Raw genomic sequence first — 55,038 nt, 5'->3', positions numbered from 1 at the left:
TCGGGTCTTGAAAGCCACCGGGCGACAGGCTCTTGGCGACGGGGACGCCGAAGACGGCGGCGGCGATGAAAACCAGGACACCGAGGGCGATGATGCGCCGCGGCGCCCTGATCGCAAGCCGGGCGGTTTTCTGCAGCATTTCGGGCCCTTCCGCCGCCGGTGCCCCGTTGCGCTGGCCGCTCGCTGGTCCGCGACAACGTAACAAACGCTAATCTGCACACGTCGAACAGTGCACTGCCTTTAACACGCAGGGCCCGCCCGAACCGTTCAATGTGCATTTTCAAACCGCTCGGACAATAAGAGTCCGGCCAGAAAATGTGCGACAAGTAAGCAGCTCACGGCCCAAATCGCGTGGTGGGCGACCGGCAACCTACTGGCCGGTAAATTGCCAAGGTTTTCCGAATCGTGACTCAAAGATTCCTTAATGGTGGCCCATACGCTCAGTGTCATGTGGATCGACGACACAAGTGCCGACGTCATCAAAGTTGACTTCGATGCCCTCTACCACGGCGACGTCCTGGTGGAAGGCGAGACCTCGGAGCAGTTCGACGAACTGCAAGCCGCGAGCTGAGGCAACCATGAGCATGCTTGCCCGGCTGTTGATGGCCGAACCGAACGTCAGTCGATGGTTCCGCAAGTAAGCATTGAGTCTGGTTAGCACGAAAGCCCCCCGCCGGTGCGGGGGGCTTTCGTTTTGTCCGGGGGGCCGTGCGGCTCATCGAGGCGCCATGCGAATGGCGCCATCCAGGCGGATGACCTCGCCGTTGAGCATCGGGTTCTCCACGATGTGGACGGCCAAGGCGCCGTATTCGTCGGGATCACCCAGTCGGGCCGGGTGCGGCACCTGCTTGCCCAGCGACGCCTGCGCCTCCTCGGGCAGCGATCCCAGCAGCGGGGTCTTGAAAAGGCCCGGCGCGATGGTCACCACGCGGATGAGCTCGCGCGACAGGTCGCGCGCGATCGGCAGGGTCATGCCGACGACGCCGCCCTTGGACGCCGAATAGGCCGCCTGGCCGATCTGGCCCTCGAACGCGGCGACCGAGGCGGTGTTGATGATGACGCCCCGCTCTGGGCTTGTTTCGGGACCGATGGCTTCCGTCTTGGCGATGCGCTCGGCGGCCAGCCGCAGCACGTTGAAGGTGCCGATCAGGTTGACCCCGATCACCTTCTTGAAGCCGTCCAGCGGGAACGGGCCGTCCTTGGACAGGGTCTTGATGGCGTTGCCGATGCCGGCGCAGTTGACGTTGATCCGCAGCGTGCCCATCGACTCCGCGGCGTCCAGGGCCTTGCCGACGGCGGCCTCGTCGGTGACGTCGGCCTCGACGAAGCGAGCGCGATCGCCCAGCTCACGGACCGCTTCTTCGCCACGCAGGTCGATCACGACCACCTGGGCGCCGCGGTCGAGCAGTCGTTTCGTGGTGGCCAGGCCCAGGCCTGACGCTCCCCCGGTGACGACGGCAACGGCGTCTTTGATCTCCATCCGAGTCCTTCCCTGATCGCTTGAGTCCAGCCAACTGGTTGGTTGGGACTATACCCATTCCCTGAGAACAGCTTCGGGGTCGGTCACCGGCGCCGCGGGCCGCGGCGTCTCCGGCGCGGTACGGGAGAACCGCGGCGCCGGTAGCGGCTGCAAGCCGCCGTTGACCTCGTAGAACGTGTCGCGCTCGGTGATGTGCGGCTCGGTCTGAACCTCGCCGAAGGCCAGCACGGGCGTCACGCACGCGTCGGAGTCGGCGAACACCTTGGCCCAGTGGTCGCGGTCCTGGCTTGCGAACTTCTCCGTCAGCAGGGCCCGCAGCTCGGGCCAGCGGCCGACGTCGTTCTGGCCGGGCAGGTCGGCGCCGTCCAGGCCGAGCCCGGCCAGCATGGCGGCGTAGAACTGCGGTTCGATGGCGCCGACCGCGACGTAGCGCCCGTCGGCGCATTCGTAGGTGTCGTAGTAGGGCGCGCCGCCGTCGAGCAGGTTGGTGCCGCGCGCGTCGGTCCACATCCCGGACGCACGCATCTGCCACATCATCTGGATCAGCACGCTCGAGCCGTCCACCATCGCGGCGTCGACCACCTGGCCCTTACCGGAGGTCTGCCGCTCCCATAGGGCGGACAGGATGCCGAGTAGCAGGAACATGGAGCCGCCACCGAAATCACCGACCAGGTTCAGCGGCGGGACCGGCCGCTCGTTCGCCCGGCCGATGGAGTGCAGGATGCCGTTCAGAGAGATGTAGTTGATGTCGTGGCCCGCCTGCTGGCTGCGCGGGCCGGTCTGGCCCCAGCCGGTCATGCGGGCGTAGACCAGCCTGTCGTTGACCTTGGCGCAGTCCTCGGGGCCCAGGCCGAGCCGCTCGGTGACGCCCGGGCGGTAGCCCTCGATCAGCACGTCGGCTTTGGCGATCAGTTTGAGGACGAGGCCGCGTCCTTCGTCGGACTTCAGGTCGGCGGTCACCACCCGCCGGTTGCGCATCATGGCGTCCTTGGCGACTCCACCCGGCCCCGAGGAGGGGCGGTCGATGCGCACGACGTCGGCGCCCAGGTCCCCCAGGATCATGGCGGCGTGCGGGCCGGGGCCGATGCCGGCCAACTCGACAACACGCAGTCCGTTCAACGGTCCAGCCACGATCCACCGACCTTTCGTCCGCTTTGACGCCCTTGACCGTTGTCACCAAACAACCAGTCGTTCGACATCTTCGCAGCCGCGCCGCAGGACCGCGCACCCCGGTCACTTATGGTGAGCCGATGACTACTTCGGCGATCGCCACCCTGACACCCGTCGCGGGCCTTGACGTCACGCTGTCCGACGGCGTTCTGTCGGTGACCATCAACCGGCCCGACAGCCTGAATTCGCTGACCGTTCCGGTGATCACCGGACTCGCGGACGCGATGGAGTACGCGGCCACCGACCCTGAGGTCAAGGTCGTGCGACTGGGCGGCGCCGGACGCGGCTTCAGCTCCGGTGCGGGCATCAGCGCCGACGACGTCTCCGACGGCGGCGGCGTGCCACCGGACGAAATCATCCTCGAGATCAACCGGCTGGTGCGCGGGATCGCCGCGGTGCCGCACCCGGTGGTCGCTGTGGTCCAGGGACCCGCGGCCGGCGTCGGCGTCTCCATCGCCCTCGCGTGCGACGTCGTATTGGCTTCGGAGAGCGCGTTTTTCATGCTCGCCTTCACCAAGATCGGGTTGATGCCCGACGGTGGGGCGTCGGCGTTGGTGGCGGCCGCGATCGGCCGGATCAGGGCCATGCAGATGGCGCTGCTTCCGGAGCGGCTGACCGCCGCCGAGGCCTTGTCGTGGGGCCTGGTCACCGCGGTCTATCCGGCCGGCGACTTCGATGCCGAGGTGGACAAGGTGATCGCCCGGTTGTTGAGCGGCCCGGCGGTGGCCTTCGCCAAGACGAAGCTGGCGATCAACGCGGCCACGCTGACCGAGCTGGACCCCGCCCTGCAGCGTGAATTCGACGGACAGTCGGTGCTGCTGAAATCCCCCGACTTCGTCGAGGGCGCAACGGCCTTCCAGCAGCGGCGCACCGCCAACTTCACCGACCGGTGAAGTTGATGCGGTGATCGGCCGCAACGCTTAAGCAGCCTTCGATGAGGTAATCCTCGTCGTCAGACCCACTGACGAACGACGGAGGATCGATGCCCGAACAGGTGCGATGCCTGGTTACCGGAGCGACCGGCTACATCGGCGGACGCCTGGTCCCCCGACTGCTGGACGACGGCCATGACGTTCGGGCGCTGGCGCGCAACCCGGACAAGCTGGCGCAGGTGCCGTGGCGGCAACAGGCCGAGGTGGTCCGCGGCGACCTGGGCGACCTCGATTCACTGACCGCCGCGTTCGACGGCATCGACGTGGTCTATTACCTCGTCCACTCGATGGGTACCTCAAAGGATTTCGCCGCCGAGGAAACCCGCGCCGCCCGTAACGTCGCGACGGCCGCGCGGCGCGCCGGGGTGCGACGAGTGGTGTATCTGAGTGGGCTGCATCCCGAAAACCGCGATCTCTCACCACATCTCGCGTCACGCAGGGACGTCGGCGACGCGCTGATCGATTCCGGGGTCGAGACGGTGGTGTTGCAGGCCGGGGTGGTCGTCGGCTCGGGGTCGGCGTCGTTCGAGATGATCCGGCACCTCACCGACCGGTTGCCGGTGATGACCACGCCGAAATGGGTGCACAACAAAATTCAGCCGATCGCGGCGCGCGACGTGCTGTACTACCTGGCCGCGGCGGCTTCTCTTTCGAAGGCCCCGGTACCGGAGTCGCGCACCTGGGACATCGGCGGGCCCGACGTGCTGGAATACGGCGACATGATGCGGGTGTATGCCGGCGTGGCGGGGCTGGGCAAGCGCTACCTGATCGTGCTGCCGTTTCTGACCCCCACGATCGCCAGCCTATGGGTGGGGACGGTGACCCCGATCCCGGCCGGTCTGGCACGGCCGCTGATCGAGTCGCTGGAATGCGATGCGGTGATGCGCGATTCCGACATCGACGGCATCATCGCGCCGCCGCCGGGCGGGCTGACCGGCTACCGGCGGGCGGTCGAACTCGCGCTCGCCCGCGCCGCGCGTGGCGTCCCCGAACCCACCTGGGAATCGTTGCGGTCCGAACCGGCCGAGGCCCTGCCCACGGACCCGGACTGGGCGGGCGAGATCGTTTACACCGATGTTCGGACCGCCGCGACCGCCGCCGAGCCCGGCGACGTCTTCACGGCGGCGGAGGGCGTCATGAACTCGCGGGCGGCCGACTGGAAGGTCGACGAGCGCACGGCGGGAACCCTGTTGCGGCTGCGCTCCACCAAGCGAGCGCCGGGACGCGAGTGGCTCGAGATTGCGGTCACCGGCCAAGACGGTCGGGGCGCCCGTTATACGCAGCGCTCGATCTTCCTGCCGAGGGGTATCCCGGGGCGGCTGTACTGGTTCTTCGTCCGGCCCGCCCGCGTCGCCGCACGGCGCGCGCTGGCCCGCGAGGTCATCGCGTCAGCGGACGGAGAAGTCAGACGCCGAACATCGGGGGCAGCACGAGAACCATGATCAGCCCCCACACCAGATGGGTGAGCATCGGCGCCAGGACACCGCCGGTCGCCCGGCGCTCGAACGCGCACACCGTCCCCAGAATGATCGCGGCGAAGCCGAGCATCGGGTTGCCGCTGGCCAGCGTCGCGCACGTGTAGAGGACGGTCGAGATGATGATCGGATGGTGGCGGCCCAGGGCGGTGTAGAGCGCGCCGCGAAAGAACACTTCTTCGGCGACGCCGTTGATCAGTGTGATCGCCACGATCACCGGATACCACCCGTGGTGGGCGTAGAGCAGCACCCGGGTTATCAACTCCGCCACGGGGGTGATCTGCCGGACGATCAGCCCGCCCACCACGAAAGCCCCGCCCACCAGCAGGCCGACGCCCGTGCCGGTGAGGACCGGCCGCTGGTTGCGTCCCCGCCAACAGATGCCGCCGAGGTGCAGCGGGCCGGAGACCAGCGCTCCGGCGGTCCACACCGCCGCCAGCACCAGCGTCAGCCAGTAAAAGCTTGCATCCCCTGGATGCCGCCGCAACGAGAACCCGAGCACGCCGGCCCCGAGGACCACCGTGATGGCCACGATGACCCGCCGGCGCCGCACCACTCCGGGCGATTCGTTATGGGGCACAGCGACATTGGTGACCGCACGGCGTAATTCGGTGAAGACGCCGGCGTGATATTGACTCGCGGACTGGGTCATGCAGGGTGCACCTTCGGGGTCAGGGCGATCAGGATGTCGAGGCCGGTGCGCACGGCTCCGGCCATCGGGCCGGGAACCCTGTCGACCAGCCCCAGGGTCGGCCGCACGATCGACGGGGTCACCCGCCGGGCGAGCCGGCGGATGCGCAGCGCGTCGCCGCCGGCCCAGGCGGGATCGGTGTTGGCGAGGTGGTGTGGATCGGCCAGCGCGTTGACGGGACGCGGCCGATGCGTGGACTGGCCGGCCAGGGCCAGCGCGATGGACTCGTCGATGCCGAGCAGGCCGCCGGGCGGGTCGGGAACGCGATCGCGCAGCCCGCTGGCCGAAGCCACCATCGGGTGGTCCAGCGATTCGACCAGATCACCCGCCAGTCCCGGGGGCACCGGCAGGGCGACGCCCGTGATCAGCGAGGCCAGCGTGGTGTCGATCCTGCCGACCGGCAGTCCGGTGTGCCAGCGGCCGGAGACGCGTGAGTACGCCTTGAGCAGGTCCCGGTAGGACGTGGTGTCCGGGCCGGCGATGTCGTAAGCCCCGGCGGGCACCAGGTCGCGATCGGCCGCGGCCACGAGATAGTGCAGGACGTCGCGGATGGATATCGGGTCGATCGGGTTGTCCATCCAACTCGGGATCGGGATCAGCGGAAAACGATCGCCGACGTAGCGCATCATCTCGAATGACGTCGAGCCGGCGCCGATGATGATCGCAGCGCCCAGCCATACCAGCTCCGGGCCGTCCGGGATGGTGAGCGCCTCGGCCACCTCGGCCCGACTGGTCAGGTGCTCGGACAGATCCTCGTCCGCGGGCACGAAGCCGCCCAGGTAGACGATGCGTCGCACCCCGGCGTCGCGAGCCGCCGCCGCGAAGTTCGCCGCCGCGGCCTTGTCGGCGTCGCGAAATCCGGGCTGCCCGATCGCGTGCACCAGGTAATACGCCGTATCAACGGGACCGCAGCCGGCGAAGGCGGAGGCCAGCGTCTCGGGGTCGGCGGCGTCCAATCTCACCGGCGTGACGTCGTCGAACCAGCCGAACCGCTTGAGGCGCGCCGGGTTTCGCGTCGCCGCGATTACCTGATGCTGATCGTCCAGCAGCGCGGTGACCAGGCGTGATCCCACGTAACCGGTGGCACCGGTGACCAGAGCCCGCATATCGCAGACCCTAGCGGCCCGGCAGCGCGGCGGGCAGGTGAACCGGCGGCGCGGCGGCGCCGTCACCTCGACATGGAGGCATGCGGTGGTTTCGCCGCCTCGACGGGCGCTGCGCTGAGAGATTGGTCCATTGCCGGGGTTGCGGTGAAGTCTTCACCCAACCCCTATACCCAAACTGAAGCCATCCGCGCGCCGACCGACGTCGCCGATCCGCGGACGACGGTGCTGGTGCTGCCGGGCCGGCGGAGCTGGTAAAGACTGTAGCCATGTATTACCTGCTGGTCCTGGCGGTCGGACTCGAACGCATCGCGGAGCTGGTGGTTTCCACCCGCAACGCGCGCTGGTCGTTCACCCAGGGCGCCAAGGAGTTTGGCCGATCGCACTATCCGGTCATGGTGATCATTCACGGCGGGTTACTGGTCGGCTGCCTCGTCGAACCGTGGGCGCTGCACCGGCCCTTCATCGGGTGGCTGGGCTGGCCGATGCTGGCGGTGGTGGTGGCCAGCCAGGCATTGCGCTGGTGGTGCATCACGACGCTGGGGCGGCGGTGGAACACCCGGGTGATCGTTTTGCCGCGGGCCCCCTTGGTGCGTCAGGGGCCCTACCGGTGGCTGCACCATCCGAACTACGTTGCGGTGGTGGCCGAGGGGTTGGCGTTGCCGCTGGTGCATACGGCTTGGCTGACCGCCGCCGTCTTCACGCTGGCCAACGCCGCACTGCTCAGGGTGCGACTGCAGGTGGAGAACTCCGCGTTGGGTTACACGTGACCGATTACGATGCGGACCTGCTGATCGCCGGCGGCGGCCCGGCGGGCCTGGCGACGGCGCTACATGCGCGACGGCTTGGACTTTCGGTGATCGTGGCCGAGCCGCGGGACAGCCCCATCGATAAGGCGTGTGGCGAAGGGTTGATGCCCGGCGGGCTGGCCGAATTGACCTCGCTGGGTGTGGATCCCGTCGGCATGCCTTTTCACGGGATCGCTTACGTCAGTGAACGGGTGCGGGCCCAGGCGCGCTTTCGGGGCGGGCCGGGCCGCGGCGTGCGCCGCACCACATTGCATGCGGCGCTGGCCGCGCGCGCGAAAGAGCAGGACACCGATTGGATCCGCACGCGAGTGACGAGCGTGGCGCAGGACGCCCACGGCGTCTCCGCCGCGGGTGTGCGCGCGAAATGGTTGGTGGCGGCCGACGGCCTGCATTCACAGGTCCGGCGCGCCGCCGGGATCACGGCAACGGCGGGGGCGCCGCGACGCTACGGGGTGCGGAGGCACTACCGGGTGCCTGCATGGTCGGATTTCGTCGAGGTGTACTGGTCGCGCTGGGGTGAGGCGTACGTGACGCCGGTTGAACCCGATCTGGTCGGTGTGGCGATCCTGTCGCGTGGGCGGCCCGACCTGGCCTGGTTCCCGCGGCTGGCCCACCGGCTGCGCGGCGCCGCCTCGGGGCAGGCCCGCGGCTGCGGCCCGTTGCGTCAGGTGGTCTCCCGCCGGGTCGCGGGGCGAGTACTGCTGGTCGGGGACGCGGCCGGCTACGAGGACGCGCTCACCGGCGAGGGCATCAGCCTGGCGCTCAAGCAGGCCGCTGCGGCCGTCGACGCCATCGTCACCGACGCGCCGGCGTCCTACGAGCGGGCCTGGCACCGGATCACCCGCGATTACCGGCTGCTCACCCGCACGCTGGTGTTGGCGAGCTCGTCGCGGGCGGTGCGGCGCGCGGTCGTGCCGACCTGCACGCTGCTACCCGCGGTGTTCGGCCGCGGCGTCAACATCCTGGCGGGCTAGCTAGCGCGCCTGCCAGACCGGCTCCCGCTTTTCGGCGAACGCCCTCGGTCCCTCTTTGGCGTCCTCGGATTTGAGCAGGGCCTTCATCTCGCGCATGGTGCGTTGCCACCCCGGTTCGTCGCCCACCACGACGCCGTCATCGACGCCGTAGGCGACCCGCTTGCTGGCCTGCACCGACAGCGGGGCGTTGACGGTGATCCGCGCGGCCAGCGCCAGCGCGGCCTCCAGCACCGAGCCCTGCGCGACGACCTCGTTGATCAGGCCCCATTCGCAGGCGGCGGCCGCGCTGAGCGGTTCGCCGGTCAGCAGCAGCCGCATCGCCACCTTGCGCGGCAGCTGCTCGGCGATGCGGAAGACGCCGCCGGCGGCGGCGATCAATCCCCGCTTGACCTCAGGGAGGCCGAACTGCGCTCGCTCGTCGGCCACCACCAGGTCGCTGGCCAGTGCCAGCTCGGTGCCACCGCCGAAGGCGGTGCCGTTGACCGCGGCGATGGTGGGCTTGTCGATGAAGTGGTGGACGTATCCGGCGAAGCCCCACTCGGGATGCTCGGGGTGATAGATGTTCTCCCGGCGTGCGATCGCCTTGAGGTCGGCGCCGGCGCAAAACGATTTGTCCCCCGCGCCGGTGACCACCACCGCCCGCACCTCGGGGTCGCGCTGCGCCTCTTCGAGCGCGTCCCCGAGGCCGATGCTGACGGCGGCGTTCACGGCGTTGCGGGCTTCGGGGCGGTTGATGGTTATCACCATCACGTTGCCCCGGCGCTCGGCCAGGGCCCCCTTCTCAAGGGCATCGGCCTCGGTCACAACAGTTCCACGATGGTGGCGTTGGCCTGGCCGCCGCCTTCACACATGGTCTGCAAGCCGTACTGAATTCCCTTGTCCCGCATGTGGTACAGCAGGGTGGTCATGATCCGGGCTCCGGACCCGCCGAGCGGGTGGCCCAGTGCGATCGCGCCGCCGTTGGGGTTGAGCTTCTTCTCGTCGGCGCCGATGTCCTTGAGCCACGCCAGCGGAACCGGCGCGAACGCCTCGTTGACCTCATAGGCGCCGATGTCGTCGATCGACAGCCCGGAGCGCTTGAGCGCCTTCTGCGTCGCGGGGATGGGCGCGGTCAGCATGATCACCGGGTCCGCGCCGGCCAGCGCTGCGGTGTGCACCTTGGCGATCGGCTTGAGCCCCAGCTCCTTTGCCTTTTCGGCGGACATGAACAGGATCGCCGCCGAGCCGTCGGAGATCTGCGACGAGTTGCCGGCGTGAATCACGCCGTCTTCCTTGAACGCCGGCTTCAGCGAGGCCATCTTCTCCATCGGCGTGCCGCGTCGGATGCCTTCGTCCTTGAGGACCACGTTGCCGTCGGCCACGCTGATGCCTACGATCTGGTCATCGAAGGCGCCGGCATCCTGTGCGGCAGCGGCCTTTTCGTGAGAATCGAGAGAGAACTGGTCGAGCGCGGTGCGATCGAACCCCCACTGCTCGGCGATCATCTCCGCGCCGATGCCCTGGTTGGGGATCTGGCCTTGGTAGCGGTCCAGGAATGCCTGGGGATACGGGCGCCCGCCGTTGGCCAGCGATGCGCCCATCGGGGTCCGCGACATCGACTCGACACCACCGGCGACGACGACGTCGTAGTGCCCGGCGATGACCCCGGCGGCGGCGAAGTGGATGGACTGCTGGCTGGAGCCGCACTGGCGGTCCACGGTCACGCCCGGGACGGTCTCGGGCCAGCCTGCCGTCAGCAGGGCGGTGCGGCCGATGTCGAGGGCCTGCTCACCGGCCTGCATGACGCAACCCCAGATGACGTCGTCGACCAGGCCCGGATCGACGCCGGCCTTGTCGACCAGGCCGTTGAGCACCTGCGCGGACAGATCCGCCGCGTGTACTCCGGACAATCCGCCGTTGCGCTTGCCGATCGGTGAACGCACTGCCTCGACGATGACGGCCTCAGCCATGGTCTTGTCTCCTTTGACATGTGGACTTCGAAAAGAGTGGAGTCTTGCCGTTGATTGTCGACCAAGGGGTTGGGCGGGCGAAGCCCGGGGTGCCGTGGGGTGTTCGGTTCTCGCCGCGATTGCGAACGGGATTCGGCGCCGCCGCCCGACTCAACCGAAATTGCCGCCACGGTCGCGATGGGTCTGAAACCGCGGCCACGACGCCAATCTCGTCGAAAGTGATTCCTAGCCGGCGGGGTATGCGACCGACTTGATCTCGGTGTACTGGTCGAACCCGGCCACACCGTTCTGGCGACCGATGCCGCTCTCCTTGTAGCCACCGAACGGCGAGTCGGCAGCGTAGCCGGCGCCGCCGTTGACGCCCATGAAGCCGGCCTTGATCCGGCGGGTCACCGACAGCGCGCGCTCTAGCGAACCCGCGAACACGTTGCCGGCCAACCCGTACACACTCTCGTTGGCGATCCTGATCGCGTCTTCCTCGTCCTCGAACGGGATGACCGAGAGCACCGGGCCGAAGATCTCCTCTTGCGCGATGGTCATCTTGTTGTCGACGTCGGTGAAAAGCGTTGGGCGGACGTAGTAACCCTTGTCGAAGCCGGTTTCCGCGCCGGGGCCACCGACCAGCGCCGTGGCGCCCTCGTCGACACCCTTTTGGATGTAGCCCGTCACCCGCTCGTACTGCCGCTGCGAGATCACCGGCCCGCACAGCGTCGCGGGGTCCTGCGGGTCGCCGCACGTGACGTTCTCGTAGATGTTCTTGAGGATCTCCACGCCTTCGTCGTAGCGGGACCGCGGCAGCAGCAGCCGGGTCGGGTTGGCACAACCCTGACCGGCGTGCATGCACGGCGCGATGCCCACCATGCACGCAGTCGCGAAGTCGGCGTCCTCCAGCACGATGGTGGCCGACTTGCCGCCGAGCTCCAGGAACAGCCGCTTCATAGTGGCCGCACCCTTTTCCATGATCCGCTTGCCGACAACCGTGGAGCCGGTGAACGAAATCAGGTCGACCTTGGGCGACAGCGTGAGCTCCTCGCCGACGAAGTGATCCGAGGCGGTGACGACGTTGACGACGCCGGCGGGGATGTCGGTCTTCTCGGCGATCAGCCGGCCCAGCCGGTTCGCGTTGAACGGCGTGTTCGGCGCGGGCTTGAGCACCACGGTGTTGCCGCTGCCCAACGCCTGGCCGAGCTTGTTGAGCGTGACCTCGAACGGGAAGTTCCACGGCACGATCGCGCCGACCACACCGACCGGCTCCCGCCACACCTTGATGGTGGTGTTCGCGCCGGTGAGGCTGATAACCCGGTCCCCGAGGTCGGTCTCCCATGCGTACGAGTCGATCAGCCGAGCGGGGTATTTCAGGCCGTCCGCCAGCGGCGCATCCAGCTGGGGCCCGTACGTGATCGCGCGGGGCGCGCCGACCTCGAGGATGAGCTCCTCGCGCAGCTCGTCGATCTCGGACTCGATGGCCTCGTGCAGCTGCAGCAGGCAGCGCTTGCGCAGCTCCTTGTTGGTCGACCAGTCGGTCTCGTCGAAGGCGCGCCGGGCCGCGTCGATGGCCCGGTGCATGTCCTCCTTCGAGGCGTCCGAGACCTCGCCCAGGGACTCCTCGGTCGCGGGGTTGATGTTGGTGAAGGTGCCGGCCTGGCCTTCGACGAGCTTGCCGTCGATCATCATCTTCGGCTCGAAGCGGACCTTTACAGCCTCAGTCATATCTGTCACTCTCTTCTGACTCGGTAGAGGGGCTACGGAGAGCCTTACCGGAAACTAGCCGATTGGCAAGTTGCACCCTTCAGCGGGCCGGTCATCGCGGATCGAACAGCACCGGAACCGACGTCGGTGACCGGAAGACCTGGCCGCGGATGTGGGGGTCGTCCGCATCGGGGTCCAGGCGCAGATTGGGCAGCCGGTCGAGCAGAAGGTTGATGGCGGTGCGCATTTCGAGCCGCGCCAGGTGCATGCCGAGGCACACGTGCACGCCATGCCCCCAGCCCAGATGCGCCCGGGCCTCCCGGTGGATGTCGAAGGTATTCGGATCGGGATAACGATCCTCCTGGCGGTTCGCCGAACCGAGCATCGGCATCACCGTCGCCCCGGCCGGGATCGCCACGCCTCCGAGTTCGGTGTCGCGGGTCGCCACCCGGGTGATGGTCAACAGCGGCGACTCCCAGCGCACGCCTTCCTCGATCGCCTGGGGCAGCAACGATCGATCCGCGCGGACCGCATCCAGCTGCGCCGGATCCGACAACAGCGCCAAAAGCAGGCTGCCGAGCGCGCGGTAGGTCGTCTCGACGCCCGCCGGCAGCAGCAGCCGAAGGAACGAGAAGATCTCCTCGTCCGCAAGCTTCTCCCCGTCGATCTCGGCCGCGCCGAGGGCGCTGATCAGATCGTCCTTCGGCTCGGCGCGGCGGGCCTCGAGTATCGGCGCGAAGTAGTCGCACAGGGCGGCCGAGGCCGCGAGCCCGCGTTCGGGGTTCATCAGCCAGCTCAGCAGCGAGATCGACCACCGCTGAAACTGTGGGTAATCCTCTTCCGGCAAGCCCAGCAGCCCCGCGATGATCTGGCTCGGGTAGTCGAAGGTGAATTCCTTGACCAGATCGGCCTTGCCATTGGGCGCGAACTTGTCGATCAGGCCGTTCGCCACGCGGCCGACCAACTCGTCCTGCCAGCGCGCCAATGACTTCTGCGAGAACGCCTTCGACACCAACGAACGCAACCGGCCGTGGATCGGCTCGTCCATGCCGAGCATCACGCCTTCACCCAGCACGGGCCCGAATGCGGCGATGACCGCGGCCGAGGAGAACGTCTCGTTGTCGCGCAGCATCTGCTGGATGTCTTCGTGGCGGTACACGATGAACATCGGCAGCCCTTCCTCGTGCGGAAGCGCGCCCGACGTCTCGAGTCGCTGCACCGGTTCCTCGCGGCGCAGCCTCGCCAATTCGGTGTACGGGTCCCGCACGTCACCGGATATCGCGTCGTCGAAGGCGCCGAAATCCGCCAGGTCGTCGAAAAGTTGTTCCATGGTTGCCCCTTCAATCCCCTTGCGCCGCACCCTGTTGCGACGAGAACCGCCCCGCCACCGCGGCCAGCCGCTGCAGTACCGGCTGCGGAAGAACACGGGCGACGAAGGCCATCGCCTTTTGACTTGTCGTCAACGGCCACGCCCCGCCCCGCATCGCGCCTTGCCGGGGTATGCCCAGCACGATCCGCGACAGGTGGTGCATGCCCGACGCGGGCAGGATCCTGTTGGCCACCAGCAACATCGAGGCGTCCGGACCGTTGCCTCGGCGGCGGAATGCTCCCCGATCCTCGATCGCCTTGAGCAGGCCGTCGGTGAACCGCTCCGGCGGCCGTGCCATTTTCATCGCGAACCGCCCGCGGCCGTTCATGGTGTTGTGCAGGCGGGCGTACGGGCCGTTGAAGTTTCGGTCATCGGTGGTGCCGGCGTCGGTGATGATCTCGGTGTCATACGTGCCGGCCACCAGGACGGTGACACCGAGACCGAACGGCGCGATCTCGCACGCCATCGACTCCCCCCAGCGCTCCAGGGCCCCCTTGGCCGCCGAATACGGCGCGGTGGCGGGCTGGCCCCGCACCCCGGCCGCGCTGGACACCAGCACGATTCGGCCCCGACCCGCCGCCCGCATCGACGGCAGCAGCGCCTGGGTGAGCGTGACGGGACCCAGGACGCTGGTGGCGAACATGCGCTGCCACAGCGCCATGTCGGTCTCCTCGACCATGCCGGCGGCCGAGATTCCCGCGTTGTGCACCAGTGCGTATGGCGCGCCCACCGTCTCTTCGATTGTTTTGGCCGCCAAAGCGATTGACGCGCTGTCCGTCAGGTCGAGCTGGACGCCGATCAACCGGTCGTCAGGCGCCCCGAGCCCCTGTTCCTGAATAGCCTCGCGCAGCAGCGGCATTCCTTGATCGGGCGTCCGCATGGCCGCGACCACGCGCCACCCCTCCCGGTACATCCGCACCGCCGAGGCGAAGCCCAGTCCGCGCGACGCTCCGGTGATGACGACCGTGCGCGGCTCAGCCATTCTTGCCCTGGGCCGCACAGGCTCCTTGACCGGGCGGCGGCGGTTGGACGTGCGGTCGGCCGTTGGGCTCCCCACTCGCCCACGTGGACCAGATGCCGACGGAGTAGGGCCCTTGTGCGCCCTCCTTCTCGTAAAACCCCTGCGGGTCATACACTTTCGCCTCCGGATATGGCCATGGGCAGGCCACCGAAGTGGCGGCGTGACTGACCTTGATGAGCCAGAACCAGCCACCGTAGGCGAAGTAGGACACATTGATGATCACGAACATCACCAAAAACGTCCCCAGCACCGGACGCGTCGGAAACAACTTCGCTTTCGCCGCAAGCCTTTCCGCCACCGACCTGCCGGTGTCGTCGCGGTAGCACAGGATCGCGGCCGGCACCATCACGAAGCACACCGAGAACGACTCCCAGATCAGCGGGAACTGGAAGGTGGTGCCGGTGAACACCGATCCCCACGGGATCACCTGCGAGTAGATGTACATGCCCCAGTGGACCAGGATGTTTTCCAGGAAGGCATCGAAAACGAATCCGATCACCAGCGTGATCAGGCCCAGGCTGACCAACGGATGCCGCGACACGTAACTCGTGGGCCCGTACTTTGCCTGCAGTCGGCGCAGGATCCAGACCGCCGGGAAATAGGGCCCGAAATAGAACATCACGTAGCCGAAGACCACGAATGGTTCGACCGTCGGCGACAACGACACCAGCGGCCAGGATTCCGGCCAGTGGACGAGATCGGGGTTGTAGACGGCGAACGGTGACCAGTTCATGATCGGGTCCTGCCACACGATCAGCGTGGTACACAGGAACATCAACATCACCGGGCTACCCGGATTGCGGCGCCAGCCCCTGATGAACACGATCAACAGCAGGATCAGTGCCCCAACCGTGGCCCAATCCAGGAACTCGATGTAGTCCAGCCCGAACGTGAATTTCACCGGACGGGGCCGCCCAACCACGTTCGGGTTCGCGACGCGAGGGTCAAGGGCCACACGGCAATTGGCGATGAAGAAGAGCGCGAACGCGGCCAGTGCCGCGCCGGCGATCCAACCGCCCCAGCCGCGCTTGTCTTTTCGCTGCGCGACGGCCGGTTCCTCTTGTGCGGCAGGCGGTGTCGTTTGTTCGGTAGACGGGTTCGTGCTCACGAGTCAGCCTTCCTCCCCGAAACGATCGACCAGATGCGAGTTGACGCCGTCGGCATCGAGGGTGCGTGCCACCAGGTAGCCGGCGCCCATCCAGGCCCGCCGCGTCCACTTGCCGAAGGACACCCGGGTGCCGGGGGCGCCAGAGGCCGCGGGCATCATCTTCACCCGCTCGAGGGCCTCTTTGACGCCGCGCGGGCTCAGCGGATGGGCATCGGTGAACGCGCGCACCAGTGTCGCGGCGACGTCGCGGTTCACCACGGTCACGCAGAACTCGGGGCGACTGCCGTCGTACTGTTCCGCATAGGTGTCGAGGAAGTCCTGGCCGATCCGGTTCGCCTCGTCGTACTGGTCGACGCCGATCCAGCCCATGAACGCCTGCCACATGATCGGGTTGACCCACGCGTTCTGCCACGCCGTCGTGGTGAAACGGGGTGGGTCCCACCCCAGGGCCTCGAGCGCCGGGTTGACAAAGACGATTCCGAATCCGAATCCCAGGTGGACGATCGCCTCGGCCTTGGCCTCGTGAAGCGCCTGGACCGCGGCGCTGATGTCCTGGGCCGTCTGGGCTATCGAAACCTCCGCCACGATGCGAATACCCTTGCGCCGACAGGCACTTCGCAGGTTCTTCAGATAGCTCTCGCCGATGAGGCTCTGCTCGACCAGAACCCCGATCTCGGCGAGTCCTCGTTTGGCGATCAGGTCGGCCAGGAAGATCGGCTCGTCGGTCATCGATCCCTGCGGGAACGAGAACGTCCACTCGCCCAGCCAGTCGTCGGTACCGGTCACGCTGATCGCGGGGACCTTGAACCGTTCCTCGATCGCTTCTCGCAACGGCACGCAGTTATCGGTGATGTTCGGGCCGAAGACGACGAGGCAGCCCTCGTCGACGAGCTCGCCATACGCATCGATCACCGCCTTGACCGACCCCTTGGGCAGACCCTCCACCTCGCGATAGATCATCTGCACGGACCGATCCATCAGGCCCTGCTCGACCGCCTGTCCGAAGATGAGATCGAAGGTCTGGGTGAAGGAGGCGAACAGCTCCTCGGGGAATCCCGGGGGAAGCTTGAAGTCCATGAGATAGCCGACCTTGATCGGCTCTGCGCTGCTCTCGTAGGACATCCGACCTCCCGGGTGACTGGATTCTGCGTGGGCCGATCCGAAAACCTAATATTTGTTCAGACCCTAGCGGGGGCGATATGCACCGTCAATCGTCGGGCCCGCCGGACCCGCTCGGCGCCAGGTAGATCTCGATCATTTCGCCAAGCGCCTTGCCCACTGCGACGTCGTCGGTCAGCGGGCCCGCAATCGCGGCGCGGGCCGCCTCGCGCATGCCCAGGCCCTCGGCGACCAGCCTGCCCGCGGCGATCAACACCCGCGTCGACGCGACCTCGCGCAGCCCGCCGGCTTCCAGCCGGCGGATGGCCTGCCCGAAACGAACCAGTTCGGCCGCGGTGGGCCCGTCCACACCCGCCTCGTGCGCGACGATGCCTTCTTCGAGATCTGCTGCGGGGAAATCGAATTCGATGGCAACCATCCGCTGCCGTGTCGAATCCTTCAGATCCTTCAGCACGCTCTGATAGCCGGGGTTGTAGGAGACGACCAGGCCGAATCCGGGTGCCGCGTCCAGCGTGACGCCGAGTCGCTCGATCGGCAGCTGTCGTCGATAGTCGGAAAGCGGATGCAGCACCACGGTCGTGTCCTGCCGGGCTTCCACCACTTCGTCGAGGTAGCAGATCGCTCCCTCACGCACCGCATGGGTCAGCGGGCCGTCCACCCACACCGTCTCGTCGCCGCGCAGCAGATACCGGCCGACCAGGTCCGCGGTGGTGAGGTCGTCATGACACGCGACGGTGATCAGCGGCCGGCCCAGGTCGTACGCCATCGCCTCGACGAATCGGGTCTTGCCGCACCCCGTCGGGCCCTTCAGAACCAGCGACAGACCCTGGCGGTAGGCCGCCTTGAAAACGGCCTCTTCGCTGCCGACCGCTCGGTAATAGGGCCGTACGGTCTGCGCCTCGGGGGTCCCGCCGTTGACGTAAGCAAGTCCGGATTCGTTGGCCATAGCTTCCCTTCTGCTGCCTCCGGCGATTGGAGCCTAGCCGGAACAGATGTTTGTTTCAAGTACCACACCGAGCGGCATCGACGCCCCCGAGCGCCAACTTCGTTCTGCGACTTGGCATCACCGACACCCTGCGGCGAACCTCCGCCGATCGCAGTGCGGAGCGAAACAGCGGCCCGATGACACCGGCGAGCTGATCGGGTCGCGCGATCGTCGCGTGCGCGGTGCTGCCGAACACCCGGCGCAGCGATTGCACGTCGGTTCCGGCGCCGATCGTCAGGCATACGCAGCCGGTCCCCCGGCGGCGGGCCTCGCTCAGCGCGCGGCGCGCATCCGCGGCACCGTAAGCCCGCTCGTATCCGTGGTCGTAGGCCAGCCCGTCGGACAGCACCACCAGCAGCCGCCGTGACGTACCGCCGCGCGCCTCCAGGGTCGCCGAACCATGCCGGATCGCCGCGCCCAGCCGCGAATACGCGCCGGGTTCAAGGCTATTGAGTCGCCTGAAGACCTGGGCGTTCAGCTGGTCGTCGAACCGCTTGACGGGCACCATGCTCACCGCGCGCCGGCCCTGCGAGTAATAGGCGTACAGCGCGACGCGGTCACCGAGATCGTGCAACGCCACGGTCAGGTTGGCGGCCGCCGCGCGCTGGTGTTCATGCACCGTGCGCCCGACTGTTCCGGGTTCGGCCGCCGAGCCGGACACATCGAGCAGCAGCAGCACCGACAGGTCGCGACGGCGCCGCAGGCTGTCGAGGTACACGGCCTCGTCGGGCACCGACCCGGCCCGCACCTCGACCCGGGCCTCGACGGCCGCGTCGATGTCGATGTCGTCGCCCTGCGACTGCCGGTGCCGACGGTGCAGGCCCATGCCGAGCCGCGACAGCGGCCGGCGCACGCCGATGGCGTCGTCGATGGCCTGGGTTGCCGACGCCTTGATCTGCGGCTCGACCTCGCGCACCGTGCACCACGCCGGCCGGTAGCTCTTGCGCGCGACGTCCCATTCCGGATACCGCACGCCGTCCGCGGCGGTTTGGCCCTCGTGGTCGGCGTCCCCGTCGTCGCCGCCGGAGGTCGAGGCCAGCGATGTGACGGCGTATGCGCCGCGCTTGCCGGAGTTGGTGCGATGGGTCGCGTTGTCCGCGCCGGGTGGCCCGCCCCCTCTTCCGGTCTTGCGCGCCGACGACAGCATCTTCTTCAACCACTTGCCGATGAATCCGCCCCCGCCTACCGGGCTGGTGAACAGGTCGGGATCGTCGGAGTCGTCGACCTCGCCGTCGTCGAGCTCCTCGAGTTCCGTTGCGCCATTACGCCGCGGCGCGTGCTCGGGCTTCGCGGCGTCGTCTTGTTTTGCCGCCCGGGCGCACGCGGCAATGACCTTGGCCGCACGAATCACGCCGAACTCCGGCGCCGGGTCGTCGAGCGCGTCCCGCGAGGCCGCGATGGCGAGGGAAGCGCGGGGCGAAGCGCTGCGAACCGCGATGTCGCGGTCGCCCAGCGACGCCAAAACGCTTGGCAGCAAGGGTGCATTCGCGACCAATGCCCGGTGGCCTTCGACCGCCAGGTAGCGCCTTGCCAGCTTGCGGTGCCGAACCAGCGTGCCCACCACTTCGGGCGCCAGGCTGCCGGCGGCAATCATCGACGCTTGCACCGCCACGGCCTCCAGTTGCGCGAGCGGGCCCGCGGCGGCATCAATGTGGATGATCTGGCCATCTGTCCACGCCGGTTCGCCCCGTGACAGCCCGTCGACCGCGACGGCTTGGCCCGCCAGCGCGGAAGCGAGCATGCCCAGGACCTGCAGCCGGTCGGCACGGGCGCCGTCCACGCTCAACCTCCGGATTGTTGACCAAATATCTGTTCCACCGTAAAGTCCGGCTGCACGGCAGTCAACGAAGCGGGAGCACACGATGCTTGACTTCACCGGGCAGGTGGCGGTGGTAACCGGTGCCGGTCGGGGGCTCGGTCGGCTGTACGCGCTGGACTTGGCCCGCCGGGGTGCGGCGGTGGTGGTCAACGACCTCGGCGGCTCGATGCGCGGCGACGGTTCTGACTCAAAAGTCGCCGACGACGTGGTCGACGAGATCAAGAATGCCGGCGGCACGGCGATCGCGTCGTACGACTCCGTGGACAACGCCGCGGGCGGTCAGGCGATCATCGATGCGGCGGTGGACGCATTCGGGCGCCTTGACGCCGTCGTCAGCAATGCCGGCATTTTCGGCAGCGCGCCCTTCGAGGACCTCTCGTACGCAGACTGGACGCGGATGCTGCGCGTGCACCTCGACGGCGGCTTTCACCTGTCCCAGCCCGCATATCGCGTGATGAAGAACAACGGGGGCGGACGATTCGTGTTCATCTCGTCGTCCGCCGGGATCTTCGGCCAGCCGATGGAGGCCCACTATGCGGCGGCCAAGGCCGGCCTGGTCGGATTGACGAACGTCATCGCCATCGAAGGCGAGCCGCACGGAATACTCGCCAATTCCGTTATGCCCACCGGCTTCTCACGAATGGTGACCGAGACGGTCGGTGACGAGAAGTTCCTCGCGGAATCCGGCTTCATGCAAGCGATCCGACCGGAGCTCGTCGTGCCGCTGGTGACGTTTTTGGCCAGCACCGCCTGCACGTTCACCCACCGCAACTATTCCGCGGCCGCCGGCCGCTATGCGCGGGTGTTCGTCGGCCTCACCGAAGGCTGGCTCGCCGACGCCGAGAGCCGTCCAACCGCCGAGGACATCGAGGCGCATCTCGAGCAGATCTCCTCGACGGAGAATTTCATCGTGCCCGCGTCGATCGTGGACGAGGTGCTCGAAGTGTGTGATCGACGGGGTGTCAGCCCGATGCCGGGTAATGCCGAGGTGGCCTTCCCCGAACCCCGAGGGAGTTGATTGACCAACAATCTGCTCAACCGTAAAGTCCGGCTTGGCCACAAGGTTTTCCGACGCCAAAGACGACGCTGAAGACAGAGGAACGTGGACTTTTCCTACCCGGTGGAAGTGGAACAGTTTCGCAGCGAGCTGCGTGACTGGCTGTCGCGCAACCTCACCGACGAGCTGGTGGCGGCCCGCCGGCCGACCGGCCGCGACGACGCCGCGTTCGAGATGCTGCGCGCATGGAACGCGACGATGGCCGACGCGGGATGGGCCGCAGTGTCCTGGCCCCCCGAATACGGCGGACGCGGCGCAACGGTGCTCGAGCAGCTGGTCTACACCGAAGAGACCACCCGGGCTCGAGCTCCTATGCCGCTCAACGTGATTGGACTCAACAATATCGCCCCGGCGATCATGCAGTACGGCACCGAGTCGCAGAAGCTCACCCTGCTCCCCCGCATGATGCGCGCCGACGACATCTGGTGCCAGGGCATGTCGGAGCCCGAGGCGGGGTCCGATCTCGCGGCGCTGCGCACCCGCGCCGTGCGAGACGGTGACGACTTCGTCGTCAACGGCCAGAAGATCTGGACTTCCCTGGGGCATCGGGCCGACTGGTGTCAGCTCTACGTGCGCACCGATCCCGACGCGCCCAAGCACAAGGGGATCTCCTGCCTGATCGTGGACATGACGCTACCGGGCATCGAGGTCCGCCCGCTGGTCACACTCAACGGTGACGCCGACTTCGCCGAGGTCTTCTTTCACGACGTGCGGGTGCCGGCTGACGCGTTGCTGGGTCCGCTCAACGCGGGCTGGCAGGTGGCCACCACGACGCTCAGCCACGAGCGCGCCGGGGCCGCAAGGCTGTACGCCGAGATGCAAGCCCGGCTCGAAGAGCTGGTCCACGACCTCGTCGGCGCCGGCACGCTGAGCGATCCGGTGACGCTGCGGCGCCTCGGCGAAATCGCGGTCCGCATCAAGTATCTCGAGGTCCTGTGTCAGCGGTCGATCTCGGCGACGCTGCATGGTGGTGACGCGTTCGGCTCGGCAAGCCTCGCAAAGACCGTGTGGGGGGAGATCGGCCAGGACCTGGCCGCGCTGGCCTTCGACGCCCTGGGCACCCAGGGTGCCGGCGCGCCATGGGCGAACTATCGCCTGACGTCGCGGTCGCTGACCATCGCGGGCGGTACCACGCAGATCAACAAGAACATCACCGCGCAACGAGTGCTGGGGCTGCCGCGCAAATGAACCTCGAACTCACCGACGAGCAGGTGGCGCTGCGCGACACCACGCGGCGCTTTCTCGCTGAGAAGGCATCGATTTCGCAACATGTCCGTCCGCTGCTGGGCGATCCGGCCGGAACGGACGAGGCGGTCTGGCGCGGTCTCGCCGATCTCGGTGCCACCGGGCTGCTGGTGCCGGAGGAGTACGGGGGCGCCGGCATGACGATGGTCGAGGCGGGCATCGTCGCCGAGGAGCTGGGCGCCGCGCTGCATCCGGGCCCGTGGTTGTCGACCGCGGTGGCCGCCGCGCGGGCGCTGACCCGGCTCGGGGACAACGACATCGCACCGAAGTTACTGCGCGGCATCGCCGACGGCAGCACGGTGGCCACCGTTTGCTTCCCGGATTCGGCGAACGCCTCGATCGTCGCGAGCCGACGCGATGACGCCATCGGCTTGCGCGGTGAGATCGCCGCGGTGCCCGACGCCGCGGCCGCCGATGTTCTGCTCGTGGTCGCCGAAGACGCCGACGACACTGCGCTTTTCGCGGTGCGGGCCGGCTCGTCCGGGCTTTCGGTCACCGCGGAGCACGGCATCGACCCCACCCGTAAGCACTTCCGCGTCACGTTCGACTCCGCACCCGCACAACGACTGGCCGCGGCGTCCGCGCACGACCAAGCGGCGGTGATCGACGACGTGCTGATCGCCGCCGCGGCCGACGCGCTCGGCGCCGCGCGCGCCGTAATGGACCTCGCCGTCGAATATGCGAAAAGCAGAACGCAATTCGGTCAGCCGATCGGCTCCTTCCAGGCCGTCCAGCATTTGTGTGTGGACATGTTCGAGACGGTCGAGTTGGCCCGCAGCGGTGTGATCCACGCGTTGTGGGCCAGCGACGCATACCCCGAAGCGGATAGCCAACAGGGCGAAGAGCGCCATCTCGCCGCGCTGCGGGCCAAGGCGTTCGCGGGACGGCTGGCCACCGTGGCCGACACCGCCATCCAGGTGTTCGGTGGGATCGGCTACACGTGGGAGCACGATGCCCACCTGTACCTCAAGCGCCTGCTGAGCTGGAGTGCGTTTCTCGGCGGTCCCGATGGTTACCTCACCGAACTCGGTGCGCGCCTTGCCAAGAGAGGCGGGGCCTGATGGAGATCGACTACCTGCTCACCGCGACGCCGTCGGCGCGCAAATCGCTCGACCTCAACGCGCCGGTCGACCTCGACGACATCCGCGACTGCCTGCGCATCGCCCTGCAGGCGGCGAACGGGTCGAATGCCCAGGCATGGCGCTGGCTGGTGATCTCGGATCCGGCGCTGCGCACCGAAATCGCCGGGTTGTATCGCCAGGCCTACCTGCTACGGGTAGGTGGACAGCTAATCGCCGACCTCATGCCCGCGGGAACTCCGGAGAGCAGGGTGATGTCGTCGACGGAGTGGTTGGTCGAGAATATGGCGAGCGTGCCGCTGCTGGTAATCCCTTGCTATGAACCGTATTTGCCTCGCATCGAGGGCGATGAATCGTTTCATTTGGCAACGTTGTACGGCTCCATCTTCCCGCCGGTGTGGAATTTCCAGCTGGCCCTGCACACCAGCGGATACGGGACGTGCATCACCACCTTGCATCTGCATCACGAAGCGGAAATCCGGAACCTGCTCGGCATCCCGCCGACCTACGTTCAGGGCTGCCTCCTGCCAGTGGGCCGCCTGCGGTCGGGCCGCAGGTTTTCACCGGCGCGCCGGCGGCCGCTCGAGGAAGTGGTCGCGCGCGACCGCTGGGATGGCCCACCGCTCTAGAATGGGGCTTTCACGGCTTTGTGCAGGGCATTCACCGCGCGCAGTCTGATAGCCTCTAACAAAGATTTGGTTCGGCTAGAGAGGACGAACGCGAATGCTCGCCGACCCGCAATCGTCCGGATTCGCACACCGCTGACCATGGCCAAGGCCGAGTCACTGCGCGCCGGCGGCACAGCCGAATCCCCGACCCGCCGCGCCGAAATCCTCGCCACCGCGGCGTCATTGATCGCATCCTCGGGTCTGCGGACGTCGCTGCAGGAGATCGCCGACGCGGCAGGCATCCTTCCCGGCAGCCTGTATCACCACTTCGAATCCAAAGAGGCCATCCTGGTCGAGCTGATCCGCCGCTACCAGGACGACCTGGAGCGCATCGGCCGGGCGGCCCAGGCGAGACTGGACGAACCAGACTCCCGCCCGGCCGCCGAACAGATCATCGAACTCGGTTCGGCGATCGCCGACTGCGCCGTGGAACACCGCGCCGCGTTGCAGATGTCGTTCTACGAGGGGCCGAGTACGGACCCGGAGTTGATCAAGCTGACGCAGCAACGGCCCGTGGCGATCCAGGAGGCGATGCTGCAGACGCTGCGAGCCGCCCGGTGGAGCGGTTACATCAAATCCGACATCGACCTTCCCACCCTGGCCGACCGGATCTGCCAAACGATGCTGCAGGTCGGGCTCGATGTCATGCGCCACAAGTCCGCCCCCGACCAGGTGGCCCGGCTGCTGTGCCGAATCATCTTGGAAGGCTTGGCAACTCGGCCGCCCACCGACTCGGCACTGGACCGCTCCAAAGCCTTCACCGCAGCCAGCGACGCGATCGCGACATGGTCCGATGACAGCGACGCGGACCCGAGCGACAAGGCGGCCGCGGTGCGTGCGGTGGCACGGGCCGAATTCGGCCGTCGAGGATACGAGGTAACCACGATCAGGGACATCGCCTCGGCGGCCGGTCTCGGCACCGGAACGGTGTATCGGGTGATCGGGTCCAAGGACGAACTCCTCGCGTCGATCATGGAATCCTTCGGCCGGAAGGTCGAGGCGGGCTGGGTCAGCGTCTTGCGCTCGGAATCCACACCGATCGAAAAGCTGGACGCGTTGAGCTGGGTCAACGTCAATGCCCTCGACCGGTTTTCCGACGAATTCCGGATCCAGCTGGCCTGGATGCGCCAATCGCCCCCGGACACGCCCAACCCCGGCTGGCTGTACGCCACTCGGCTGCGGCAGATGAAAATGCTGCTCTCCGAGGGCATCCGGTCGGGCGAAATCGGCGTCGACGCGCCGTCCACCGCGATGTTGTCCCGCTGTGTCGTCGGCCTGCAGTGGATACCGGAGAACATCCTGCAAGACATCGGCACCCGCGCCGGTCTGGTGCACGCCCGCGACACCGTGCTGCGCGGCGTCGCCGTCCCCCGCAAGTAAACCCTCACCAACCCGCCCCGGTATTGAACCAAATAACTGTTACCCATACAGTTGAGCAGTTAGAACCGCGTTGGCATTATCCGAGAAGGGGATTTCCATGACCATTGTCGATCGGTTGCGCTACGACGGCAAGCGCGCTCTCGTCGTCGGTGGCGCGACTGGCATGGGCGCCGCGGCGGCCAAGTCAGCGGCCGAGTTGGGCGCCGAAGTCATCGTGATGGACTACGCGCCGGTGAAGTACGACGTCGCCAAGTCCATTCAGGTCGACCTGCGCGACACCGCGTCGATCGACGCCGCGATCGAACAGCTGGACGGCCCGATCCACGCCGTGTTCTCCGCCGCCGGCATCGCCGACGGGACCACCGACCTGATGGCGATCAACTTCCTCGGCCACCGGCACCTGATCGAGCGCCTGCTCGAGCGCAACCAGCTTCCGTCGGGCTCGGCGATCTGTTTCATCTCCTCGGTCGCCGGCATGGGCTGGGAAAACGACCTGGACCTGCTGACCGAATTCTTGGCGACGCCGGACTTCGCGTCGGCCCAGGAGTGGGTCAAGGCGCACGAGGCCGAGGGCATCATCCACTACGGCTTCTCCAAGAAGGTCGTCAACGCCTACGTCGCGACCCAGGGCTACCCCCTGCTGAAGAGGGGCATTCGGATCAACGCGATCTGCCCGGGTCCCACCGACACCCCGCTGGCCCAGTCCAACGCCGACCTGTGGCTGACGTTCGCCCAGGACTACCGCGACGAGACCGGCTCGAAGGTGCACACCCCGGAGCAGATGGGCGACGTGATGGCGTTCCTGAACAGCGCCGCCGCCTTCGGCATCAATGGCATCACGCTGTTGGTCGACTACGGGCACACGATGGCCTCGCTCACCAACGCCTACCCGCCCGGCAAGCCGATCATCGACATCATCATGGGACGGGTGAAGCTTTAGTGGTGGTCGCGAGCGCGGCGTAGCCGGGCGAAGCGGGCCGCCACCATCGAACCCGTGGTGGTCGCGAGCGCGGCGTAGCCGGGCGAAGCGGGCCGCCACCATCGAACCCGTGGTGGTCGCGAGCGCGGCGTAGCCGCGCGAAGCGGGCCGCCACCATCGGGCGAGCCTCGGTACCGTCGAAGGCATGGCACGGATCATCGTCTTCGGCGGACACGGCAAGGTCGCGCTGCAGCTCGCTCGCGACCTGACCCAGCGGGGCGACCAGGTGAGCTCTGTCTTCCGCAATCCCGATCAATCCGACGACGTCGCCGCCACCGGTGCCAAGCCGGTGGTGGCCGACATCGAGCGGCTCGACACGAACGCCCTGGCGGACTTGGTGACCGGGCATGACGCTGTCGTCTTCTCGGCCGGGGCGGGCGGTGGCAATCCGGAGCGGACCTATGCCGTCGACCGGGACGCCGCGATCCGGGTGGTCGACGCCGCCGCACAGGCGGGCGTCAAGCGGTTCGTGATGGTGTCCTACTTCGGTGCGGGCCCGGATCACGGTGTGCCGCAGGATGATCCGTTTTTCGCCTACGCCGAGGCCAAGGCCGCCGCCGACGCGCACCTACGCGACAGCGACCTGGACTGGACGGTGCTGGGGCCGGGCCGGCTGACCCTCGACCCGGCGACCGGCAAGATCGCGGTCGGCCGGGCGAAAGGGCAGGTCTCGCGCGCCGACGTCGCGCTCGTCGCGGCCGCCGCATTGGCCGACGATTCGACCATCCGGCGAACCATCGATTTCAACAACGGCGACGTCCCGATCGCGGAAGCGCTGGCGGACTGACTAAGCTACCTCTCGCAGCTGGTCTGCCTGCGTCGCAACCGCGCCGCAAGCATCGAGCGAAGCGAACGTTAGTAACGCTTCGCAAGAGGGAACCCGGTGAGAATCCGGGACTGTCCCGCAACGGTATGCAGGAACGACCGCCGTCACAAGCACTGGTCGCAAGACTGGGAAGCGACGGCCACTAGGAGCACCAACGGGTGCACGCCTGCGAGTCCGGAGACCTGCCAGCTGCGCCGGGCGCGCCGCGTCCGGCGGCTCATCGCCTCGTGGAATGGGCGTTAGGCTGCAGCCGTTGCGGTTGGTACCTGGGTACGCACCGCTATCGGATCGGCTGCACGTCCGCCGGCGGTGGCCACCATGCCGATTGAAGGACGAATATCGTGACCCCTCAAGCATTTACCGCAACGATCGTCGGCTCACCACGCATCGGTCCGAAGCGCGAACTCAAACGCGCCACCGAGGGCTACTGGGCCGGACGCACCAGCCGGGCCGACCTGGAGAAGGTCGCAGCCGCCCTGCGGCGCGATACCTGGAAGGGCTTGGCCGACGCCGGCCTGGACTCGGTCCCGGTGAACACCTTCTCCTACTACGACCAGGTGCTCGACACCGCGGTCATGCTGGGTGCGTTGCCCGACCGCGCCGCGCAGGTTCCCGACGACCTGGACCGCTACTTCGCCGCGGCGCGCGGCAACAAAGACGTCGCACCGCTGGAGATGACCAAGTGGTTCGACACCAACTACCACTACATCGTTCCCGAGATCGAGCCCGCGACGTCATTCGCCCTGAACGCGGACAAGGTGCTCTCGGAGCTGAAAGAGGCTGTCGAGCAAGGAATTCCGGCCCGCCCGGTGGTCATCGGGCCAATCACCTTCCTGCTGCTGAGCAAGGCCGTCAACGGTGGCGGCGCGCCGATCGAGCGCCTGCAGGAATTGGTGCCGGTCTACTCCGAGCTGCTGTCACTGCTGGCCGACAGCGGCGCGCAGTGGGTGCAGATCGACGAGCCGGCGCTGGTGACCGACATCTCCCCCGACGCACCGGCGCTGGCCGAAGCGGTCTACAACGCGCTGGGCAAGGTGAGCAACCGACCCGCGATCTATGTCGCCACCTACTTCGGTGACCCCGGCGACTCGCTGGGCGCGCTGGCCCGTACGCCCGTCGAGGCGATCGGCGTCGACTTGGTCTACGGCGCCGACACCGCGATTGCGGCGGTGCCAGAACTGGCCACCAAGACCGTGGTGGCCGGTGTCGTGGACGGGCGCAACATCTGGCGCACCGATCTCGAAGCGGCACTGGACAAGCTGGCAACCGTGCAGCGTTCGGCGGCCACCGTCGCGGTCTCGACGTCGTGTTCGACATTGCACGTGCCGTACTCGCTGGAGCCCGAGACCGGCCTGGACGACGCGCTGCGCAGCTGGCTGGCGTTCGGCCGGGAGAAGGTCGTCGAGGTGGTGACGCTCGCTCGCGCACTGAACGAGGGGCGCGATGCGGTCGCCGACGCGATCGCGGCGTCCAACGCCGCGGTGGCGTCCCGCAAGAGCGACCCCCGCCTGCACAACGACCGCATCCGGACCCGCATCGACTCCATCGTCGCGTCGGGTACGCACCGGGGCGACGCCGCCCAGCGCCGCGCCAGCCAGGAGGCGCGGCTGCACCTGCCGCCGCTGCCGACCACCACCATCGGGTCTTTCCCGCAGACCGTCGAGATCCGCAAGGCGCGTGCCGCGTTGGTCGCCGGCGAGATCGACGAGGCCGAGTACCAGAGGCGGATGAAGCAGGAGATCGCCGACGTGATCAAGCTGCAGGAGAGCCTCGGGATCGACGTGCTGGTGCACGGCGAGCCGGAGCGCAATGACATGGTGCAGTACTTCGCCGAGCAACTGGACGGATTCTTCGCCACGAAGAACGGCTGGGTGCAGTCCTACGGCAGCCGCTGCGTGCGCCCGCCGGTGCTCTTCGGAGACGTGATCCGCCAGCACCCGATGACGGTGCAGTGGGCGAAGTACGCGCAGTCGCTGACCGACAAGCCGGTCAAGGGCATGCTGACCGGGCCCGTCACGATTCTGGCGTGGTCGTTCGTCCGGGACGATCAGCCGCTGGCCGACACCGCCAACCAGGTGGCGCTGGCGATCCGCGACGAGACCGTGGACCTGCAGGATGCCGGCATCGCGGTCATCCAGGTCGACGAGCCCGCGCTGCGCGAGCTGCTACCGTTGCGCCGCGCCGATCAGGAGGACTACTTGCGTTGGGCCGTAGGGTCTTTCCGGCTGGCCACCTCCGGCGTCGCGGACTCCACCCAGATCCACACCCACCTGTGCTATTCGGAATTCGGTGAGGTGATCGGAGCCATCGCCGATCTGGACGCCGACGTGACGTCCATCGAGGCGGCGCGTTCGCACATGGAGGTGCTGGACGACCTGAACTCCATCGGTTTCTCCAACAGCGTGGGACCGGGCGTCTACGACATCCACTCGCCGCGGGTGCCGAGCACGGGCGAGATGGCCGAGTCGCTGCGCGCGGCGCTGCGGGCCGTTCCCGCCGAGCGGCTGTGGGTCAATCCCGATTGCGGGTTGAAGACCCGCAATTCCGACGAGGTGAGCGCGTCGCTGAGGAACATGGTTGCCGCCGCCCAGGAGGTGCGGGCCGAGGCATAGCGATTGTCACGCCAGCGTGGCGCTCCCCGCCCAGCGTCACGCTGGCGTGGCCCTAACCACCTCGACGGGCACGTCGTCGGCCCAAGGTTGGCGGACGACCATGTCGGCTACCCGGACGACGCCGCGCTCGAATTCGCCGGTCGCCGCGTCGACCAACCGGTACGCCTGCGTCTGCTTGTGAATGGGTTGCGCGTCAAGCAAGACCACTCGCACCTCGCCCGGCTCGAAGTGGCAGCGTTCCTGCAGGGCGGCGATCAGTTGCTCGTTGTGCATGTGGCCGTCGCCGAAGTTCCAGCCGATCGCGGTGCTGCAGATCCGCTCGCCGTCGGTGATGACGTAGTCGTCCTCGTTCTGGTCCGCCATGGCGCGGTGTGCCAGCGTGAACAGCGCGCGGCCGTGAGTGTTGAAGCCGCGGAACGCATATCCCATGTAGATCGGTATCTGGGCCGCCTCGGGGCTGCCGTAGAACCGCTCCAGCTGGGCCTGGGGCATGCTGGCGATCGCCACGATGCCCCGGCTGATCTTGTCACTGGCCGACGGCTTGATGCACCACAGCGTGGTGTCCCAATTGCCGGCGTAGTAACGCATTCCCGGGAGGAATGAGACCTTACGCGGAAACATGTTGCCCAACACGACGATTCCCGCGATGACGACGAACAGGACCGCCACCACCACCGGGTGTCTCAGGTCGTGCAGCCCGATGTGGGTGTGCGCGACGAACAACGACAACACACCGAAGATCATGAAGACGTTCCACTCCAGCGGCACCCCCATCGGGATCGACACCAGGATCCCCAGGTGAAAACAGACCATCACGATGGCGGCGATCGTGACGGGCCAGCCGCCGTGACAGAAGAACAGCGGTAGCGGCACCAACATCTCGATGGCGGTGCTCAGGTGTGCGATCCAGCGCGACAGCCGTCCCGGCCGCAGGTCATCCGGGAAGCTTTCGAAGAAGCGTCGTTTCAGCCAGCGGGGCCGCACCAACGGGTTGTTGGACATCATGGTGGAGATGACGAACGGAAAGTGTTTGTTGAGCTTGGATGTCGCGGCACCCATCCAGATCACCAGGAACACCACTTTGGAGCCGACGATCATGTCGGGCGCGGCGAACACGAACGTCACCGCCATGGTCGCGTAGACCTCGCCACGCGCGGCCAAAAAGATCACCTTGTCGCGCAGCCCGGCCACCGCCAGAAGCACGAGGATCAAAACGATCTTCCAGGCGGGCAGCAGCCCGATCGTGGTGCCCAGTTCGGGTATCGGTCCCGTGCCGTCGGCGAACAGCGCCGCAAGCGTCACCAGAAGGAAGAGGCCGTACAGCGCGACGTCGACCGGTTTGCGCTTCGTGCCCTTGGTGAGTGGCACTCGATCGGGCCACGGTGGCAGCCGGATGGTGCCGAAGCGCATCCAGTACAGAATCGAGCCCATCGGCGGGAAGAACCGGTTGTTCAAAGGGCCGAAGCCGCAACCCAGCCCGATCACCTCGAAGAGCATCGTGTACAGCACGACTTTTTCGAAGACGATCGGCTCCGACCACCACGACGCGACGCGCGTGAACCCGCCAAGACCGTTGGTGGCCGACGCGAACAGCCACGCACCGAGGATGTAGAGCAGGATCTTGACGACATAGAACAGATGCAGCACCACCGGTGTACCGAAGCCCACCTCGGCCCAGTGCTTGGCCATCGGCCGGATCTTCTCGCTGCGGGTGCCCTTGTTCCATTCGGCCATGTCGAGCTGCGGCAGCTCCGGCTTCAGAAATCCCATGGTTTCACAGACTAGAACGTGTTCTAGGGGGGCGTACCGCAACCTCGGACAAGAAATCGTTGCGTGCGGCTTTCGCGCCGGCACCGTTGACGGCGGGTCGGCGTGCGGTTACCGAACTGGCCGCGCGCGTGCCCTCTGAGCCTGCTTGTGCGCCAGATCATTTCAGGCGCTCGCCGGGCATGCGCTGGCAAGAGCCGCGTCGTCGGGCACCGAAAGCCCGCGAAGATCTGCCTAACCGGCCTCCGCGGGCACCAGGTCGGTGTAGTTTGCTGCTGGGGTGGACGAGGTCGAGGAGCCAGCCGTGTCTGAGGTCGATTTCTGCGTGGTCGGAGCGGGATTCGCTGGGTTGACCGCCGCGTTGCGGCTCAACCAGGCGGGGCACTCGGTGGCCTTGCTGGAGGCGCGCGATCGGGTCGGTGGCCGCACCTTCACCGAGACCCGGGCCGACGGCACGTGGATCGATCGCGGCGGTGCCTGGATCGGGCCGGGCCAGGACCGAATCCATGCGCTCATGAACGAGTTCGGCGTGCCGGAGTACAAGCAGCACAACGACGGCGACGCCATGATGATCGTCGGCGGCAAGAGACACCGCTATGGCGGCACCATCCCCTGGACGGTGAGCCCGTGGGCCGTCGCCAACCTCGGGTTCGGTTTGGCCGCCATCGACAGGATGTGCAAAGAGATCCCGCGCGAAGCCCCTTGGGACGCAAAGAAGGCCCACGAGTGGGACCGCATCAGCATTGGGGAATGGATCCACAAGAAGTCCATGTCCAAGGACGCCGCCGAGATGTTGGACATGGCCTTCGCCGGCCTCTACACCTCGGCGGCATCGGAGACGTCGTTGCTGTGGGGGCTGCTGCAGACGGCCTCCGCGGGCGGACTCACGTTCGCGATCTCGGGCAAGGGTGGTTCCCAGGATGCCCGCCCGGTCGGGGGGATGGGCGCGCTGCACCGCCCGATCGTGGCCGAACTGGGTGAGGCGCTGCACCTTTCGCAGCCCGTCCGGCAGATCAGCCAGGACGTCGACGGTGTGACAATCGACGCTGCCGACCTGACCGTGCGTGCGCGCCGGGTGATTGTCGCGATCCCGCTGGCGATCGCCACATCGATCGTCTACGAACCGATGCTGCCCGTGGATCGGGAGTTCCTGCATCGGCGCATGCCAAGCGGCGCGGTCGTCAAAATCTCGATCGTGTACGACGACCCCTTCTGGCGCACCGACGGACTGTCCGGCCAATCCGCGGCGCCGAACTCCCCCGCCACCCTGACCATCGACGCCTGCACCGACACCGCGGACCCGGGAATCATGTGCGTCATCACCGAGGGACGCGCCGCACGGCGGCTGACGGAACTCGATGAGGCCGAGCGCAAAGCGGTGATCATCGACGAATTGGTCGACCGATTCGGCAGCAAAGCCGAAGCCGCACGGGAATTCCACGAACAGAACTGGACTACCGACCGCTATTCCGGTGGTGGAATGATCGGCCACGCGCCTCCCGGCGTGCTGACCGAATTCGGCTACACCCTGCGCGAGCCCTGTGGCCGCATCCACTGGGCCGGCACCGAAAGTTCGGCCGTCATGTGCGGGTGGATCGACGGCGCGATTCGCTCCGGCGAGCGGGCCGCGGCCGAGGTGGCCGCAGCCGAGGTCGCGGCCGTCGCGTAGCCCAAATCACTTGTGTCACTTTTGTTTCAGTAGTTTCAACGAGGGTCGTTTTGTCGGCGCACCGACGTATTGTTCGAACATGGGTTCGACTACGCGGGAGCGGATCTGGGAGGCCGTCGGGACGCTGCGCGCGGCGGTGTCTTTGTTGCAGGGGCATTCGTATGACGGGCTGACCAATCCGGAGCGTTTAGCGCTGTTAGAGATATTTGAATGCGAGACTCGCAAACTCCAAACGCCCAGCCACCAATTGATCAATCAGGTAGCCGAGCAATCGGATCCGGCCGAGTTGGGCGGCAAATTGTCCTGGGCGTTGGCCGATCGGCTGCACATCACCCGGGCCGAGGCCGCACGGCGCATCGCCGAGGCGGCGGATCTGGGCCCGCGCCGGGCGCTTTCGGGTGAGCCGTTGGCGCCGGTATTGCCCGCGACCGCGGCCGCCCAGCGCGACGGGGCGATCGGGGCCGACCACGTGTCGGTGATCCGGCGGTTCTTCCACCAGTTGCCCGAGTCCGTCGACCTCGAGACCTGTGTGCACGCCGAGAAACACCTGGCGGTTAAGGCCGCCGAGTTCCGGCCCGACCAGTTCGCCAAACTGGCCCGGCGCCTGATGGATTGCCTCCATCCCGACGGCACCTACACCGACGAGGACCGGGCGCGCGTGCGCGGGCTGGTGCTCGGCAATCAGCAGACCGACGGGATGTCGCGCCTGAGCGGGTGGCTGACGCCGGAGGCGCGCGCCAGCTGGGAAGCGGTGCTGGCCAAGCTGGCCGCCCCCGGCATGTGCAACCCCGACGACGACACACCCGTCGTGGACGGCACCCCCTCAGAAGAAGCGATTCACCGCGATACTCGCAGCACCGGGCAGCGCAACCACGACGGCCTCAACGCCGCCCTACGCGCCGTCCTCGCCAGCGGAAACCTCGGTCAGCACAACGGCTTACCGGCGTCCATCATCGTCACCACCACACTGGCCGAGCTCGAAACGACCACCGGCAAAGGCCTCACCGGCGGGGGCGCCCTACTACCGATGTCCGACGTCATCCGCCTGGCCCGCCACGCACATCACTACCTGGCGATCTTCGACAAGGGCAAGCCGCTGGCGCTGTACCACACCAGACGCCTCGCCTCGCCGGGACAGCGCATCGTCCTGTACGCCAAGAACCGCGGGTGCACCGCCCCGGGCTGCGACGTCGCCGGCTACTACTGCGAGATCCACCACGTCGAAGATTGGGCCAGCACCTACCGCACCGACACCGACCAACTCGCGATGGCCTGCGGGCCCCACCACCGGCTGCTCGAGAAAGGCTGGACCACCCGACAACGCGCCAACGGCGACACCGAATGGATCCCACCCACACACCTCGACCGCGGCCAACCCCGGGTCAACACCTTCCACCACCCCGAAAAGCTATTGGCGGACGAGGACGACGATGACCCGTAACTAGCCGGCCTGCTTGCGCCACTTTTAACGGTCTGCGCGGGTCGAAGCCGGTGCAATTCATCAAGAAAACATTCCAAATGAGTTGCGAAGAAAAAAGAATCGGCGACTCAGAGATTAATATCCCTAAAGTCTAGGGCCATGAATGCCGAAGTCATCGTCTACGCATTCGTGTGTGAGATCGCCTTCGCCGCCATGGCTGCCGGGGCCCTCTTGGCACTTGCGGCGCTGCTCAAGGTCATACCGCGAGGGGTGCATGACAGTCCTGGCCGTCTGGACGAGAAACGGGAATCCGTGATGGCGAAGCATCCGGACCGGGCCGAAGCCTCGGACATTTCATCGTTCGCCGAAATCAGCTCTTACGAGAGATGAATTCCGTTGGGTCGGGCGAGGGCGACGACGACGCTCACTAACCGGCCTGCTTGGCCGGAGGGCGGTAAAAGATCAGCAGCTGGCCGATGGCGCCGGCCAAGCCGAGCACCAGCGAGATCGCGAGCCCGTGCCAGCCGTCCATCCAGTTCTTGCCGAAGACCAGGTGATCCAGGCTGAACTTGCCCGCGCCCAGCGTGGCCACGACCACGGCGCTGGCCGCCAGCACCAGGTTGTATTCCCAGCCCTCCTTGACGATGAAGAAGCCGTTGGCGCGGTGCACCGTCCAGGCCGCGACCAGCATCAGCGACACGAAGCCCGCCGCTGGGATCGGCGTCAGAAACCCGGCGGCCAGGCCGAGGCCGGCGGCCATTTCCGTGGTCGCCGCAACGGTGGCGTGGAACTTGCCGGGCTTCATGCCGATGCTCTCGAACCAGCGCGCGGTGCCCGGGATGCGGCCACCGCCGAAGAACTTGTTGTAGCCATGCGCGGCCAACGTCACGCCCAACACCAACCGCAGGATCAGTAACCCGACGTCGTAGGGAGTCATAGGTGCAAACTTAGATCATTGCCCCTTCGCATTCGCGAGCAACGTTCACCGAGGGAATCGAGCCCGATATGAAGATCGCGATCATCGGGGCCGGCAACGTCGGCAGCACGTTGGGTACCGCCTGGCGCAATCGCGGCCACCAGGTCAGCTTCGGCGTCCGCCGCCCCGACGACCCGAAATACGCGTTGCTCGACGGCGTCGAGACCAACGAGTCCGCCGCGGCCGGCGCCGATGTCATCGTCTTGTGCACGCCCTGGCAGGGCACGCGGGCGGCGGTGCAGGGTTGTGGTGACCTGACCGGCAAGATCCTCATCGATTGCACCAATCCGCTGACCCTCGACTTCTCGGCGCTGGAGGTCGGACATACCACCTCGGGCGGGGAAGAGGTCGCGAAGTGGGCGCCCGGCGCCCGGGTCTGCAAGGCGATGAACCAGATCGGCGCCCCGATGATGGACGGTCCGCAATTGCCAGGCACACCGGTGATGTTTGTCTGCGGTGACGACGAGGAAGCGAAGTCGGTGACCGCCGGGTTGGTCGCCGAGCTTGGTTTCGAGACCGTCGACGCCGGGGACCTGACGGCGGCGCGGCTGCTCGAGCCCTACGGGCTGCTCTGGATCCACCTCGCACTACGTCGCGGGTTCGGTACGAACTTTGCCTTCGGACTGCTGCGCGGACAGTCCTGACATACTCGTCGAGGCCTGATGGGACGGCCCCATCGATACGGATCGCAGGACGAGGGGGTGCGCCGTGACTCGTAGCGCGCGAGGCGGCGGCCCCTTGCATGGCATCCCCGAGGGGACTTCCGTGGTGTTGCTGGACGGCACATCGAGCCATCCGCGGCAGCTGCTGGGCAACAAGGGCCACGGCATCGAGGCGATGCGCCGGCACAACCTGCCGGTTCCGCCCGCGTTCTGCATCACCACCGCGGTGGGCCTGCGGTACCTCGCCGATCCCGCGGCGACCATGGACGCCATCTGGGACGACGTGCTCGACCGGATGCGCTGGCTACAGGCACAGACCTCGCGCACGTTCGGGCAAGGCCCGCGCCCCCTATTGGTCAGTGTGCGCTCGGGAGCCACCCAATCCATGCCGGGCATGATGGACACCATCCTGGACCTCGGCATCGACGACGCCGTCGAACAGGCGCTCGCGGCCGCCGGTAGCCCGGCGTTCGCGCACGACACCCGTCGGCGGTTCTTGAAAATGTATCGGCGCATCGTGGGCGCCGCAGAACACGAGTCGGTGCCGTCGGATCCGTACGCGCAGTTGCGCGCCGGCATCGAGGCGGTGTTCGCCTCGTGGAATTCTCCGCGGGCGGTCGCCTATCGCGCCCACTACGGAATCGACGATCAACACGGTACCGGCGTGATAGTGCAGGCGATGGTGTTCGGCAACCGCGGTCCCAATTCGGGTGCCGGAGCGTTCTTTTCACGCAATCCGATCACCGGCGACAACGAGCCGTTCGGCGAGTGGCTGCCCGGCGGTCAGGGCGACGACGTGGTGTCCGGCTCGGTCGACGTCGAACCGATCGTTGCGTTGCGCGACGAACAGCCGGCCGTCTACGCCGAACTGGCCGATGCCGCCCGCGCCTTGGAGCGGATGGACTCCGACATACAGGAGATCGAGTTCACCGTCGAGGACGGCACGCTGTGGCTGCTGCAGACGCGGGCGGCGGAGCTCTCGGCGCAGGCGGCGGTGCGCACGGCGCTGCAGTTGCGACGCGAGGGACTCATCGACGATGTGGAGACGTTGCGGCGGGTGACACCGGCGCACGTCCAGGCCTTGCTGCAACCCTCGCTGCAGCCCGAAATACGTTTGGCGGCACCGCTTTTAGCAAAAGGCCTGCCCGCCTGCCCGGGGGTGGCCTCGGGCAAGGCGTACACCGATGTCGATGAGGCGCTGGACGCCGTCGACCGCGGTGAGCGGGTGATCCTGGTGCGCGACCACACGCGGCCCGAAGACGTCTCGGGCATGCTGGCCGCGCAGGGCATCGTCACCGAGGTCGGCGGCGCCTCCAGCCATGCGGCGGTGGTCAGTCGCGAACTGGGCCGGGTGGCGGTGGTGGGCTGCGGCCAGGGAGTCGCCGCGGCGCTGACCGGTAAGGACATCACCGTCGACGGCGCCGAAGGCGAAGTGCGCGAAGGCAATCTGCGCCTGTCGGCCTGGTCCGAAGACGATACGCCGGAACTACGCGAGCTGGCCGACATCGCACGGCGGATCAGCCCGCTGCGCGCGCACTCCGCGGGCGAGCACCTGCGATTGGACGACAACTCCGAGGCCTCGGTGCGCGCCATGCTGGACAGCGGGCGTGCCGACGTGGTTTCGGCGACGCCCTTGATCGTGATGCTGACCGCGCTGCGCCTGACGCCGGGGCCCGTGTCGTGACCGAACTATCTGTGCTGCAGGCGGTTCGGTTCAAGGGCCGGGTGACTCCTGCCGACCTGGCCGCGACGCTGGGCGCCGACCTTGACGACGTCGCCCCTGTCATCGAGCGGTTGACCGCGGCGGAACTGCTGACCGAAGGCGCGACGTTGCGGATCACCGGTAGCGGCTACGACCGGCTCGCGGCGTTGCTCGCCGAGGAGCGCGCGGACATCGATCGGGTCGCGATCGCCGCCGCCTACGACGACTTTCGCGTCGTCAACACCGATTTCAAACGCCTCGTCACCGATTGGCAGCTCAAGGGCGGACCGGACGGCGTTCCCAACGCCCACGACGACGCCGACTACGACGCCGCCGTGCTGGCCCGCCTTGACGACGTGCACGCCCGCACGATGCCGATCATCGCGGCTGCCGCCGCACAACTGCCGCGGCTGAGCACCTATGCGACGAAACTGGCTGCGGCACTGGACAAAGTGAGGGCGGGCGAGACGACGTGGCTGACGCGGCCGTTGATCGACTCCTACCACACGGTGTGGTTCGAGCTGCACGAAGAGCTGATCGTCGCGACCGGTCGGACTCGCGAAGAAGCGGCCCGATCCGGCGACGCCCACTAGCTACAGCGCCGCGCCGAGCAGCGCCACGTAGGCATCGATATCGGGCACGGCCGACGCGGAGGCGTGCACGCTGATCGCGATGGTGTTGCCGATGCCGTGCACGCCGTGCGTGAGTCCCATCATCGGCGACAGCGCCGGGTACCCCGACGTCAGCACCACCGGGGCACCGCCGAAGCTCAGATCGGCCGCCCCCCGGTTGACGCTGGACACCACGGTGTTGCCGGACACCTGCGTCGCGCGCTCCTGCACATCGAATTGCCCGATGCCCCAACGCAGCAGCCCGGCCGGCACCGCCGCGAACGCGCGATCGGCGGCCCGGGTGGCCGGGTGCTGGAAGCGGCGCCGGCCGTTGGCCAGGTCGGCCGCGATCCGCTCGGCGCGCGCCTCCGGTCCGAGCGTGGGGTACAGCCCCACCACGACATTGCCGAAGTGGTTGTAGGCCGGCGGATTACCGGGCTTGGCCATCGGCACCTCGGCCCCCAGCGAATCGCATTGCCCACCAAGCAAAGTGGACAGCGCCCGCGACACCGCGCTGAGCACGCCGACGGTGACGGTGGGGCCGGGCAGCTGCGAACGCTGTCGCACCAACGTGCGTATCGCCCGGGCGCCGTCGGGTCGCGCATTCGTCGGCAGCACCGGACGCGACCCGGCGCCGGCGACCAACAGGCCCGCGCGGATGTCGCGCTCGAGCCGGCGATGGGTGCGAGCCGCCTGGGCGGCACGCCAGGGCAGAAAGCCCGGCCGCGGGCTCGGCACCGCGGGAACGGCCTCGGGGCGGCCGAACAGCCACGCCGCCATCGCCGCGGAGCGGGCGCCGTCGGCCAGCGCGTGCGCGACCTGCAGCACCGCGACGGTTCCCGGCCCGCTGGTACCCGGAACGCCCCAAACCGGGGTGAAGACGTGCAGCCGCCAGGCCATCCGGCGAACATCCAGCTGGTCGTCGGCCAGGCCGCAGACAGCCGCCAGGACGCCGTCCCAGCCGGGCTCGGCGAGATCGTGGCGCACCACCTGCTCGGGCGTCACGCCCATCGCTATCCACTGCGGGTAGCGCACGGGGCCCCGGTCCCGCACCCGCATCGTCAGCGCCGGTTCGGCGTTGGCGCGCAAGCAGACGTGCTTCACGGCACGCGCGTAATCGGCTGGCTCACCGTCGAATCCATAGAGCAGGAACTCATCGCTGGGAATCTTGGCCGACATCCAGTAGAACTGCGCATCGACGGCAGCCATCCGGTGCCCGGCCCGAGCCACGGTGTCAGCCGGGTGAGCCGATGAACCCGAGCACCAGGTCGGCGACCTTGTCGGGTTGTTGGAGCTGCAGGAAGTGGCCGGCGTGTTCGACGATGGCGACCTCGCTGCCCGCGGGCAGCACCTTTTCCGCCCAGCGCGCGAAAGCCGGTGTCATGCAACCGTCGTCGCGGCCATGCAGGTACAGGCACGGCAGCACGGGTTCTTCGGTCCACAACTGGTTCAGTTGCGCATACTGCGCCGACGGCCGGGTGTTGCGAATGGTGGCGCGGTACGGTCCCAGCGCCGCACGCCAACTCTCCGGCGCCCCGATCGCGGCGTCGACGTGACGCAAATCCTCATCGGCGCGGTAGCCGGGCGACCACCGCCGCCACAGCAACGGCAACACCCAGGATGCGGAACGCTCAGGTAGCCAAGGCAATTGGAAGTACATGATGTACCAGCTGCGAAACACCTGCCGTGCGAGATGGGCGGCCAGCCGGCCGCGCTCGCCCGCGCCACCACTGCGCCTTCGGAACGCCGCCGACGGCGGGACCGACATGATCACCGCCTTGGTGAACGGGCTGTCGGGCATCGCGGCCAGGCCGGTGCCGGCGATCGCGCCCCAGTCGTGGCCGATGATGACGTCGTTCTCGGTGCCGCCCGCCGCCTCGCGCACGCGCAGGGCGTCGTCCATCAGCGCGCCTACCTGATAGCTGCCGTCGGCCGGGATCGACGACGGCGCGTATCCGCGCATGAACGGCGCGACCACCCGCCAGCCCGCCTCGGCGAGCCGGGGGGCGATTTTGCGCCAACCGTAGGGCGTGTCGGGAAAGCCGTGCAGGCACAGCGCGATGGGTCCGCCTTCCGGCCCCCAGGTGAGGGCCTTGAGGCCCCCCGCACGGCCGGTCGCGTCGATCCAGCCCGGTTCAGCCATGTCCACTCCCTGCTCGACGTCTCCGCAGGGATCAACCTAACCTGTGCGGTCCCACGACGCACCGACCCTGGTGGATACGGTGTCAAACCGACACTGTGCGAGCGGTTTTCACCGTTGCAGCGCGGCGGCTCGCTCCAGCTCGGCGACGATGATCTTGCGCATGCCATACATCGCGTTGGTGGCCGCCGCCGCCCGGGTGCGATCGGGATCGCCGATCAGTTCGTAGAGCCGGTCCGGGACAACCTGCCAGCTCACTCCAAAGCGGTCCTTGAGCCAGCCGCATTGCGATTCCTCGCCACCGTCGGTCAGCCGGTCCCAGTAATAGTCGACCTCGTCCTGGTCCTTGCAGTGGATCGTGAAGGACACGGCTTCGTTGAACTGGAAGTGCGGACCGCCGTTGATCCCGATGAAGCGGGCGCCGTCCAGCACGAAGCTGCCGGACAGGACCCGGCCGGGTTCGCCCGGTCCCGCGTCGGTGGTCTGGTTGAAGCCCTCGATGTGGGAGTTGGGGAACACCGAGGTGTAGAACCTGGCGGCGTCCTCCAGGTTGTCGTCAAACCACAACGACGGGGTGATCGATGGCATATCGGTGGCCTCCTTGATGGCTCGTTGGTCTCTGCCCTTAAATAGACCCCGCCACCGACGAAAACTCACCGCCGCGTCCACCCGCGCAACAGTGCTTAACCGGCCTATGTAACGTCAGATCGCATGAATACCGTCAGCAGCGGTCCCGAGACGGTGGAGTTTGCCGGCGCGGGAAAGATCACCCTGGTCGCCGACGAGTGGAACCGTGGCTCCGACGGCGCCGCGCGGCCGAGCATTCTGATGTTGCACGGGGGCGGCCAGAACCGGTTTTCCTGGAAGAACACCGGCCAGAAGCTGGCCGATGAGGGGCTGCACGTGGTGGCGCTGGATTCGCGGGGGCACGGAGACAGCGCTCGTTCTCCCGACGCCGACTACGAAATCGAGACGCTCACGTCCGACGTCATGCGGGTGCTCGACGCGATCGGCCGGCCGGTGACGATCATCGGGGCCAGCATGGGCGGGCTGACCGGCATCCTCGCCGCTCACCGTGCCGGGCCGGCCAAGGTGACCCGACTGGTGCTCGTCGACGTCGTCCCCCGATTCGAAAAGGGCGGCAGCGCCCGCATCCGCGACTTCATGTTCAGCGGCCTCGACGGCTTCGACTCGCTGGAGCAAGCCGCCGACGCCGTCGCCGCCTACCTGCCCTACCGAAGCAAGCCGCGCAGCCCCGAGGGGCTGAAGAAGAATCTGCGCCTGCGCGACGGCCGCTGGTATTGGCACTGGGACCCCGCGTTCATGACCAAGCCCGGCGACGATCCCGAACTGCGCACCGAGAGCTTCGAGCAGGCCGCCAAGAACCTGACCATCCCGGTCTTGCTGATCCGCGGCAAGCTTTCCGACGTGGTGAGCCCCGAGGGCGTTCGGCATTTCCTGGCCACCGTGCCCCGCGCCGAGTTCGTCGAGCTCTCCAATGCCGGGCACACCGCTGCCGGCGACGACAACGACGCCTTCAGCGACGCGGTGGTCGCATTCGTCAATCGGCGCTAGCTGATGGCGGCGACCCGTCCCCCAGCTTCGCGGGGGTACCCCCAGCGCCCGGCGCCGCCGCGCTCGCGATCGCCGCTAGCTGATGGCGGCGACCCGTCCCCCAGCTTCGCGGGGGTACCCCCAGCGCCCGGCGCCGCCGCGCTCGCGATCGCCGCTAGTTCGCCGGCTTCTCGGCGTGGCCGCCGAACTGCTTGCGCATCGCCGAGAGCGCCTTGTTGGCGAAGTCGTCCAGTGAACGCGAAGCGAAGCGGGACTGCAGCGCGGTCGTCAGCACCGGCGAGGGGACGCCCTCGTCGATCGCCGCGATGGCGGTCCACCGGCCCTCCCCGGAGTCGGAGACCCGTCCGGAGAACTCCTTGAGTTCGGGCGATTCGTGCAGCGCGATCGCCGTGAGATCCAGCAACCAAGAGCCGATGACGCTGCCGCGCCGCCACACCTCGGCAACCTCGGGAATGTCGAAGTCGTACTGATAGAACTCGGGGTGCTCCAGCGGAGCGGTTTCCGCGTCACCTTCCTGCACCTGCTTGCCGATGTCGGCGTTGCGCAGAATGTTCAGCCCCTCCGCGAGCGAGGCCATCATGCCGTACTCGATGCCGTTGTGCACCATCTTCACAAAGTGCCCGGCGCCGGAGGGTCCGCAGTGGAGATAGCCCTGTTCCGACCGGGCGACCTCGCCATCGCGTCCGGGCGTGCGGGCCGCGGCGTCGACCCCCGGTGCGACCGTGCTGAAGATCGGCTCGGCGTGCAGGAAGGCCTCGTCGTCGCCGCCGATCATCAGGCAGTAGCCGCGTTCGCGGCCCCACACGCCGCCGCTGGTGCCGCAGTCGAGTAGGTGAATGCCGTTCTCCGACAGCGTTTTCGCGTGGCGAATGTCGTCGCGGTAATAGGAGTTGCCGCCGTCGATGACGATGTCACCCGACTCCAGCGTCTTGGCCAGTTCCTCGATGACACCCGTCGTGATGGTGCCGGCCGGCACCATCACCCAGACAACCCGCGGCGCGGTCAGCGTCTCGGCGAGCTCCTGCAGCGAGCCGACCCCGGTGGTCCTCTCCTCCCCCGCCATCGCCTTGACCGCGTCGGGGTTGTGGTCATAGACCACACATTCGTGTCCGCCCTTGACGACGCGGCGGACGATGTTCGCGCCCATCCGGCCGAGGCCGATCATCCCAAGCTGCATCGTGGGTGTCTCCTTACTGTTCGTTGGGCTTGCTACGCGGCAGCCACGGCTCGTGCCAGCTGTGGTGACCGCGCACCAGCGCCTGTGCGGCCTCGGGTCCCCACGAGCCCTGGTCGTAATGGTGGATGCGGCCCGGCTTGTCCAGCACGGGCTGCACGATTCGCCACGTCTCCTCGATGGCATCTTCGCGGGCGAACAACTGGCGATCTCCGTTGAACGCGGCGTAGAGCAACCGCTCGTACGGCCGGACCGGTTCGCCGAGATCCTCGGCGAACGACGAATCCAGGTGGACGTCGTGCCACGAATCGCCGACCTGAGCCGACAACTGCAGGCGCATCCCGGGATCGGGGTCGATGCGCAGCACGATCTGGTTGCACTCGGGCGGCCGGCGGTTGGGCAGGAACGAAAATCCCGGGACGTGGTGCAGGAACATCCGGACCTCGGTCACCTTCTCCGGCAACGCCTTTCCGGCCCGCAGGAAGATCGGCACCCCCGCCCAGCGCCAGTTGTCGATCTCGGTTCGCAGCGCGATGTAGGTCTCGGTGGTGGAATCCTTTGCCACACCGGCGACATCGGTGTAGCCACGGTACTGTCCCCGGACGCAACGCTCCGGATCCAGCGCCGGCATCGCACGGAAAACCTCGGCCTTCTTGTCGTTCAGGTCGTCGGCGCCCGCGCCGACGGGGGGCTCCATGGCGACCAGGGCAAGCACCTGCAGCAAATGGTTTTGTACGACGTCGCGCAGTGTGCCCACCGCGTCGTAGAACTTGCCGCGGTCTTCGATGCCGAAATCCTCGGCCATGGTGATGTGGATTTCGGAGATGCTGTCGCGGTCCCACAGCTTGGCGAGCCCTTGGTTGGCGAACCGCAGGTATTGCAGCTCTTCGACGGGTTGCTTGCCCAAAAAGTGGTCCACACGCAGGATTTGGTCTTCATCGAGCACCGCGCGCAGCCGCTCGTTGAGGTCGCGCGCCGAGTCCAGGTCGTGGCCGAACGGCTTTTCGACCGCCACCCGGGCGTGCTCCAGCAGGTCGGCTTTGGCCAGACTTTCCACGATGGGGGCAAACAAGGCCGGCGGCATCTCGAGGTAGTAGAGCGGATGGGAGTCCGCAGGGATCTTCTTGGCGAGTTGTTTGTAGAGACCGGCGTCGGTGACGTCGCCGTGCAGGTAAGACAGCCGCTCCGCCAGTCGGTCGAAGACGGCTTCGTCGAACGCCTCGCCCGATGCCTTGACGGCGTCGCGGGCCCTGTCCTGCAGCTGCTTGATCGTGATGTCGTCACTGGCGACGCCCACGATCGGATGGTTCAGCATGTCGCGGCGCTCGAGCCGGTACAACGCCCGGAACGTCATCTTGCGGGCCAGATCACCGGTGATTCCGAAGATCACCAGCAGGTCAGATGGTTTACTGTCGTCCTCGGCCAAAACCGCTCCTCCCGAAAGTCACCTGATCCGGCTCCTTTGAGATCACTACCCGCGGCTGGCGGAGTCCACACTAGACACTGCCAATAGGGCCGACAACCTGACTGGCCCGCGGTCTTGAAAGGATGGCCGCATGGCTGACCCGCTGCACCTCACGGTCTACATCCTGGCCGGAATTGCCGCGATCGAAGGTGTAGCGCTGATCGTGCTGTGGCGGTTGCTGGTGCGTAGCCAGCAGGAGCTCGACGAGATGCGACAGCGAATCGATGCCCGCACCCAGCTGCTGTCGGGCGGTCGCGAGGCCGTCAAGAGGGTCTGGAATACCGCCAACCTGATGCGCAAGGAAGGTTTCGGTGCGGCGGTGCGCAGCAGCATCGAAGACCTGGCGGACTGGGCCGAAGTCGAGCGACCCGACCTCGCCCGCGTCACCCCGGACGGCCGGGTGGTGATCTTGTTCTCCGACATCGAGGAGTCCACCAAGCTCAACGAGCGGATCGGCGACCGCGCGTGGGTCAAGCTGATCAGCTCGCACGACAAGCTGGTCTCTGAACTGGTGCAGCGGCGGTCCGGTCACGTGGTGAAGAGTCAAGGCGACGGATTCATGATCGCGTTCGCTCGCGCCGAACAAGCGGTGCGCTGCGGTATGGATCTGCAGCGCGCGTTACACAGGGAGGCAAACCGCAAGCGGCGCGAGGAGATTCGCGTTCGGATCGGCATCCATATGGGCCGTTCGGTGCGTCGCGGCGATGATCTGTTCGGCCGCAACGTCGCAATGGCCGCCCGCGTCGCGGCACAAGCGGTCGGCGGCCAGATTCTGGTGAGTCAGCCGGTGCGAGACGCGCTTTCCGATTCCGACGGCATTCGGTTCGACGACGGCCGCAATGTGGAGCTGAAGGGATTCTCGGGCACCTACCGGTTGTTCGCCGTCGAGGCCCCGGCCGATTCAGACTCGGACTAAGCGCCTTGCCCGTTGTATTCGGCCAACCGTTGATGCAGGCGGTCCCGGACCTCGTCCGCGGTGTATGCACGTCGTTTGCGTTGGTCGCGAACCACCAGCACGCCCCCGGCGACGACGCCGGCCGCGCCGGCCAGTCCCACCCACTTCCACACATTGCGCATCGCACCAGGCTATGCGCCGCCGAGTCGTTATGCCCCAATTGTGATTGACTTGTGTGCCCGCAACGTACGGTGCCGCATTGAGCGGCTCGTACCGCCGGGCTCACAATTGCGACGACATTGGCGAAAACCGTAACGGCGGACGGGTTTACACGACGATGCTCACCTTGAACCAGGCGCTCGAAGAGACCAGGACCGGTGATCTGTGGCTGTTTCGCGGCGGTTCGGGACCCGACCGCGCCATCCAGACGTTGACCAACAGCCCGGTGAACCATGTCGGCATGACGGTGGCGATCGACGACTTGCCACCGTTGATCTGGCACGCCGAACTGGGTGACAAGCTCGTCGACTTGTGGACCGGAACGAATCACCGCGGCGTGCAACTCAACGACCTTGCGCAATCCGTGCTGCAGTGGTCGCAGCGCTACCACCAACGGTGCTGGCTACGTCAGCTCACTCCGCCGGCCGATCGCGAGCAAGAGAACAAGTTGCTGCGCGTGATCGCGCGGATGGACGGCACCGCGTTCCCCACCACCATGCGCCTGACCGGCCGTTGGCTGCGTGGCCGGCTACCCAACGCGTACGACTGGGTGCGCGGAATCCCGTTGGTGGACAGTAAGGTTCGAGAGTCGATGGAGCGACGCAAAGAGCGCCAGCGGCTCGGCCTGGAAGCGGCGTACTGTGCGGAGACGGTGGCCATCACCTACGAGGAAATGGGCTTGCTCACCACCGAGAAGTACTCGAACTTCTTCGATCCGGGCTCGTTCTGGAGCGGCGACAGGCTTCCGCTCACACCGGGTTACGCCCTGGGCGGCGAAATCGAGATCGCGGTCGGCTAGTCGAGGATTAGCCGACCGCCATTTCACCCATCTTCGACCAGCCCGTGGCATCGATGGTCTGGTTGATGATCTTGGGCGTGGACTTCAGCGCCTGCGGGACCTCTTGGATGAAGCGCTTGAAGTGGTCGCTGTTGACGTGGATGGCGCCGGCCTCGTCGTCGCGGAACGCCTCCACCAAGACGTACTCCGTCGGGTTGTCCAGGCTGCGCGACCACTCGAACCACAGATTGCCTTCCTCGGCCCGGGTCGCCGCGGTGAACGACGCGACTAGGTCTTGCCAGCGGTCGGTCCACTCGGGTTTGGTCTCGAACTTGACGACGATGAAGATCATTGCGGCCCGCCTCGGTTCGCTGGTACCAGTTACGCCCGCCCGATCTCCGCGGGCAGCGCCAGCCTATCCGGCCAGCGGTGGGCGCCGCGGCGGCGTTCCGGCGGCCAACGCCGGGCGTAGTTTGCTTACGTAATGGCTAGAGCAAAGTGTGCTCATGCGTCACAAATGACACATGAGCACACCTTCACCGCACGTCTGATAGTGGCGTAGCTCACAAATCAGCAATTTGCGGCGATATTTCACTTTCGGAAAACATTATCCCCGGCGCCCACAGCACAGGAATGCCTCACCATTATCAGAGTGAGTCTGTGCTGTATTTGTTATTAATTCGCAATTCCTGCGTTCCCGGAATAACGGTATTTCAGGCAACCGGTGGGGGCGGTTCCGCCGGCGCCGCAGCGTCGATCAAAACGGGCGGCGGCGGCGCATCCGGCGCTGGGGGGGCCGGCGCATCCGGCGCAGGCGGCGGCGGAGCGTCAGCCGGGGGCGGCGGAGCGTCCGGCGCGGGTGGCGGAGCGAACAGAGGCGGCGGCGGCGCGCCCTCGTCCGGTGCCATCGGAAGGAACATATGGTGGGTGAATCCGGCCTGGTAGGCGCCCGCACCGCCGATATGCACGCCGCCACGCTCCCCGCTGGAGACGGACGTTCCATCCGGCAGCGTCACCGCGGTGTGGCCACCGTTCCAGCCGATGACTACGGCGTTGGGGGCGGTTCCATATTGGAAGCCGCGCGCCAGTAATGCGCCCTCTTCGTTTCCGGTGTTGAATCGATTACCAAACACGGGCCTGTCAGTCGCTGCATTCGCAATCCACGACGCGAGTCCCGAACAATCGGTACCGGCGGGTGAATCTCCACCCGCAATATACGGCGTGCCGGAGACCTGGCTGATCAGCGACATCAAAGTTGCAATAACGACCATGGGCAGCGAGGCTAGCAATAACAATTATCGTGAACCAAAATTTGTGGCGCACGTCATTCCCCGCACGGCCAATGACCTGCGCCGCACGTAGAGCAAATTGATTACGCCTCGATGAATTTCCCGCAGCTAATACCTGCGCTTCAGGCATGTCGGCTTGGCAGCTTCCGGCAGGGAGCTTCCCAGCGGTTAGGCGGGATCGCCCCCTCGTTCGCTGAGCGCCGTCTCACGGTCGACGTCGGCCTGCTCCCGCTTTGCGCGTGCTCGCAGCCGCTTTCCCTGTTCGTCCACCCGGCGCAGCCGCTCACGTTCGCGCTCCGCGGACGTGCCCTCACGTTCGTCCGCGCGCTGCTCGCGTTCGTCTGCCAGCCTCTCGCGGTCGTCCGCTATTCGCTCACGTTGGTCGGCGACCCGGTCTCTTCTGCCCGCCTGGAATTCGCGTCGTTTGAGTTCGGCCTCGCGCTGGGCGAGGGTCTCTTCGCGCTCATCGAGCTCGTGAGCCCGGCGCTCCAGCTCCGCGGGCGGCTCGGCGCGGTCCTCAATGGCCACAGTTCACCCTAAGCCTTTGGCGATTCGACCCGCCCAGGGCGCACCCGGTGGTGGCAGACCCGGTCAGATCGGCGTCCATACCCCGTTGTTCCAGATTCCCCAGTTGCCGGCGCCGGTCGGATTCCACATCATTTGCGCTCCGGGCGCCCAGGCCGGTTGAGGTGGCTGCGGCGGAGCCCATGGCGGTGGAGGTCCCCAGGGCCCCCAGCCGGCCGGGGCAGACGGTCCGCACGGGTGTTGCCAGTCGTGGCACTGATGCCAGTCCCAGTCCGAGACGTTGCCCCAGGATGGGTTCCATGGATCACCCGGGCACCAGTGACCGGTAGGCGGCGGGGCCGGGGCCGCCTGGGCGACGATGTCGCCGGCAAGACCGAGAGCGGACAGCGCCGCTGCGCCGCCCACCATCACGGTCATCGCCCACCGCACCGCCCGCTTGAAAGTCGCCATCACCTAAGAATTTCCCTCGGCGACCATCCGGGCAAGTAGTAATCGGATTCGAAAGTGCCATGCTCACACTCCGAACTTGGCCCGCGCCTCCTCGGTCACCGGAGTGAACAGGTTGACCAGGTTCCGATCGGGGTCCCGGAACAACAACGCGCGGTTTCCCCACGGCATCGTGGTCGGCGTCGTCACGAACTCGGCCACGTGCTCGCGGAGCCGCTCGTATTCGGAGTCCACATCCTCGACGATGAACTCCACGATGGCGCTGCGGTTGGCCGCGGGCTCGGCCGACCCGGCCCCAAACAACGGAACGGTCTTGTCGCTGCCTATCGCCAGCGTGCCGACCGGCGTCGGGATTTCGGCGAACAGCTCGTTGCCCCAGATCGCGGAGACCCCGGTGACCATCTCGTAGAAACTCACGAGCCGGCTGACGTCGGCGGTGATGATTCTGGTCGAAACGAACTTCATGCGGTCTCCCTCGCGCTTACCCGGTGCGTATCTGAGCACCGAATGCTAAACGCGGGCTCCGACAAGTTCTTGCCGCCAACTCCCGATCTGCCTCCAGCGGGCCGCCCAGCTGCTATCCGACCGAGCCGGCGTTGCGCTTGTCGAAAAACTCCGTCCACGAGGCGACCTGAGGATTTTTCTTGAGCAGAGCCCGGCGCTGGCGCTCGGTCATGCCGCCCCATACGCCGAATTCGACCTTATTGTCGAGCGCCTCGGCCCCGCACTCTCTCATCACCGGGCAGCGACGGCAGATGACCGTAGCCTCACGTTGCTTGGCACCGCGCACAAAGAGTGCGTCCGGATCTGTTCCACGACACAGCGCCTTCGACACCCAAGCGCGGTCGTTCTCGGCCGCCGCGTTTTTTACGAGCGCAAGGTTTGTGGGCCGCGCGGCCCCCTTCTCTGCTGACAACGAGCTATTCCTTCGTCCAGGCCGGCCGCGAAATACGAGACCGCCTCACACCTGTTGCTGGGATGTGTGCCACATCGGCCCGTACGTGTGACTTGACCCATGCCTAAGTTAGGCGAATCGGTATCGATTGCGCAACCAGATTTTGGCACGGTCGTACCTTTTTCAGCTGCCGAGGGTCGCCCAAGATGGTGAACCGAAAGTCGACCACGTCGGACGGCCCCTCGTCACGACCGCTAGACGACATTCATCCACCGACCGGACGCCGTGCCGTCTGCGCTCCCGTCACTTCATCCAAAAAGCCGTGTCGCATCAGTGTCTGCTCTACGGTCGTCAGATGGGCGCCCGCGACGCCGTCATGGCGGGTATCGCCAAGCAGCTCGGCCATCCACGTGGTCTACGCGGACGGCTGGTGGGTGCGGCGCTCAATCGGGGCAACCGGCGCTTCGTGAGCGCGGCCGCGCGAGCGCTGCAACCTGGTGAAGCGTCGACGGTGGCCGATGTCGGGTTCGGTGGCGCAGTCGGGCTGAAATTTCTGCTTGACAGTGTCGGTCCGTCGGGCAGTGTTCATGGCGTCGAGGTGTCGGAGACGATGCTGCGCCAGGCCGCAGGACGCTACCGTCGCGAGATCGCAACCGGGCGGCTGTCGTTGCATTCCGGGTCCATCACGCAGTTACCGTTTTCCGATGGGGCATTAGACGGCGCCATTACCGTCAACACCATCTACTTCGTCGCGGAGCTCGACCAAGCGTTCACAGAGCTTGCCAGGGTGATAAACAGCCGGGGTCGACTCGTCATCGGACTTGCCGACCCCGATGTGATGGCAAAACTGCCATTTACCGGACACGGCTTTCAGCTCCGTCCGGTGGCGGACGTGATCGACACGCTTCGCAGCACCGGTCTCATAGTGGAACACCGTCAGATCAGTGAAGACGACAACGCGCCGCACCTGCTGATCGCCCACGCCGTCGCGTGAAACTTCGTGAACGAGTGTGGAATTCGATCGAGGCTGACTTTCGTCGTCGATCGAGAGGGGCCGCCCCCGCCTGGGAAGCGAGATCAGAATCAGCGTGAAGCGGCTTTGCCACAAGACGCTGTTTGAAAGCGGAATTCGACCCCCTCGCATCGGCTTCCGCCAGTTATCGCTTCGCAGCAGCACCGACTGCGTCGGTGCCAGAGGGTTGACACGGACCCCATCGGGTTATCCACCGCAGGTTGAGGTCCGATCAGCTTCACCCGCCTAGATTCAGGAGTCATCCATGGCCGATCCCGATGCCGCAGCGATGCAAGCGACGCGCGCTAACTGGATCAGTGAGCACCTAGAGATCTACCTGACTTCCCGGGGCGCGCAGGGCCACATCTTCGACCTCACTGCGGTCGGAGGACGTGAGATGACGACGCACTGCTTGATCAGGTGCGTGGGCCGAAAGTCGGGGAAGGCTTACGTCACGCCGTTAATCTACGGCAACTTCGGTGGCGAGATCGTGATCGTCGCATCAAAAGGCGGCGCCGATACGCATCCGGATTGGTATTTGAATATCTTGGCGTCCAAGGCAATCGGTGTGCAGATCGCGACCCAGGCGTTCGAGGCCACCTGGCGCGAGCCCGAAGGCGAAGAGCGTCATCAGGTCTGGGCCTACATGGCGCACCTGTACCCGCCGTACATTACTTGTCAGAAGTTGACGAGCCGCCAGATCCCCCTGGTGATGCTGACGCTCGGAAGACCGATCGACGTGTTCACCGCGCAGGATTCGCAATAACGCGAATGGCGTTGCCGCTACACGTGAACCGGAACTCGACCACGTCGCGTCATCGATAAACGTCACGGCGGTGCCCGATATGGATGACTCTGACGATTACTCGGTCATCGAAAATTTGGTATATGACCCGGAATTCGCCACGCCGGGCGGAATACCTGCCCTCGAGTTGATCGCCAAGGGGCTTGCCAACGCGGTAGGGGTTTTCCGCCAGCGGGCCGCGAATGAACTCCCAACATGCGACAGCGACGGGCTCGGGCAGGTATTCCGTCAGCGCCCGCATCGCAGCCTTGGTCAGCTCGATCCGGTAAGTCACCGAGGCAGCCGCCCGGCGGCGCGCATCTCCTCGGTTACCTCGTCCAGTGAGAAGATCTCGTCGTCTTCCTCAGCCGCTCGCACATCGCGCATCAACTCTTGATCGCTGAGGATGTCGAGCGTTTCCATGATCGAGTCGTAGTCGTCCGCGCTCAGAATCACCGCAGCCCGCCGGCCTTGCCGAGTGACCTCGATCCGCTGATGGGTACGTACCGCTTCATCGACAAGCTTCGATAGGTTCGCTCGAACCTCGGCCAATGGAAGCGTCGTCATGTACAGAATTCTAGCGTGATCCTCGATAACGGCCACGCACTGAACAGTGAACTGAAATTCTATGATCCCCTGACGATCTGCATCGGGATCACGGAACGTCGAAGTAGTCGCGCCAGGCGGTGATCTTGTCGCCCTCTACCTCGAAGGCGCCCATACAACGCGCTGAAATTTTGTTGCCGTCGTAGACCATCTCGTCAATACGCTCGGTCAACACAACGTTGCCGTTGACGGCAATGTTCACAACCCGCAAGTCAGCTGATTCCATTCGTCGGACGTAGCCCTCGACGGCCGCCCTGATTTCGGCGTGTCCGCGGTGAGCGCCCAATGCGACGTTGTCCCAGACACCGTCCCGATGAAAGTGGCCGACGATCTCCTCGACGTCGAGGGCATGCCACGCACTCAACTCAGCGCGTACAACATCTTCTGGCGTCATCGGACCCCCTGAGGTCTCGTCGAGTGCAGGCCAGCGTACCTAGCAGTGTCAGCGCCTGCCGCACTTTTAGCCGGTGCACACAATGCGGCTGACTAGACGTTGAAGCGGAACTCCACCACGTCGCCGTCGGCCATGACGTAGTCCTTGCCCTCCATGCGGACCTTGCCGGCGGCCTTGGCCGCCGCCATCGAGCCGGCGGCAATCAGGTCGTCATAGGAGACGATCTCGGCCTTGATGAAGCCCTTTTCGAAGTCGGTGTGGATCACCCCGGCGGCCTTCGGCGCGGTGTCACCCTGATGAATCACCCACGCGCGCGCCTCTTTTGGGCCCGCCGTCAGATAGGTCTGCAGTTTGAGGGTGTGGAATCCGGCCCGCGCCAACGCATCTAGCCCACGTTCGATTTGGCCGATGGACTCCAGCAGCTCGGCGGCCGACTCGTCGTCCAGCTCTTGCAGTTCGGCCTCGATCTTCGCGTCGAGGAACACGGCATCGGCCGGTGCGACCATGGCCGACAGCTCGGCCTTGCGGGCATCGTCGGTCAGCACGGCTTCGTCGGCGTTGAACACGTACAGAAACGGCTTGGTCGTCATCAGATTCAGTTCGCGCAGCAGCGACGTGTCGGCACCGGCACCGAAGAGCGTCTTGCCGGTGTTGAGCACGGCCTCCGCGGCGACGGCCGCCTCGTGCACGGGCTTGCGGTCCTTGTTGTTGCGGGCCTCCTTCTCCAGCCGCGGGACCGCCTTTTCGAGGGTTTGCAGGTCGGCGAGGATCAGCTCGGTCTCGATCACCTCGATGTCGGAGCCCGGATCGACCTTGCCGTCGACATGCACGACGTCGTCGTCGGCGAACACCCGCACCACCTGGCAGATCGCGTCGCACTCGCGGATGTTGGCCAGGAACTTGTTGCCCAGCCCGGCCCCTTCGGAGGCGCCCTTGACGATTCCGGCGATGTCGACGAACGTCACCGGCGCCGGCACGACCTTCTCGGAATCGAACATCTCGGCCAGCTTGTCCAGCCGAGGGTCGGGCAGCGGGACGACGCCCTCGTTGGGCTCGATCGTCGCGAACGGATAGTTGGCCGCCACCACGTTGTTCCGGGTCAGCGCGTTGAACAAGGTCGACTTGCCGACGTTGGGCAAACCCACAATTCCCAGGCTCAGGCTCACGGGGAACCAAGTCTAGGTGTCTCGGCGCCGGTCGGCGCCGGGGACCGTTGGTCACCGCCGAGGCGCACCCCGGCATGGCACGCCAGGATCCCTACGAGGTATTTACGGGCCTTTCGGCCCATTCCCGGTACGGTCTACATGTGTCAGCACAGCGGGCAAGTTCGACGGTGGAGGGTGCTCACCGGTCGATCCACCCAAACATCCCAGGCGTGCCCTGGTACGCAGCGCTGCTTATCGCCGTCACCGCGACCGCCATCGGCTACGGCATCGACGCTGGTCACAAAGAGCTGACCCACGTCTTCGCCGGCTTCTATATAGCCGGCTGCGTGGCGGCGGTGCTGGCGGTGCGCCAGGACGGCATCTTCACGACGATCATCCAGCCGCCCCTGATCCTGTTCGCCGCGGTCCCGGGCGCCTATTGGCTGTTCCACGACGCCAAGGTCGGCCGCCTCAAAGACCTGCTGATCAACTGCGGCTACCCGCTGATCGAGCGCTTCCCGCTGATGCTGGGCACCGCCGGTGCCGTGCTGGCGATCGGGCTGGCCCGCTGGTATTTCGGAAACGGCTACAAGAAAACCACCACGACGAATGCCTCCGAGGACGCTTCGGGCGGCGCCAGTGTCGACGTCAAGTCCTTCTTCAACGGCATCGTCGCCAAAGCGCAGTCGGCGCTGCAGCCCGATGACGACGCGGAGAACGCCGAAGACACCGCCGGTTCCCGCCGCGGCCGCAGGTCGGGCTCTTCGTCGAGGACCCGCGGCACGACACGCACCACGCGTTCGGCTCGCACCCGCTCCCGGCATTCCCGCGAGTCTTTGGGCGAGGGATCCGAACCGGCCGAGCGGCCCGATCGCGAACGACGCAGCACCCGGCGCGGCGCCGCCTCGGCCCGCGATTATGACGCCACCGAGCCGCCCCGGCGCCCGCGCCGCCGGCCCCGGCCGGACGCCGACCCCGATTCGCGCGGCCAAGCGCCCCGGGAACCCCGTCGCGAACCGCGCACGCGCCGCAATCCCTACGAGCGGCCCACCCCGCGGAGCAGCCGTTTCGACGGTCTCGAGTCCTACGGCGACCGATATGACCCGCCGAGCGGCACCAATTACGGGAGCCGCTACGAGAGCCGCGAGCCGTACCAGCCGTCCTACGAACCGAGGCGCCGGCGGCCCCCGTCAAACGGCTCCAACACGACCCATCACCCCATTTCGCAGGTCCGCTACCGGGGCTCGGGCTCGCAAGACCCGCCGCGCGAGCCACACACCGAGCGCCGCAGCCGCTCGCGGACGCCCGGACGGCCACCGGCGGAGTCGTGGGAGTACGACGTCTAGCGA

58 protein-coding genes, 1 pseudogene and 1 riboswitch (1 of these 60 only partly in view) are annotated in these 55,038 nt (G+C 66.8%); of the genes and pseudogenes, 27 read left to right on the top strand and 32 right to left on the bottom strand.

What is annotated here, in order from left to right; genetic code table 11:
• Positions 1-139, bottom strand: partial view of an MMPL family transporter gene (locus tag AC5Y7E_RS20615; protein ID WP_499950570.1) — the start only. 2,183 nt of this gene lie to the left of the window's left edge; the window shows 139 of its 2,322 coding nt (coding positions 1-139); its start codon is at positions 137-139; its stop codon lies beyond the left edge, outside the window.
• A 309-nt stretch (positions 140-448) separates the two neighbouring features.
• Between AC5Y7E_RS20615 and AC5Y7E_RS20610 the strand changes: the two genes are divergently transcribed.
• Positions 449-571 (top strand): hypothetical protein, encoded by a 123-nt coding sequence (locus tag AC5Y7E_RS20610; protein ID WP_156655929.1) that lies wholly within the window; start codon positions 449-451, stop codon positions 569-571.
• A 144-nt stretch (positions 572-715) separates the two neighbouring features.
• Here AC5Y7E_RS20610 and AC5Y7E_RS20605 read toward each other — a convergent pair whose 3' ends face one another.
• A complete protein-coding gene (locus tag AC5Y7E_RS20605; RefSeq protein WP_499918279.1) occupies positions 716-1,480 on the bottom strand; it encodes a 3-hydroxyacyl-CoA dehydrogenase in 765 nt (254 codons plus the stop codon).
• 48 nt (positions 1,481-1,528) lie between these two features.
• The gene (locus tag AC5Y7E_RS20600) at positions 1,529-2,611 is read right to left on the bottom strand and encodes a CaiB/BaiF CoA transferase family protein (RefSeq protein WP_499950569.1); all 1,083 of its coding nucleotides are present in this window, start codon (positions 2,609-2,611) and stop codon (positions 1,529-1,531) included.
• Between the two features lie 119 nt (positions 2,612-2,730).
• Here AC5Y7E_RS20600 and AC5Y7E_RS20595 point away from each other — a divergent pair, with 119 nt between their 5' ends.
• A complete protein-coding gene (locus AC5Y7E_RS20595) occupies positions 2,731-3,543 on the top strand; it encodes an enoyl-CoA hydratase (RefSeq protein WP_499950568.1) in 813 nt (270 codons plus the stop codon).
• Between the two features lie 89 nt (positions 3,544-3,632).
• Entirely contained in the window at positions 3,633-5,024 is a 1,392-nt protein-coding gene (locus AC5Y7E_RS20590) for a DUF2867 domain-containing protein (protein ID WP_499950567.1), read from the top strand.
• Here the strand turns inward: AC5Y7E_RS20590 and AC5Y7E_RS20585 are convergent.
• A complete protein-coding gene (locus AC5Y7E_RS20585) occupies positions 4,987-5,709 on the bottom strand; it encodes a CPBP family intramembrane glutamic endopeptidase (RefSeq protein WP_499918283.1) in 723 nt (240 codons plus the stop codon). The genes AC5Y7E_RS20590 and AC5Y7E_RS20585 overlap by 38 nt on opposite strands.
• Positions 5,706-6,854, bottom strand: coding sequence for an NAD(P)H-binding protein (locus tag AC5Y7E_RS20580; protein WP_499918284.1), 1,149 nt, complete (start codon positions 6,852-6,854; stop codon positions 5,706-5,708). Before AC5Y7E_RS20580 ends, AC5Y7E_RS20585 begins: the two co-directional genes overlap by 4 nt.
• Before the next feature lie 72 nt (positions 6,855-6,926).
• Between AC5Y7E_RS20580 and AC5Y7E_RS20575 the strand changes: the two are divergent.
• From AC5Y7E_RS20575 to AC5Y7E_RS20565, 3 genes and pseudogenes are all read left to right on the top strand, one after another.
• A pseudogene (locus tag AC5Y7E_RS20575) lies at positions 6,927-7,067 on the top strand (type III polyketide synthase); the annotation flags it as partial.
• A gap of 53 nt (positions 7,068-7,120) precedes the next feature.
• The gene (locus AC5Y7E_RS20570; RefSeq protein ID WP_499918285.1) at positions 7,121-7,621 is read left to right on the top strand and encodes an isoprenylcysteine carboxyl methyltransferase family protein; all 501 of its coding nucleotides are present in this window, start codon (positions 7,121-7,123) and stop codon (positions 7,619-7,621) included.
• On the top strand, positions 7,618-8,634 hold the full coding sequence (locus tag AC5Y7E_RS20565) for an NAD(P)/FAD-dependent oxidoreductase (protein ID WP_499950566.1): 1,017 nt from the start codon (positions 7,618-7,620) through the stop codon (positions 8,632-8,634). The genes AC5Y7E_RS20570 and AC5Y7E_RS20565 overlap by 4 nt, the downstream gene beginning before the upstream one ends.
• Here AC5Y7E_RS20565 and AC5Y7E_RS20560 read toward each other — a convergent pair whose 3' ends face one another.
• From AC5Y7E_RS20560 to AC5Y7E_RS20520, 9 genes are all read right to left on the bottom strand, one after another.
• Positions 8,635-9,438: a crotonase/enoyl-CoA hydratase family protein gene (locus tag AC5Y7E_RS20560; protein ID WP_499918287.1), complete on the bottom strand. Its 804-nt coding sequence runs from the start codon at positions 9,436-9,438 to the stop codon at positions 8,635-8,637. It lies immediately after the preceding gene.
• Entirely contained in the window at positions 9,435-10,583 is a 1,149-nt protein-coding gene (locus tag AC5Y7E_RS20555; RefSeq protein WP_499950565.1) for a thiolase family protein, read from the bottom strand. Before AC5Y7E_RS20555 ends, AC5Y7E_RS20560 begins: the two co-directional genes overlap by 4 nt.
• Before the next feature lie 225 nt (positions 10,584-10,808).
• Positions 10,809-12,293: an aldehyde dehydrogenase family protein gene (locus tag AC5Y7E_RS20550; protein WP_499950564.1), complete on the bottom strand. Its 1,485-nt coding sequence runs from the start codon at positions 12,291-12,293 to the stop codon at positions 10,809-10,811.
• Positions 12,294-12,384: 91 nt separating this feature from the next.
• Positions 12,385-13,602: a cytochrome P450 gene (locus AC5Y7E_RS20545; RefSeq protein WP_499950563.1), complete on the bottom strand. Its 1,218-nt coding sequence runs from the start codon at positions 13,600-13,602 to the stop codon at positions 12,385-12,387.
• A gap of 10 nt (positions 13,603-13,612) precedes the next feature.
• A complete protein-coding gene (locus tag AC5Y7E_RS20540) occupies positions 13,613-14,623 on the bottom strand; it encodes an SDR family oxidoreductase (protein ID WP_499950562.1) in 1,011 nt (336 codons plus the stop codon).
• A complete protein-coding gene (locus AC5Y7E_RS20535) occupies positions 14,616-15,770 on the bottom strand; it encodes a spirocyclase AveC family protein (RefSeq protein WP_499950561.1) in 1,155 nt (384 codons plus the stop codon). Before AC5Y7E_RS20535 ends, AC5Y7E_RS20540 begins: the two co-directional genes overlap by 8 nt.
• A gap of 3 nt (positions 15,771-15,773) precedes the next feature.
• Positions 15,774-16,892, bottom strand: a complete 1,119-nt coding sequence (locus tag AC5Y7E_RS20530; RefSeq protein ID WP_499950560.1) for an ABC transporter substrate-binding protein — start codon at positions 16,890-16,892, stop codon at positions 15,774-15,776.
• Between the two features lie 85 nt (positions 16,893-16,977).
• On the bottom strand, positions 16,978-17,835 hold the full coding sequence (locus tag AC5Y7E_RS20525; protein WP_499950559.1) for a CbbQ/NirQ/NorQ/GpvN family protein: 858 nt from the start codon (positions 17,833-17,835) through the stop codon (positions 16,978-16,980).
• Positions 17,836-17,890: 55 nt separating this feature from the next.
• Positions 17,891-19,615: a nitric oxide reductase activation protein NorD gene (locus AC5Y7E_RS20520; protein WP_499950615.1), complete on the bottom strand. Its 1,725-nt coding sequence runs from the start codon at positions 19,613-19,615 to the stop codon at positions 17,891-17,893.
• Positions 19,616-19,736: 121 nt separating this feature from the next.
• Between AC5Y7E_RS20520 and AC5Y7E_RS20515 the strand changes: the two genes are divergently transcribed.
• From AC5Y7E_RS20515 to metE, 8 genes are all read left to right on the top strand, one after another.
• Entirely contained in the window at positions 19,737-20,711 is a 975-nt protein-coding gene (locus tag AC5Y7E_RS20515) for an SDR family NAD(P)-dependent oxidoreductase (protein WP_499950558.1), read from the top strand.
• Positions 20,712-20,795: 84 nt separating this feature from the next.
• Positions 20,796-21,938 carry an acyl-CoA dehydrogenase family protein gene (locus tag AC5Y7E_RS20510; RefSeq protein ID WP_499950557.1) on the top strand — a complete coding sequence of 381 codons (1,143 nt, stop codon included), beginning with the start codon at positions 20,796-20,798 and terminating at the stop codon, positions 21,936-21,938.
• Positions 21,935-23,056, top strand: coding sequence for an acyl-CoA dehydrogenase family protein (locus AC5Y7E_RS20505; protein ID WP_499950556.1), 1,122 nt, complete (start codon positions 21,935-21,937; stop codon positions 23,054-23,056). Before AC5Y7E_RS20510 ends, AC5Y7E_RS20505 begins: the two co-directional genes overlap by 4 nt.
• The gene (locus AC5Y7E_RS20500; RefSeq protein ID WP_499950555.1) at positions 23,056-23,703 is read left to right on the top strand and encodes a nitroreductase family protein; all 648 of its coding nucleotides are present in this window, start codon (positions 23,056-23,058) and stop codon (positions 23,701-23,703) included. Before AC5Y7E_RS20505 ends, AC5Y7E_RS20500 begins: the two co-directional genes overlap by 1 nt.
• A 138-nt stretch (positions 23,704-23,841) precedes the next feature.
• Positions 23,842-25,122 carry a TetR/AcrR family transcriptional regulator gene (locus AC5Y7E_RS20495; RefSeq protein WP_499918302.1) on the top strand — a complete coding sequence of 427 codons (1,281 nt, stop codon included), beginning with the start codon at positions 23,842-23,844 and terminating at the stop codon, positions 25,120-25,122.
• A gap of 97 nt (positions 25,123-25,219) precedes the next feature.
• Entirely contained in the window at positions 25,220-26,062 is an 843-nt protein-coding gene (locus AC5Y7E_RS20490; RefSeq protein WP_499950554.1) for an SDR family oxidoreductase, read from the top strand.
• 184 nt (positions 26,063-26,246) lie between these two features.
• The gene (locus AC5Y7E_RS20485) at positions 26,247-26,888 is read left to right on the top strand and encodes an SDR family oxidoreductase (protein ID WP_499950553.1); all 642 of its coding nucleotides are present in this window, start codon (positions 26,247-26,249) and stop codon (positions 26,886-26,888) included.
• Between the two features lie 56 nt (positions 26,889-26,944).
• A riboswitch (cobalamin riboswitch) is annotated at positions 26,945-27,113 on the top strand.
• A gap of 155 nt (positions 27,114-27,268) precedes the next feature.
• Complete coding sequence (metE, locus tag AC5Y7E_RS20480; RefSeq protein WP_499950552.1) at positions 27,269-29,539, top strand: 5-methyltetrahydropteroyltriglutamate--homocysteine S-methyltransferase; 2,271 nt, start codon at positions 27,269-27,271, stop codon at positions 29,537-29,539.
• A gap of 36 nt (positions 29,540-29,575) precedes the next feature.
• Here metE and AC5Y7E_RS20475 read toward each other — a convergent pair whose 3' ends face one another.
• Positions 29,576-31,309, bottom strand: a complete 1,734-nt coding sequence (locus tag AC5Y7E_RS20475) for a DUF3556 domain-containing protein (protein WP_499950551.1) — start codon at positions 31,307-31,309, stop codon at positions 29,576-29,578.
• A gap of 301 nt (positions 31,310-31,610) precedes the next feature.
• On the opposite strand from AC5Y7E_RS20475, the gene AC5Y7E_RS20470 reads away from it, so the two are divergent.
• From AC5Y7E_RS20470 to AC5Y7E_RS20460, 3 genes are all read left to right on the top strand, one after another.
• Positions 31,611-32,975: a flavin monoamine oxidase family protein gene (locus AC5Y7E_RS20470; protein WP_499918308.1), complete on the top strand. Its 1,365-nt coding sequence runs from the start codon at positions 31,611-31,613 to the stop codon at positions 32,973-32,975.
• A 79-nt stretch (positions 32,976-33,054) separates the two neighbouring features.
• The gene (locus AC5Y7E_RS20465; protein WP_499950550.1) at positions 33,055-34,416 is read left to right on the top strand and encodes an HNH endonuclease signature motif containing protein; all 1,362 of its coding nucleotides are present in this window, start codon (positions 33,055-33,057) and stop codon (positions 34,414-34,416) included.
• 138 nt (positions 34,417-34,554) lie between these two features.
• A complete protein-coding gene (locus AC5Y7E_RS20460; RefSeq protein ID WP_499918310.1) occupies positions 34,555-34,785 on the top strand; it encodes a hypothetical protein in 231 nt (76 codons plus the stop codon).
• Positions 34,786-34,822: 37 nt separating this feature from the next.
• On the opposite strand, the gene AC5Y7E_RS20455 is transcribed toward AC5Y7E_RS20460, so the two are convergent.
• Positions 34,823-35,332 (bottom strand): DoxX family protein, encoded by a 510-nt coding sequence (locus AC5Y7E_RS20455; RefSeq protein WP_499918311.1) that lies wholly within the window; start codon positions 35,330-35,332, stop codon positions 34,823-34,825.
• 68 nt (positions 35,333-35,400) lie between these two features.
• On the opposite strand from AC5Y7E_RS20455, the gene AC5Y7E_RS20450 reads away from it, so the two are divergent.
• The 3 genes from AC5Y7E_RS20450 to AC5Y7E_RS20440 all read left to right on the top strand — a co-directional run bounded on the left by AC5Y7E_RS20450 (position 35,401) and on the right by AC5Y7E_RS20440 (position 38,328).
• Complete coding sequence (locus AC5Y7E_RS20450) at positions 35,401-36,015, top strand: NADPH-dependent F420 reductase (RefSeq protein WP_499950549.1); 615 nt, start codon at positions 35,401-35,403, stop codon at positions 36,013-36,015.
• Positions 36,016-36,079: 64 nt separating this feature from the next.
• Positions 36,080-37,717: a pyruvate, phosphate dikinase gene (locus AC5Y7E_RS20445; RefSeq protein ID WP_499950548.1), complete on the top strand. Its 1,638-nt coding sequence runs from the start codon at positions 36,080-36,082 to the stop codon at positions 37,715-37,717.
• Positions 37,714-38,328, top strand: coding sequence for a MarR family transcriptional regulator (locus tag AC5Y7E_RS20440; RefSeq protein WP_499950547.1), 615 nt, complete (start codon positions 37,714-37,716; stop codon positions 38,326-38,328). Before AC5Y7E_RS20445 ends, AC5Y7E_RS20440 begins: the two co-directional genes overlap by 4 nt.
• On the opposite strand, the gene AC5Y7E_RS20435 is transcribed toward AC5Y7E_RS20440, so the two are convergent.
• The 3 genes from AC5Y7E_RS20435 to AC5Y7E_RS20425 all read right to left on the bottom strand — a co-directional run bounded on the left by AC5Y7E_RS20435 (position 38,329) and on the right by AC5Y7E_RS20425 (position 41,074).
• Positions 38,329-39,555, bottom strand: a complete 1,227-nt coding sequence (locus AC5Y7E_RS20435; RefSeq protein ID WP_499950546.1) for a WS/DGAT domain-containing protein — start codon at positions 39,553-39,555, stop codon at positions 38,329-38,331.
• Between the two features lie 25 nt (positions 39,556-39,580).
• Positions 39,581-40,489: an alpha/beta fold hydrolase gene (locus tag AC5Y7E_RS20430; RefSeq protein ID WP_499950545.1), complete on the bottom strand. Its 909-nt coding sequence runs from the start codon at positions 40,487-40,489 to the stop codon at positions 39,581-39,583.
• 108 nt (positions 40,490-40,597) lie between these two features.
• The gene (locus AC5Y7E_RS20425) at positions 40,598-41,074 is read right to left on the bottom strand and encodes a VOC family protein (protein WP_499918317.1); all 477 of its coding nucleotides are present in this window, start codon (positions 41,072-41,074) and stop codon (positions 40,598-40,600) included.
• 123 nt (positions 41,075-41,197) lie between these two features.
• Between AC5Y7E_RS20425 and AC5Y7E_RS20420 the strand changes: the two genes are divergently transcribed.
• Entirely contained in the window at positions 41,198-42,061 is an 864-nt protein-coding gene (locus tag AC5Y7E_RS20420) for an alpha/beta fold hydrolase (RefSeq protein WP_499950544.1), read from the top strand.
• A gap of 154 nt (positions 42,062-42,215) precedes the next feature.
• On the opposite strand, the gene gnd is transcribed toward AC5Y7E_RS20420, so the two are convergent.
• Together gnd and AC5Y7E_RS20410 are read right to left on the bottom strand one after the other, a co-directional pair.
• The gene (gene gnd, locus AC5Y7E_RS20415; RefSeq protein WP_499950543.1) at positions 42,216-43,238 is read right to left on the bottom strand and encodes a phosphogluconate dehydrogenase (NAD(+)-dependent, decarboxylating); all 1,023 of its coding nucleotides are present in this window, start codon (positions 43,236-43,238) and stop codon (positions 42,216-42,218) included.
• Positions 43,239-43,251: 13 nt separating this feature from the next.
• Positions 43,252-44,661 (bottom strand): glucose-6-phosphate dehydrogenase, encoded by a 1,410-nt coding sequence (locus AC5Y7E_RS20410; protein WP_499950542.1) that lies wholly within the window; start codon positions 44,659-44,661, stop codon positions 43,252-43,254.
• A 130-nt stretch (positions 44,662-44,791) separates the two neighbouring features.
• Between AC5Y7E_RS20410 and AC5Y7E_RS20405 the strand changes: the two genes are divergently transcribed.
• Positions 44,792-45,616, top strand: coding sequence for an adenylate/guanylate cyclase domain-containing protein (locus AC5Y7E_RS20405; RefSeq protein WP_499918321.1), 825 nt, complete (start codon positions 44,792-44,794; stop codon positions 45,614-45,616).
• Here the strand turns inward: AC5Y7E_RS20405 and AC5Y7E_RS20400 are convergent.
• Positions 45,613-45,777 (bottom strand): hypothetical protein, encoded by a 165-nt coding sequence (locus AC5Y7E_RS20400; protein WP_499918322.1) that lies wholly within the window; start codon positions 45,775-45,777, stop codon positions 45,613-45,615. The genes AC5Y7E_RS20405 and AC5Y7E_RS20400 overlap by 4 nt on opposite strands.
• Positions 45,778-45,932: 155 nt before the next feature.
• Here AC5Y7E_RS20400 and AC5Y7E_RS20395 point away from each other — a divergent pair, with 155 nt between their 5' ends.
• Positions 45,933-46,613: a guanylate cyclase gene (locus AC5Y7E_RS20395; protein WP_499918989.1), complete on the top strand. Its 681-nt coding sequence runs from the start codon at positions 45,933-45,935 to the stop codon at positions 46,611-46,613.
• A gap of 7 nt (positions 46,614-46,620) precedes the next feature.
• Here AC5Y7E_RS20395 and AC5Y7E_RS20390 read toward each other — a convergent pair whose 3' ends face one another.
• Together AC5Y7E_RS20390 and AC5Y7E_RS20385 are read right to left on the bottom strand one after the other, a co-directional pair.
• Positions 46,621-46,944, bottom strand: coding sequence for a putative quinol monooxygenase (locus tag AC5Y7E_RS20390; protein WP_499918323.1), 324 nt, complete (start codon positions 46,942-46,944; stop codon positions 46,621-46,623).
• A 361-nt stretch (positions 46,945-47,305) separates the two neighbouring features.
• The gene (locus AC5Y7E_RS20385; protein WP_499918324.1) at positions 47,306-47,863 is read right to left on the bottom strand and encodes a peptidoglycan endopeptidase; all 558 of its coding nucleotides are present in this window, start codon (positions 47,861-47,863) and stop codon (positions 47,306-47,308) included.
• Here AC5Y7E_RS20385 and AC5Y7E_RS20380 point away from each other — a divergent pair.
• Complete coding sequence (locus AC5Y7E_RS20380; protein WP_499919064.1) at positions 47,814-47,954, top strand: hypothetical protein; 141 nt, start codon at positions 47,814-47,816, stop codon at positions 47,952-47,954. The two genes, AC5Y7E_RS20385 and AC5Y7E_RS20380, sit on opposite strands and share 50 nt — an antisense overlap.
• A 95-nt stretch (positions 47,955-48,049) precedes the next feature.
• On the opposite strand, the gene AC5Y7E_RS20375 is transcribed toward AC5Y7E_RS20380, so the two are convergent.
• The 4 genes from AC5Y7E_RS20375 to AC5Y7E_RS20360 form a co-directional block, all read right to left on the bottom strand.
• Positions 48,050-48,409, bottom strand: a complete 360-nt coding sequence (locus AC5Y7E_RS20375; RefSeq protein WP_499918325.1) for a hypothetical protein — start codon at positions 48,407-48,409, stop codon at positions 48,050-48,052.
• 63 nt (positions 48,410-48,472) lie between these two features.
• Positions 48,473-48,856, bottom strand: coding sequence for an Mtp family mycobacterial-type pilin (locus AC5Y7E_RS20370; protein WP_499918326.1), 384 nt, complete (start codon positions 48,854-48,856; stop codon positions 48,473-48,475).
• Positions 48,857-48,919: 63 nt separating this feature from the next.
• Positions 48,920-49,318: a VOC family protein gene (locus AC5Y7E_RS20365; protein ID WP_499918327.1), complete on the bottom strand. Its 399-nt coding sequence runs from the start codon at positions 49,316-49,318 to the stop codon at positions 48,920-48,922.
• Positions 49,319-49,430: 112 nt separating this feature from the next.
• Entirely contained in the window at positions 49,431-49,769 is a 339-nt protein-coding gene (locus tag AC5Y7E_RS20360; protein WP_499918328.1) for a WhiB family transcriptional regulator, read from the bottom strand.
• A gap of 334 nt (positions 49,770-50,103) precedes the next feature.
• On the opposite strand from AC5Y7E_RS20360, the gene AC5Y7E_RS20355 reads away from it, so the two are divergent.
• Together AC5Y7E_RS20355 and AC5Y7E_RS20350 are read left to right on the top strand one after the other, a co-directional pair.
• A complete protein-coding gene (locus AC5Y7E_RS20355) occupies positions 50,104-50,742 on the top strand; it encodes a methyltransferase domain-containing protein (RefSeq protein WP_499918329.1) in 639 nt (212 codons plus the stop codon).
• Between the two features lie 283 nt (positions 50,743-51,025).
• Positions 51,026-51,526, top strand: a complete 501-nt coding sequence (locus AC5Y7E_RS20350) for a nitroreductase/quinone reductase family protein (RefSeq protein ID WP_499918330.1) — start codon at positions 51,026-51,028, stop codon at positions 51,524-51,526.
• Between the two features lie 49 nt (positions 51,527-51,575).
• Here the strand turns inward: AC5Y7E_RS20350 and AC5Y7E_RS20345 are convergent, their stop codons facing one another.
• From AC5Y7E_RS20345 to ychF, 4 genes are all read right to left on the bottom strand, one after another.
• Positions 51,576-51,806, bottom strand: a complete 231-nt coding sequence (locus AC5Y7E_RS20345) for a type II toxin-antitoxin system RelE family toxin (RefSeq protein WP_499950614.1) — start codon at positions 51,804-51,806, stop codon at positions 51,576-51,578.
• Between the two features lie 29 nt (positions 51,807-51,835).
• Complete coding sequence (locus AC5Y7E_RS20340; protein WP_499918991.1) at positions 51,836-52,111, bottom strand: type II toxin-antitoxin system Phd/YefM family antitoxin; 276 nt, start codon at positions 52,109-52,111, stop codon at positions 51,836-51,838.
• 88 nt (positions 52,112-52,199) lie between these two features.
• Positions 52,200-52,544 (bottom strand): limonene-1,2-epoxide hydrolase family protein, encoded by a 345-nt coding sequence (locus tag AC5Y7E_RS20335; RefSeq protein ID WP_499918332.1) that lies wholly within the window; start codon positions 52,542-52,544, stop codon positions 52,200-52,202.
• A 92-nt stretch (positions 52,545-52,636) separates the two neighbouring features.
• Positions 52,637-53,710 (bottom strand): redox-regulated ATPase YchF, encoded by a 1,074-nt coding sequence (gene ychF, locus AC5Y7E_RS20330; RefSeq protein WP_499918333.1) that lies wholly within the window; start codon positions 53,708-53,710, stop codon positions 52,637-52,639.
• 140 nt (positions 53,711-53,850) lie between these two features.
• On the opposite strand from ychF, the gene AC5Y7E_RS20325 reads away from it, so the two are divergent.
• Positions 53,851-55,035: a DUF6542 domain-containing protein gene (locus AC5Y7E_RS20325; protein ID WP_499918334.1), complete on the top strand. Its 1,185-nt coding sequence runs from the start codon at positions 53,851-53,853 to the stop codon at positions 55,033-55,035.
• The last annotated feature ends 3 nt before the right edge of the window (positions 55,036-55,038 follow it).

This window comes from Mycobacterium sp. NGS17, assembly GCF_059813205.1.
Note: the sequence above shows the minus strand (reverse complement) of the source record. Positions and strands in the feature narration are given on the sequence as shown.

Coding starts and splice junctions, on each gene's coding strand:
- AC5Y7E_RS20550 (WP_499950564.1), bottom strand. CDS start 12,293: ATGACTGAGGCTGTAAAGGTCCGCTTCGAGCCGAAGATGATGATCGAC.
- AC5Y7E_RS20525 (WP_499950559.1), bottom strand. CDS start 17,835: ATGGCCAACGAATCCGGACTTGCTTACGTCAACGGCGGGACCCCCGAG.
- AC5Y7E_RS20400 (WP_499918322.1), bottom strand. CDS start 45,777: ATGCGCAATGTGTGGAAGTGGGTGGGACTGGCCGGCGCGGCCGGCGTC.
- AC5Y7E_RS20580 (WP_499918284.1), bottom strand. CDS start 6,854: ATGCGGGCTCTGGTCACCGGTGCCACCGGTTACGTGGGATCACGCCTG.
- AC5Y7E_RS20355 (WP_499918329.1), top strand. CDS start 50,104: ATGGGCGCCCGCGACGCCGTCATGGCGGGTATCGCCAAGCAGCTCGGC.
- AC5Y7E_RS20430 (WP_499950545.1), bottom strand. CDS start 40,489: ATGGCTGAACCGGGCTGGATCGACGCGACCGGCCGTGCGGGGGGCCTC.
- AC5Y7E_RS20460 (WP_499918310.1), top strand. CDS start 34,555: ATGAATGCCGAAGTCATCGTCTACGCATTCGTGTGTGAGATCGCCTTC.
- AC5Y7E_RS20390 (WP_499918323.1), bottom strand. CDS start 46,944: ATGATCTTCATCGTCGTCAAGTTCGAGACCAAACCCGAGTGGACCGAC.
- AC5Y7E_RS20420 (WP_499950544.1), top strand. CDS start 41,198: ATGAATACCGTCAGCAGCGGTCCCGAGACGGTGGAGTTTGCCGGCGCG.
- AC5Y7E_RS20570 (WP_499918285.1), top strand. CDS start 7,121: ATGTATTACCTGCTGGTCCTGGCGGTCGGACTCGAACGCATCGCGGAG.
- AC5Y7E_RS20500 (WP_499950555.1), top strand. CDS start 23,056: ATGGAGATCGACTACCTGCTCACCGCGACGCCGTCGGCGCGCAAATCG.
- AC5Y7E_RS20590 (WP_499950567.1), top strand. CDS start 3,633: ATGCCCGAACAGGTGCGATGCCTGGTTACCGGAGCGACCGGCTACATC.
- AC5Y7E_RS20340 (WP_499918991.1), bottom strand. CDS start 52,111: ATGACGACGCTTCCATTGGCCGAGGTTCGAGCGAACCTATCGAAGCTT.
- AC5Y7E_RS20385 (WP_499918324.1), bottom strand. CDS start 47,863: ATGGTCGTTATTGCAACTTTGATGTCGCTGATCAGCCAGGTCTCCGGC.
- AC5Y7E_RS20435 (WP_499950546.1), bottom strand. CDS start 39,555: ATGGCTGCCGTCGATGCGCAGTTCTACTGGATGTCGGCCAAGATTCCC.
- AC5Y7E_RS20395 (WP_499918989.1), top strand. CDS start 45,933: ATGCTCACCTTGAACCAGGCGCTCGAAGAGACCAGGACCGGTGATCTG.
- AC5Y7E_RS20455 (WP_499918311.1), bottom strand. CDS start 35,332: ATGACTCCCTACGACGTCGGGTTACTGATCCTGCGGTTGGTGTTGGGC.
- gnd (WP_499950543.1), bottom strand. CDS start 43,238: ATGCAGCTTGGGATGATCGGCCTCGGCCGGATGGGCGCGAACATCGTC.
- AC5Y7E_RS20405 (WP_499918321.1), top strand. CDS start 44,792: ATGGCTGACCCGCTGCACCTCACGGTCTACATCCTGGCCGGAATTGCC.
- AC5Y7E_RS20515 (WP_499950558.1), top strand. CDS start 19,737: ATGCTTGACTTCACCGGGCAGGTGGCGGTGGTAACCGGTGCCGGTCGG.
- AC5Y7E_RS20485 (WP_499950553.1), top strand. CDS start 26,247: ATGGCACGGATCATCGTCTTCGGCGGACACGGCAAGGTCGCGCTGCAG.
- AC5Y7E_RS20610 (WP_156655929.1), top strand. CDS start 449: ATGTGGATCGACGACACAAGTGCCGACGTCATCAAAGTTGACTTCGAT.
- AC5Y7E_RS20365 (WP_499918327.1), bottom strand. CDS start 49,318: ATGAAGTTCGTTTCGACCAGAATCATCACCGCCGACGTCAGCCGGCTC.
- AC5Y7E_RS20450 (WP_499950549.1), top strand. CDS start 35,401: ATGAAGATCGCGATCATCGGGGCCGGCAACGTCGGCAGCACGTTGGGT.
- AC5Y7E_RS20350 (WP_499918330.1), top strand. CDS start 51,026: ATGGCCGATCCCGATGCCGCAGCGATGCAAGCGACGCGCGCTAACTGG.
- AC5Y7E_RS20585 (WP_499918283.1), bottom strand. CDS start 5,709: ATGACCCAGTCCGCGAGTCAATATCACGCCGGCGTCTTCACCGAATTA.
- AC5Y7E_RS20530 (WP_499950560.1), bottom strand. CDS start 16,892: ATGTCCTACGAGAGCAGCGCAGAGCCGATCAAGGTCGGCTATCTCATG.
- AC5Y7E_RS20335 (WP_499918332.1), bottom strand. CDS start 52,544: ATGACGCCAGAAGATGTTGTACGCGCTGAGTTGAGTGCGTGGCATGCC.
- AC5Y7E_RS20520 (WP_499950615.1), bottom strand. CDS start 19,615: ATGCTCGCTTCCGCGCTGGCGGGCCAAGCCGTCGCGGTCGACGGGCTG.
- AC5Y7E_RS20545 (WP_499950563.1), bottom strand. CDS start 13,602: ATGGAACAACTTTTCGACGACCTGGCGGATTTCGGCGCCTTCGACGAC.
- AC5Y7E_RS20465 (WP_499950550.1), top strand. CDS start 33,055: ATGGGTTCGACTACGCGGGAGCGGATCTGGGAGGCCGTCGGGACGCTG.
- AC5Y7E_RS20425 (WP_499918317.1), bottom strand. CDS start 41,074: ATGCCATCGATCACCCCGTCGTTGTGGTTTGACGACAACCTGGAGGAC.
- AC5Y7E_RS20490 (WP_499950554.1), top strand. CDS start 25,220: ATGACCATTGTCGATCGGTTGCGCTACGACGGCAAGCGCGCTCTCGTC.
- AC5Y7E_RS20345 (WP_499950614.1), bottom strand. CDS start 51,806: ATGCGGGCGCTGACGGAATACCTGCCCGAGCCCGTCGCTGTCGCATGT.
- AC5Y7E_RS20505 (WP_499950556.1), top strand. CDS start 21,935: ATGAACCTCGAACTCACCGACGAGCAGGTGGCGCTGCGCGACACCACG.
- AC5Y7E_RS20495 (WP_499918302.1), top strand. CDS start 23,842: ATGGCCAAGGCCGAGTCACTGCGCGCCGGCGGCACAGCCGAATCCCCG.
- AC5Y7E_RS20370 (WP_499918326.1), bottom strand. CDS start 48,856: ATGGCGACTTTCAAGCGGGCGGTGCGGTGGGCGATGACCGTGATGGTG.
- AC5Y7E_RS20595 (WP_499950568.1), top strand. CDS start 2,731: ATGACTACTTCGGCGATCGCCACCCTGACACCCGTCGCGGGCCTTGAC.
- AC5Y7E_RS20475 (WP_499950551.1), bottom strand. CDS start 31,309: ATGGGATTTCTGAAGCCGGAGCTGCCGCAGCTCGACATGGCCGAATGG.
- AC5Y7E_RS20605 (WP_499918279.1), bottom strand. CDS start 1,480: ATGGAGATCAAAGACGCCGTTGCCGTCGTCACCGGGGGAGCGTCAGGC.
- AC5Y7E_RS20540 (WP_499950562.1), bottom strand. CDS start 14,623: ATGGCTGAGCCGCGCACGGTCGTCATCACCGGAGCGTCGCGCGGACTG.
- AC5Y7E_RS20555 (WP_499950565.1), bottom strand. CDS start 10,583: ATGGCTGAGGCCGTCATCGTCGAGGCAGTGCGTTCACCGATCGGCAAG.